The 57,341-nt window shown below is 44.2% G+C and carries 57 protein-coding genes (2 of these 57 cut by a window edge); 28 read left to right on the plus strand and 29 right to left on the minus strand.

The features are described from left to right. Window positions 1-294, plus strand: the 3' portion of a protein-coding gene (locus AAEO56_RS02595; protein ID WP_341695457.1) for a response regulator. 141 nt of this gene lie to the left of the window's left edge; only the last 294 of its 435 coding nucleotides appear in the window; its start codon lies off the left edge, out of view; its stop codon occupies window positions 292-294. 47 nt (window positions 295-341) lie between these two features. Here AAEO56_RS02595 and AAEO56_RS02600 read toward each other — a convergent pair whose 3' ends face one another. The 3 genes from AAEO56_RS02600 to AAEO56_RS02610 all read right to left on the minus strand — a co-directional run bounded on the left by AAEO56_RS02600 (window position 342) and on the right by AAEO56_RS02610 (window position 2,014). Next, window positions 342-659, minus strand: a complete 318-nt coding sequence (locus tag AAEO56_RS02600; RefSeq protein WP_341695458.1) for a rhodanese-like domain-containing protein — start codon at window positions 657-659, stop codon at window positions 342-344. A 178-nt stretch (window positions 660-837) separates the two neighbouring features. After that, a complete protein-coding gene (locus tag AAEO56_RS02605; RefSeq protein ID WP_341695459.1) occupies window positions 838-1,449 on the minus strand; it encodes a thioredoxin family protein in 612 nt (203 codons plus the stop codon). Window positions 1,450-1,456: 7 nt separating this feature from the next. Further along, window positions 1,457-2,014 carry a TlpA disulfide reductase family protein gene (locus AAEO56_RS02610; protein ID WP_341695460.1) on the minus strand — a complete coding sequence of 186 codons (558 nt, stop codon included), beginning with the start codon at window positions 2,012-2,014 and terminating at the stop codon, window positions 1,457-1,459. Window positions 2,015-2,149: 135 nt separating this feature from the next. Here AAEO56_RS02610 and AAEO56_RS02615 point away from each other — a divergent pair, with 135 nt between their 5' ends. Genes AAEO56_RS02615 through AAEO56_RS02625 form a run of 3 tightly spaced genes read left to right on the plus strand, consistent with a single transcriptional unit; the run spans window position 2,150 to window position 3,855 of the window. Next, on the plus strand, window positions 2,150-2,611 hold the full coding sequence (locus AAEO56_RS02615) for a MarR family winged helix-turn-helix transcriptional regulator (protein WP_341695461.1): 462 nt from the start codon (window positions 2,150-2,152) through the stop codon (window positions 2,609-2,611). 10 nt (window positions 2,612-2,621) lie between these two features. Further along, window positions 2,622-3,254 carry an NAD(P)H-dependent oxidoreductase gene (locus AAEO56_RS02620; protein ID WP_341695462.1) on the plus strand — a complete coding sequence of 211 codons (633 nt, stop codon included), beginning with the start codon at window positions 2,622-2,624 and terminating at the stop codon, window positions 3,252-3,254. A 31-nt stretch (window positions 3,255-3,285) separates the two neighbouring features. Next, the gene (locus tag AAEO56_RS02625; protein WP_341695463.1) at window positions 3,286-3,855 is read left to right on the plus strand and encodes a YceI family protein; all 570 of its coding nucleotides are present in this window, start codon (window positions 3,286-3,288) and stop codon (window positions 3,853-3,855) included. A 462-nt stretch (window positions 3,856-4,317) separates the two neighbouring features. On the opposite strand, the gene cysK is transcribed toward AAEO56_RS02625, so the two are convergent. Beyond that, window positions 4,318-5,226: a cysteine synthase A gene (cysK, locus tag AAEO56_RS02630; protein ID WP_341695464.1), complete on the minus strand. Its 909-nt coding sequence runs from the start codon at window positions 5,224-5,226 to the stop codon at window positions 4,318-4,320. Between the two features lie 12 nt (window positions 5,227-5,238). Then, window positions 5,239-6,054, minus strand: a complete 816-nt coding sequence (epsC, locus tag AAEO56_RS02635; RefSeq protein WP_341695465.1) for a serine O-acetyltransferase EpsC — start codon at window positions 6,052-6,054, stop codon at window positions 5,239-5,241. Between the two features lie 266 nt (window positions 6,055-6,320). Between epsC and AAEO56_RS02640 the strand changes: the two genes are divergently transcribed. From AAEO56_RS02640 to AAEO56_RS02660, 5 genes are all read left to right on the plus strand, one after another. After that, a complete protein-coding gene (locus tag AAEO56_RS02640; protein ID WP_341695466.1) occupies window positions 6,321-6,893 on the plus strand; it encodes an anthranilate synthase component II in 573 nt (190 codons plus the stop codon). Between the two features lie 191 nt (window positions 6,894-7,084). Then, window positions 7,085-7,708 carry a TetR family transcriptional regulator gene (locus tag AAEO56_RS02645; protein WP_341695467.1) on the plus strand — a complete coding sequence of 208 codons (624 nt, stop codon included), beginning with the start codon at window positions 7,085-7,087 and terminating at the stop codon, window positions 7,706-7,708. Continuing rightward, a complete protein-coding gene (locus AAEO56_RS02650) occupies window positions 7,698-9,053 on the plus strand; it encodes a TolC family protein (RefSeq protein ID WP_341695468.1) in 1,356 nt (451 codons plus the stop codon). Before AAEO56_RS02645 ends, AAEO56_RS02650 begins: the two co-directional genes overlap by 11 nt. Window positions 9,054-9,058: 5 nt before the next feature. Then, a complete protein-coding gene (locus AAEO56_RS02655) occupies window positions 9,059-10,138 on the plus strand; it encodes an HlyD family secretion protein (protein WP_341695469.1) in 1,080 nt (359 codons plus the stop codon). 1 nt (window position 10,139) lies between these two features. Then, on the plus strand, window positions 10,140-11,732 hold the full coding sequence (locus AAEO56_RS02660) for a DHA2 family efflux MFS transporter permease subunit (protein ID WP_341695470.1): 1,593 nt from the start codon (window positions 10,140-10,142) through the stop codon (window positions 11,730-11,732). Window positions 11,733-11,806: 74 nt separating this feature from the next. Here the strand turns inward: AAEO56_RS02660 and AAEO56_RS02665 are convergent, their stop codons facing one another. Further along, complete coding sequence (locus AAEO56_RS02665; RefSeq protein WP_341695471.1) at window positions 11,807-12,160, minus strand: hypothetical protein; 354 nt, start codon at window positions 12,158-12,160, stop codon at window positions 11,807-11,809. 107 nt (window positions 12,161-12,267) lie between these two features. Next, entirely contained in the window at window positions 12,268-13,026 is a 759-nt protein-coding gene (yaaA, locus tag AAEO56_RS02670) for a peroxide stress protein YaaA (RefSeq protein ID WP_341695472.1), read from the minus strand. A gap of 668 nt (window positions 13,027-13,694) precedes the next feature. Here yaaA and AAEO56_RS02675 point away from each other — a divergent pair. The 9 genes from AAEO56_RS02675 to AAEO56_RS02715 all read left to right on the plus strand — a co-directional run bounded on the left by AAEO56_RS02675 (window position 13,695) and on the right by AAEO56_RS02715 (window position 21,398). Beyond that, on the plus strand, window positions 13,695-14,606 hold the full coding sequence (locus tag AAEO56_RS02675) for an ABC transporter ATP-binding protein (protein WP_341695473.1): 912 nt from the start codon (window positions 13,695-13,697) through the stop codon (window positions 14,604-14,606). A gap of 14 nt (window positions 14,607-14,620) precedes the next feature. Then, window positions 14,621-16,831: a redoxin family protein gene (locus tag AAEO56_RS02680; RefSeq protein ID WP_341695474.1), complete on the plus strand. Its 2,211-nt coding sequence runs from the start codon at window positions 14,621-14,623 to the stop codon at window positions 16,829-16,831. Window positions 16,832-16,849: 18 nt separating this feature from the next. After that, on the plus strand, window positions 16,850-17,326 hold the full coding sequence (locus tag AAEO56_RS02685) for a response regulator transcription factor (protein ID WP_341695475.1): 477 nt from the start codon (window positions 16,850-16,852) through the stop codon (window positions 17,324-17,326). A gap of 21 nt (window positions 17,327-17,347) precedes the next feature. Continuing rightward, the gene (locus AAEO56_RS02690; RefSeq protein WP_341695476.1) at window positions 17,348-17,731 is read left to right on the plus strand and encodes a hypothetical protein; all 384 of its coding nucleotides are present in this window, start codon (window positions 17,348-17,350) and stop codon (window positions 17,729-17,731) included. Window positions 17,732-17,842: 111 nt separating this feature from the next. Beyond that, complete coding sequence (locus tag AAEO56_RS02695) at window positions 17,843-18,361, plus strand: DUF4199 domain-containing protein (protein ID WP_341695477.1); 519 nt, start codon at window positions 17,843-17,845, stop codon at window positions 18,359-18,361. A gap of 2 nt (window positions 18,362-18,363) precedes the next feature. After that, on the plus strand, window positions 18,364-18,729 hold the full coding sequence (locus AAEO56_RS02700; protein WP_341695478.1) for a VOC family protein: 366 nt from the start codon (window positions 18,364-18,366) through the stop codon (window positions 18,727-18,729). A gap of 390 nt (window positions 18,730-19,119) precedes the next feature. Further along, window positions 19,120-19,719 (plus strand): Crp/Fnr family transcriptional regulator, encoded by a 600-nt coding sequence (locus tag AAEO56_RS02705; RefSeq protein ID WP_341695479.1) that lies wholly within the window; start codon window positions 19,120-19,122, stop codon window positions 19,717-19,719. A gap of 316 nt (window positions 19,720-20,035) precedes the next feature. Beyond that, window positions 20,036-20,755: a pirin family protein gene (locus AAEO56_RS02710; protein ID WP_341695563.1), complete on the plus strand. Its 720-nt coding sequence runs from the start codon at window positions 20,036-20,038 to the stop codon at window positions 20,753-20,755. A 112-nt stretch (window positions 20,756-20,867) separates the two neighbouring features. Beyond that, window positions 20,868-21,398: a YceI family protein gene (locus AAEO56_RS02715; RefSeq protein WP_341695480.1), complete on the plus strand. Its 531-nt coding sequence runs from the start codon at window positions 20,868-20,870 to the stop codon at window positions 21,396-21,398. Window positions 21,399-21,482: 84 nt separating this feature from the next. Here AAEO56_RS02715 and AAEO56_RS02720 read toward each other — a convergent pair whose 3' ends face one another. From AAEO56_RS02720 to AAEO56_RS02730, 3 genes are read right to left on the minus strand one after another with little or no spacing between them, the layout of a single operon-like run. Then, window positions 21,483-21,950 (minus strand): hypothetical protein, encoded by a 468-nt coding sequence (locus tag AAEO56_RS02720; RefSeq protein ID WP_341695481.1) that lies wholly within the window; start codon window positions 21,948-21,950, stop codon window positions 21,483-21,485. Window positions 21,951-21,967: 17 nt separating this feature from the next. After that, window positions 21,968-23,011, minus strand: a complete 1,044-nt coding sequence (locus AAEO56_RS02725; protein ID WP_341695482.1) for an RluA family pseudouridine synthase — start codon at window positions 23,009-23,011, stop codon at window positions 21,968-21,970. Beyond that, window positions 23,011-23,619, minus strand: a complete 609-nt coding sequence (locus AAEO56_RS02730) for a PASTA domain-containing protein (protein WP_341695483.1) — start codon at window positions 23,617-23,619, stop codon at window positions 23,011-23,013. Before AAEO56_RS02730 ends, AAEO56_RS02725 begins: the two co-directional genes overlap by 1 nt. A gap of 291 nt (window positions 23,620-23,910) precedes the next feature. Between AAEO56_RS02730 and AAEO56_RS02735 the strand changes: the two genes are divergently transcribed. The 3 genes from AAEO56_RS02735 (at window position 23,911) to AAEO56_RS02745 (ending at window position 27,241) form a co-directional block, all read left to right on the plus strand. After that, entirely contained in the window at window positions 23,911-24,897 is a 987-nt protein-coding gene (locus AAEO56_RS02735; protein WP_341695484.1) for a D-alanine--D-alanine ligase, read from the plus strand. A 159-nt stretch (window positions 24,898-25,056) separates the two neighbouring features. Continuing rightward, window positions 25,057-25,512, plus strand: a complete 456-nt coding sequence (gene coaD, locus AAEO56_RS02740) for a pantetheine-phosphate adenylyltransferase (RefSeq protein ID WP_341695485.1) — start codon at window positions 25,057-25,059, stop codon at window positions 25,510-25,512. Between the two features lie 4 nt (window positions 25,513-25,516). Beyond that, the gene (locus AAEO56_RS02745) at window positions 25,517-27,241 is read left to right on the plus strand and encodes a M14 family metallopeptidase (protein WP_341695486.1); all 1,725 of its coding nucleotides are present in this window, start codon (window positions 25,517-25,519) and stop codon (window positions 27,239-27,241) included. 29 nt (window positions 27,242-27,270) lie between these two features. Here AAEO56_RS02745 and AAEO56_RS02750 read toward each other — a convergent pair whose 3' ends face one another. After that, window positions 27,271-28,533, minus strand: coding sequence for an asparagine synthetase B (locus tag AAEO56_RS02750; RefSeq protein WP_341695487.1), 1,263 nt, complete (start codon window positions 28,531-28,533; stop codon window positions 27,271-27,273). 261 nt (window positions 28,534-28,794) lie between these two features. On the opposite strand from AAEO56_RS02750, the gene ppsA reads away from it, so the two are divergent. Continuing rightward, on the plus strand, window positions 28,795-31,239 hold the full coding sequence (gene ppsA / locus AAEO56_RS02755; protein WP_341695488.1) for a phosphoenolpyruvate synthase: 2,445 nt from the start codon (window positions 28,795-28,797) through the stop codon (window positions 31,237-31,239). A 130-nt stretch (window positions 31,240-31,369) separates the two neighbouring features. Here the strand turns inward: ppsA and AAEO56_RS02760 are convergent, their stop codons facing one another. The 9 genes from AAEO56_RS02760 to AAEO56_RS02800 all read right to left on the minus strand — a co-directional run bounded on the left by AAEO56_RS02760 (window position 31,370) and on the right by AAEO56_RS02800 (window position 41,880). Continuing rightward, window positions 31,370-31,783 carry an endonuclease domain-containing protein gene (locus tag AAEO56_RS02760; protein WP_341695489.1) on the minus strand — a complete coding sequence of 138 codons (414 nt, stop codon included), beginning with the start codon at window positions 31,781-31,783 and terminating at the stop codon, window positions 31,370-31,372. 849 nt (window positions 31,784-32,632) lie between these two features. Then, a complete protein-coding gene (gene dnaB, locus AAEO56_RS02765; RefSeq protein ID WP_341695490.1) occupies window positions 32,633-34,174 on the minus strand; it encodes a replicative DNA helicase in 1,542 nt (513 codons plus the stop codon). Window positions 34,175-34,337: 163 nt separating this feature from the next. Beyond that, a complete protein-coding gene (locus AAEO56_RS02770) occupies window positions 34,338-35,291 on the minus strand; it encodes an acetyl-CoA carboxylase carboxyltransferase subunit alpha (RefSeq protein WP_341695491.1) in 954 nt (317 codons plus the stop codon). Between the two features lie 74 nt (window positions 35,292-35,365). Beyond that, window positions 35,366-36,334 (minus strand): DMT family transporter, encoded by a 969-nt coding sequence (locus AAEO56_RS02775; RefSeq protein WP_341695492.1) that lies wholly within the window; start codon window positions 36,332-36,334, stop codon window positions 35,366-35,368. Further along, window positions 36,321-37,403: an LptF/LptG family permease gene (locus AAEO56_RS02780; RefSeq protein WP_341695493.1), complete on the minus strand. Its 1,083-nt coding sequence runs from the start codon at window positions 37,401-37,403 to the stop codon at window positions 36,321-36,323. The genes AAEO56_RS02775 and AAEO56_RS02780 overlap by 14 nt, the downstream gene beginning before the upstream one ends. A 132-nt stretch (window positions 37,404-37,535) precedes the next feature. Then, on the minus strand, window positions 37,536-38,666 hold the full coding sequence (tgt, locus tag AAEO56_RS02785) for a tRNA guanosine(34) transglycosylase Tgt (protein WP_341695494.1): 1,131 nt from the start codon (window positions 38,664-38,666) through the stop codon (window positions 37,536-37,538). A gap of 275 nt (window positions 38,667-38,941) precedes the next feature. After that, complete coding sequence (locus tag AAEO56_RS02790) at window positions 38,942-39,496, minus strand: hypothetical protein (protein ID WP_341695495.1); 555 nt, start codon at window positions 39,494-39,496, stop codon at window positions 38,942-38,944. Window positions 39,497-39,636: 140 nt separating this feature from the next. Continuing rightward, on the minus strand, window positions 39,637-40,089 hold the full coding sequence (locus tag AAEO56_RS02795) for a hypothetical protein (RefSeq protein WP_341695496.1): 453 nt from the start codon (window positions 40,087-40,089) through the stop codon (window positions 39,637-39,639). Between the two features lie 228 nt (window positions 40,090-40,317). Next, window positions 40,318-41,880 (minus strand): hypothetical protein, encoded by a 1,563-nt coding sequence (locus AAEO56_RS02800; RefSeq protein ID WP_341695497.1) that lies wholly within the window; start codon window positions 41,878-41,880, stop codon window positions 40,318-40,320. 821 nt (window positions 41,881-42,701) lie between these two features. Here AAEO56_RS02800 and AAEO56_RS02805 point away from each other — a divergent pair. Continuing rightward, window positions 42,702-44,018, plus strand: coding sequence for a serine hydrolase domain-containing protein (locus tag AAEO56_RS02805; RefSeq protein WP_341695498.1), 1,317 nt, complete (start codon window positions 42,702-42,704; stop codon window positions 44,016-44,018). Window positions 44,019-44,125: 107 nt separating this feature from the next. Here AAEO56_RS02805 and AAEO56_RS02810 read toward each other — a convergent pair whose 3' ends face one another. The 6 genes from AAEO56_RS02810 to AAEO56_RS02835 form a co-directional block, all read right to left on the minus strand. After that, entirely contained in the window at window positions 44,126-44,881 is a 756-nt protein-coding gene (locus AAEO56_RS02810; RefSeq protein WP_341695499.1) for a LytR/AlgR family response regulator transcription factor, read from the minus strand. A 45-nt stretch (window positions 44,882-44,926) separates the two neighbouring features. Continuing rightward, on the minus strand, window positions 44,927-45,247 hold the full coding sequence (locus AAEO56_RS02815; protein WP_341695500.1) for a 2TM domain-containing protein: 321 nt from the start codon (window positions 45,245-45,247) through the stop codon (window positions 44,927-44,929). A 5-nt stretch (window positions 45,248-45,252) separates the two neighbouring features. Further along, a complete protein-coding gene (locus AAEO56_RS02820; protein ID WP_341695501.1) occupies window positions 45,253-45,597 on the minus strand; it encodes a 2TM domain-containing protein in 345 nt (114 codons plus the stop codon). Further along, window positions 45,557-45,901: a 2TM domain-containing protein gene (locus AAEO56_RS02825; protein WP_341695502.1), complete on the minus strand. Its 345-nt coding sequence runs from the start codon at window positions 45,899-45,901 to the stop codon at window positions 45,557-45,559. Before AAEO56_RS02825 ends, AAEO56_RS02820 begins: the two co-directional genes overlap by 41 nt. Before the next feature lie 123 nt (window positions 45,902-46,024). After that, window positions 46,025-47,359, minus strand: a complete 1,335-nt coding sequence (locus tag AAEO56_RS02830) for a 2TM domain-containing protein (RefSeq protein WP_341695503.1) — start codon at window positions 47,357-47,359, stop codon at window positions 46,025-46,027. Between the two features lie 9 nt (window positions 47,360-47,368). Next, entirely contained in the window at window positions 47,369-47,992 is a 624-nt protein-coding gene (locus AAEO56_RS02835; protein ID WP_341695504.1) for a tetratricopeptide repeat protein, read from the minus strand. Between the two features lie 147 nt (window positions 47,993-48,139). Here AAEO56_RS02835 and AAEO56_RS02840 point away from each other — a divergent pair, with 147 nt between their 5' ends. From AAEO56_RS02840 to AAEO56_RS02850, 3 genes are all read left to right on the plus strand, one after another. After that, window positions 48,140-48,400 carry a hypothetical protein gene (locus AAEO56_RS02840; protein ID WP_341695505.1) on the plus strand — a complete coding sequence of 87 codons (261 nt, stop codon included), beginning with the start codon at window positions 48,140-48,142 and terminating at the stop codon, window positions 48,398-48,400. Continuing rightward, a complete protein-coding gene (locus tag AAEO56_RS02845; protein ID WP_341695506.1) occupies window positions 48,393-48,689 on the plus strand; it encodes a type II toxin-antitoxin system RelE/ParE family toxin in 297 nt (98 codons plus the stop codon). Before AAEO56_RS02840 ends, AAEO56_RS02845 begins: the two co-directional genes overlap by 8 nt. Before the next feature lie 172 nt (window positions 48,690-48,861). After that, window positions 48,862-49,584: a hypothetical protein gene (locus AAEO56_RS02850; protein ID WP_341695507.1), complete on the plus strand. Its 723-nt coding sequence runs from the start codon at window positions 48,862-48,864 to the stop codon at window positions 49,582-49,584. 196 nt (window positions 49,585-49,780) lie between these two features. On the opposite strand, the gene AAEO56_RS02855 is transcribed toward AAEO56_RS02850, so the two are convergent. Next, on the minus strand, window positions 49,781-51,019 hold the full coding sequence (locus AAEO56_RS02855; protein ID WP_341695508.1) for a WD40 repeat domain-containing protein: 1,239 nt from the start codon (window positions 51,017-51,019) through the stop codon (window positions 49,781-49,783). 143 nt (window positions 51,020-51,162) lie between these two features. Beyond that, window positions 51,163-52,305: a M23 family metallopeptidase gene (locus tag AAEO56_RS02860; protein ID WP_341695509.1), complete on the minus strand. Its 1,143-nt coding sequence runs from the start codon at window positions 52,303-52,305 to the stop codon at window positions 51,163-51,165. A gap of 266 nt (window positions 52,306-52,571) precedes the next feature. Here AAEO56_RS02860 and AAEO56_RS02865 point away from each other — a divergent pair, with 266 nt between their 5' ends. Continuing rightward, window positions 52,572-54,251 carry a glycosyl hydrolase family 28-related protein gene (locus tag AAEO56_RS02865; protein WP_341695510.1) on the plus strand — a complete coding sequence of 560 codons (1,680 nt, stop codon included), beginning with the start codon at window positions 52,572-52,574 and terminating at the stop codon, window positions 54,249-54,251. A 439-nt stretch (window positions 54,252-54,690) separates the two neighbouring features. Here AAEO56_RS02865 and typA read toward each other — a convergent pair whose 3' ends face one another. Next, a complete protein-coding gene (typA, locus tag AAEO56_RS02870) occupies window positions 54,691-56,487 on the minus strand; it encodes a translational GTPase TypA (protein WP_341695511.1) in 1,797 nt (598 codons plus the stop codon). A 359-nt stretch (window positions 56,488-56,846) separates the two neighbouring features. On the opposite strand from typA, the gene AAEO56_RS02875 reads away from it, so the two are divergent. Next, window positions 56,847-57,341 carry the 5' portion of a MerR family transcriptional regulator gene (locus tag AAEO56_RS02875; protein ID WP_341695512.1) on the plus strand. The gene runs 408 nt beyond the window's last position, so 495 of the gene's 903 nt are visible here — the first part of the coding sequence; the start codon lies at window positions 56,847-56,849; its stop codon lies beyond the right edge, outside the window.

Here is a 57,341-nt window from a genome sequence, read left to right on the forward strand (position 1 = left end):
AGGCCCGAAATCGAGCCTTTCATCATTATTTCCGACATCAACATGCCGAAATTGGGCGGATTTGAACTGAGGAACATTATACTGAATGAAGAATTAATACTGGATAAAGACATCCCGTATATCTTTATTTCGAACGCCCAGGACGAATATTCCCTTAAACAGGCTAACAAACTCTCCATACAGGGGTACATCCACAAAGGGAACGACTATAACAAATACAAGGAGAAGATCAAAAACCTTGTCGATTACTGGAAAGTGAACATCAATTCATTCTCTTCGAAAAAACAACAATAAAAAAAGGGCTGTCTTTCGATAGCCCTCTTTTTTGTTACAAAATATGCTTATTCTTCCGGCATAGCCACAGGCCCTGACCAGTTGTTCATACCTCCCATGAGGTTGTAGGTCGTGGCAAAACCAAGCTGGTTCATAATGTTGCAGGCCTGCCCGCTCCTTGCCCCGGCGGCGCAATACACATAATAATTTTTTGTTTTATCCAGTTCCTCAAGGCTGTATATAAAGCCCTGCCCTTTGTAAATGTCTATGTTTACAGCTCCGGGTATTATGCCACGGTGCCATTCGTCTGCGGTGCGCACATCCAGGATAACAGCATTACTGTCTTCCTGCAATTTTTCCCACCATTCCTGTTGTGAAATGTTCATTGGTTATAAAATTATTTTACGTTTTATTTAACCACATAGATACATTGATCTCATAGACCTGAAGAGCTTTAACCAGAAAAACATAGCGAAGCATCGCTTCGTTTCTCTGTGACCTTAAATTCAACTTCAATCACTATGCTGCCTATGTCCCTATGTGGTTAAATTTTCCGCAAAGGTATTATGCTTTTATAGAACAGCCAATAGCCTTAGTCTCTTTTACGGTTACTTCTTTGTTTTTAAGCAATGCGTCTACAGCGCTTTCCACGTATTTTTGCTTAACCGCTTTCTCATCCTCATAATTGTCATCTATCGCGCCGATGTATTTTACCACATTGCCTTTGGCCGTTTTTTGCAATACATATACGTGCGGGGTTTTAGTAGCGCCATACTGCGGATAGATCTTCTGGCCTTCGTCAAGCAGGTAGGGGAACGTGAATTTTTTCTCTTTTGCCCTTTCCTGCATTTTTACAAAACTGTCGTCTTTTTGTTTTTCAGGATTGTTTGGGTTGATGGCAATAACCGGGTAACCCAGTTTTTTGTATTTGGCATTAAGCGCTACCACCCTGTCTTCATAGGCCTGTGCATACGGGCAGTGGTTGCAGGTAAAGACTACGATAAAGCCTTTGGCTTCTTTGAAATCCTTTAAGGATACTTTTTTGTTGTCGATGTTCTTAAGGCTAAAGTCGGTTGCTATATCGCCTACCTTATAGCCTGCCACAGGCTTAGCTGCCGTGAAAGCCGCTAAAAGCCCTACTACTAAAAATACCCCTAAAATCTTTATTGTTTTCATATAGTTGTTATTTAAAATTGCTTACTTCTTTTTCGAGTTCTTCGTAGGTAAAAGACCTTTCATAAAACTTGCGGCTGTCTTTATTATAAATGACTGTAGCCGGGATAGCGCCGCTCCAGGTGGAGTCTACTTTTGGCAGCCAGGTATTCTGGTCGGGGTCGCGCAGCAAAACCACATCGCTTTTCAGCTGTCTTTCCTTTATAAATGGCAGTAGCTTGCTCTCCACCATTTTTGCCATATCAAGGCTTACCAGCAGTACTTTAATTTTATCCTCTTTGTATTTTTCGCTCAATTTCTCAAAGTGTGGCAATTCGGCGACACAAGGTACACACCACGTAGCCCAGAAATTAACCACGTAGGTCGTATCGTTTTTCTTGTTGAGGAAGTGTTCCAGTCCATTAAAGTCGTATGCATTAACAGAAACCCCGCCTGCCGAATATACTTTCAACGGTTTTGGAACGTATGATTTGGTAACTTCGGGCTGCTCTTTTTTTTCGGTACAGGAAAATACGGACACGCCCACCAGTGCCATTAACGCGACTTTACTCCTTATTTTTAAAGCCATTCTTTAATTTTTTAAACAGCTAAAATTAGAGAAAAAAAAGCTTGCGACATTTTTTTTTGGAAATTTAACACAACGCTTGTATATACAAATAAAATTTATACTACATTTGTACATACAAATTTTGTAGTTGTAATAATGAAGATAGAAGAAGCGATAAAGTCGACAACACCGATATCCATCAGCAAAAAAACGATTCTGAATATTATGTATACTCAGAATTTGCTGGCAGAGAGCTTTAATGAAATACTTAAGCCGTATGACCTGTCCCCGGAGCAATTCAATGTACTGAGGATACTGAGGGGCCAGAAAGGAAAGCCGGCCAACATGTGCGTGATACAGGAACGGATGATTGCCAAGACAAGCAACACTACCCGCCTTGTAGACAAACTGCTCCTGAAAGACCTTGTAACCAGGGAAGTGTGCAATGAGAACAGGCGCAAAATGGATATTAGCATCACGGAAAAAGGACTGCACCTGCTTACAGACCTTGACCCGAAAGTAAATGACCATGAAGCGGCCTATGCCAATAACCTTGATCCAACAGAACTGGAAACCATAAACCTCCTGCTGGAAAAATACAGGGGAGAATCAATTTAATTACAAACTAATGACTGATTATATAGAAAGCCTTCAGTGGCGGTATGCCACTAAAAAATATGATGCCGACAGAAAGGTATCCGATGAAGACCTGGAAACACTCAAAGAAGCTGTAAGGCTTAGTGTTTCCTCTATGGGATTGCAGCCTTATAAGGTAATCCTGGTAGAAAACCCTGAAGTGCGTGAGAAGCTGAGGGCGGCATCCAACAACCAGGCATCAATTACCGAGGCGTCGCACGTTTTTGTTTTCGCAAACGAAACCAATGTAGGCCACAGCCATATCGAGAAATACCTTGACAACATCAGCCGCACGAGGGAGGTTACCCGCGAAAGCCTTAACCCTTTCAGTAAGTCGATGCACAATTTCATCGAAAGCCAGACGGAAGATTTCAAAAATTTCTGGACATCGAAGCAAGCCTACCTTGCCATGTCATCGCTGATCAATGCCGCAGCAGTACTCCATATTGATGCCACACCGATGGAAGGCTTCAACAGGCCGGCCGTAAACGAGGTGCTGGGACTCAGCGAACTTGGCCTTAGCGCAGCAGTGATAGCAACCATTGGCTACCGCCATAAAGACGACAGCTTCCAGCATTTTAAAAAAGTGCGTAAGTCCAAAGAGGAGCTCTTTATTACCATTTAATTCATTAAACCTAAAATAAATAATTTAAACAATGAGAAATTTCAAGACAATCGCGATTGCATTAGTAGTAGCTCTTTCAACGATCACAGCTACAGCACAGGACAAAAAAATCAATACTTCAACCAGTAAGATTAGCTGGACCGGCGAAAAAGTTACCGGTAAGCACGAAGGTACCATCAGCTTCAAAGATGGTGTGCTTACATTCAAGGGCGGCAAGCTTACAGGAGGTTCTTTCACCGTTGATATGACCTCTGTAAATGTAACTGACCTGAAAGCAGGAGAAGGCAAAGAGAAACTGGAAGGCCACCTTAAAGCTGACGATTTCTTCGGTACTGACAAATACCCGACTTCAAAGCTTGTTTTCAAATCTGTGAAGGCAAAATCGGCTAATGTATATACTGTGACTGCCGACCTTACTATCAAAAAAACAACCAAGCCGGTAACTTTTGACCTTACCGTGAATAAGAATTCTGCAACAACTTCGTTTAAAGTAGACAGGACGAAATATGATATCGTTTACGGATCAAAAAGCTTCTTCGATTCTATTGGCGATAAAGCTATCTATGACGAGTTTACACTTGCAGTGGACGTAAAGTTTTAATTAGTATTTAAATTGAATGCGAAACCCCGGCAGTTGCCGGGGTTTTGTTTTTTCAACCTGCAAGGTTTTTTAGCAATTGCAGTTCTATTTTCTACAACTTTTACAGATTGTTCAGGACATCAGTTTGAATAATTCACATGCCGTTCCTCCGGAACTCTGAGCTACTACACATAACTAATTTCTATAAACATGTCGCCCCGCCGGGGCTGCCATTGATGAGTCCCGGAGGGACGGCATGTTTATAGAAAAAACATTAAGGCACCGTAAGAGCTTCGGAGAAGCGGCATGTAATTTAATTTTGTACCTAAACGCTCCGCAAAGTCGCTGGCTTTGCGAAGTAATTAGATGTCCCCGACATTTCTCTGCATGTCAGAGACCTGCCAACACATCACAAAGGCAGTGACTTTGCGAGACATCCGTTCTATAGTTACACCTACAAGGTTGGAAAAACCTTGCAGGTGATTAAAACAATCCTTCAATCGACAAATACCTTTCTCCTGTATCGTAATTAAAAGTAAGCACCACTGCATCTTCAGGAATTTCTGCAAGCTTCTTATTTACCGCTGCCAATGACGCCCCGGTAGAGACTCCGGCAAGCAGGCCTTCTTCCTTCGCTGCCCTTCTGGCAAACTCATAAGCCTCATCTTTACTCACCTGTATAACGCCATCGATAAGGTCGCTACGGTAGATGGAAGGTACAAACCCCGCCCCTATTCCCTGCAACGGGTGAAGCCCGGGGCTTCCTCCGCTCAATACAGGCGACAATTCCGGTTCGACAGCAAAGACCTTCAGGTTCGGGAATTTTTCCTTTAAAACAGCTGCTACGCCAGTTATATGGCCTCCCGTACCCACGCCGGTAATGATATAATCTATCCCATCAGGGAAATCGGCCAGTAGTTCCTGTGCCGTGGTCCTTTGGTGCACCTCAACATTGGCAGGGTTATCAAACTGGCGTGGCGACCATGCATTGGGTGTTGAAGCCGTCAGTTCAGCAGCTTTCTCGATAGCGCCTTTCATACCTTTTTCGCGGGGTGTCAGCTCGAAATCAGCTCCGTATATAGACATTAGTTTCCTGCGCTCCACACTCATCGATTCCGGCATTACCAGCAATAGCTTGTAGCCTTTTACCGCAGCCACCAGCGCCAGCCCGATACCGGTGTTCCCGGAAGTAGGCTCAATGATAATGCTGTCTTTGTTCAGAAGGCCTTTTGCTTCGGCATCCTCGATCATGGCCAGTGCAATACGGTCTTTTATGCTGTTGCCGGGATTGTTGCGCTCCAGCTTTACCCATACGTTGCGGTCTTTGTATAACCTTCCTAATTGCACATGCGGGGTATTCCCTATCGTCCCTAAAATAGTATCTGCTTTCATATATTGAATTTTTTATATTACAAAATTTAACGGTTCGGGAAATACATCCCTGCTCTTTATGGTGATCTCGCTTTTGTGGTATACCAGTGAATTCGGCGGGACAGAATGTGTTATCCAGACATTCCCGCCTATTACCGAGCCATCGCCTATCACAGTTTTCCCACCAAGGATGGTTGCATTGGCATAAATAGTCACGCCATTGCCTATGGTGGGATGCCGCTGCACCGATGTCTCTGCCTTGCTTACGCTCAGTGCACCGAGCGTCACACCCTGGTAGATCTTCACATCATTTCCTATGACCGATGTTTCGCCAATTACGATGCCGGTGCCGTGGTCGATAAAAAAACGCTCCCCAATTTCTGCTCCCGGATGAATGTCGATTCCCGTTTTGCCATGTACATATTCGCTGAGCATCCTGGGCAGTACCGGGACATGGTTTTGCCAAAGCTCATGCGCGATCCGGTAGACCGCAATTGCAAAGAATCCGGGGTAGGATACCAGTACTTCACTGCGTGATTTTGCCGCCGGATCAAACTCAAAAATGGCTTTTAGGTCGGATTCAAGCTTTTGATGAAGTAAAATAACTTTATCATTTAGTTTTAAAATAAGTAAGCCGGATTCAGAACTGCTTAGTCCGGATAGTTCCAACAGCTCCGAAAGCACTTCCTGAAGCTCTTTTTCCTTTGCAAGGAAATGGTCATAATCGGCATACTCCGGGCTGACGCAAAACAGCCAGTTGAAGAACTCCTCCACCCAGTATTCGGTTGTTGCCTTGCCGGGGAGCCTGCCCGATTTGAGGTAATTTGCGGTATAAACAGGATGTCTCATAATGATAAAATAAAAGCCCCTCTTAAGGGAGGAGCTTTGCGGTTATAAAGTTTCGGCCATATATCATGCCACAGCAAGCCCGTCCCTTTTAGAGGGACAACAACCGCATAGCATGATCTTTTGTGCCACAACCATAGTGTAATTAATTTGGATACAGAACAAATTTAATGAAAAAAAACTTATTAGTCTACTTGTTTAGTAGATTTATAAAATTACCAAAATAAGAAGTCAATGTTTTATACATTTGCAGTGAATATCTGCTTTTTATGAAAAAAATACTTGTTATTGACAACTACGACAGCTTTACCTACAACCTCGTACACTATCTTGAAGCGCTTGATTGTGAAGTAACTGTAATTCGCAATGATGAATTATCTATCGACGAGCCTGCAAAGTACGACAAGATACTGCTCTCTCCCGGCCCGGGTGTACCTGATGAGGCGGGATTACTGAAGGCTATCATAAAAAAGTATGCAGCTACCAAAAGCATCCTGGGAATTTGCCTTGGGCAACAGGCCATCGCGGAGGTCTTTGGCGGAAGCTTAATCAATCTCGAAGAAGTATATCACGGGGTCGCTGCAACGATAAAAATCACCGTTAACGATGAGCCGCTTTTTGACGGGTTGCCATCTGAAATAGAAGTAGGCCGATACCATTCCTGGAGTGTCGATCCGGCAACGCTACCCGATGTTTTAGAAGTAACTTCCGTCGATAAAATGGGGCAGGTGATGTCGATCCGCCATAACATTTTAGATGTAAAAGGCGTGCAGTTTCACCCTGAATCGGTACTTACACCTGAGGGAAAAATTATTTTAGACAACTGGCTCAACAATAATTAATATATAAATTTAAACTTTATATAAGTATATTTAATATATTGATTAAAAAACAAATAGTATATTTATATAGAATTTATCTATCGCTGTTTACGAAACCGTTTTATGTTAAGATTGTGTTAATATAAAATTTAAACAAACGTTTAATTTAAACAAGTGTTTAACTTTGCGTCGCAATTTGAATATGTGATGCTATGACAGATTTTAATGACAAGCAACTTGACATCCTGCAGGCAGCCGAAAAGCTGTTTGCAGAAGAAGGTTTCGATGGCGCTTCCATCCGAAATATAGCCCGGGAGGCTAACGTGAATATTGCAATGATCTCGTATTATTTCGGATCGAAGGAAAAGCTTTTGGAAGCCCTTATCATCCACCGCACATCAGGGATGAAAATGCAGCTGGAAAATATTTTTAATGAAAACCTGTCCCCTGCCGATAAGGTTGACCGCCTTATAGACCTGTACATTTCGCGTATCAACAAAAATAAGTGTATGTACCAGATCGTGCATTTTGAACTGTCGACCAAGAAGCGCATAATGGACATGAAAGCTTTTATTGATATAAAGCTGCAAAACGTGGAAGCTTTCAAAAGGATCATACAGGAAGGACAGGCACAGGGTGTGTTCCGAAAGGATATAAATATATTTCTCATCCCCACCACTATCGTGGGCATACTGGTGCATTTCCAGATGAATAGGATGTTTATGGAAACCGCACTGCAACTTGAATCGGACGATGCCTTTGAGGCTTATATCAAAAACGAACTGACCGCCCATATTAAACAAACAATTAAAGCGCTTTTATTACATGAAAATTAGAAATTTATTGCCGGGACTTCTTCTTTTCCTGGGCCTGGCAGTGCAGGCACAGGATAAAAAGCCGCTCTCGCTGGACGAGGCTATTGCACTTGCAACCACAAAAAGCAACGAAGCCGGCTTAGCAGACACGAGGGTTGCCACTTCTAAACTTGATGTGGACAATGTGAAGAACAACATCTATCCCGACTTTAAGGTTTCGGGGCAGTACATGAGGATTACCAATCCTACCGTGAAATTCAAGATCCCGCTTGGCAACGACGAGCCTGCCGATCCGGCTGATGGCAGCACAACAACGGCATCTCCAACCGTAAACCAGATCATGTTTGCCCAGGCCAGCCTGAGCATGCCGCTATTCTCCGGTTTTAAGCTGAAGAACAGCATCGATGCCTCAGAAAACATTTACAAGGCACAAACTTTCAATGCGGCGAGCACTAAGGAACAACTGGCTATGCAGGCGATCATGCTTTATGTAAACCTCTATAAGGCACAACAGTCGGTTTCCCTGATACAGGAGAACCTGAAAAGCGCCAACCAGCGTGTTACCGACTTTACCGCCATGGAACAAAACGGCCTCCTTGCCCGCAACGACTTATTGAAAGCGCAACTGCAATCGAGCAATATACAGCTTACCCTTGATGATGCCCGCAAAAAAGCGTCTGTCATCAATTATCAATTGGTAACGTTGCTAAAACTGCCGGAAGGCACGCAGATACAACCCGGCGATGCTTACTTTAAGAATGCTAAGGGCATCACCCCATCTGCTACCGAAGCAGAAGCCATCGGGCAGCGCAGCGACCTTGAAGCATTGAGGTGGCAGCAGAAGGCAGCAGAATCTGACATCAAAGTTGCCAAGGGCGATTATTACCCTTCATTTGCACTGTCAGCCGGCTACGTGGCTTTAGATATACAAAACGTGGTTCAGGTATACAACGCGGTAAATTTTGGCGTAGGCGTGTCCTATGACATTTCCGGCATCTTTAAGAACAACAAAAAAGTAAAGGCGGCCCAAAGCCGCGCCGAAGAAACCAAATACCAGGTAGCTCTGCTTACCGACCGCGTAAAGGTGCAGGTACAGGAAGCGCTTGAAAACTATAACCTTTCGCTAAAGCAAAACACCGTTTATACCCAGGCGCTGGAGCAGGCAACGGAGAACTACAGGATCGTTAAAGACAAATACGACAACGGGCTTGTGGATACCAATGACCTTCTTGAAGCCGATGTAGAAAAACTGCAGGCACAGCTTAACGAAACCTTTTCTAAAGCCGATATGACGCAGCGTTATTATGAACTGCTTAACGCGTCGGGCAAACTAACCAATTCTTTTAATCTTACCCAAACTAAATAATCACCATGGAAAAGAAGAAATCAAACAGCAAATTCCTTATCATACTCATAGTCCTTGTTGTTTTGGGCGGAGTTTACGGAACATTCAAATACATGCACTCGCAGGCCCACGAGGAAACTGACGATGCGCAGGTAGAAAGGAACATGAACCCGATCATACCGCGTGTGACCGGCTATGTAACGAAAGTGTACATCAGGGACAATGACATGGTAAAGAAAGGCGACACGCTTTTCGTTATCGACGATAAGGATTATGTAGTGCGTGTAGAGGATGCGAAAGCCGCGCTTGCCGCCGCCGAGGGGAGCTATGAAGTAGCAAAGGCTGACATTGGCAGCGCTACGGCAGGCGTTTCTGTATCTGAAGCCAATATCCAGTCATCGCAGGGAAACATTGAAGCGGCGAAGGTAAGGCTATGGAGGGCAACGAATGACTTCCAGCGTTTTGAGAATTTATATAAAAACCACTCGATAACCAAGCAGCAGTACGAGCAGGCGCAGGCCACTAAGCAGGAAGCAGAAGCCCAGTTAAGGGTTTTACAGCAGGCAACAGCAGCAAGCAGGTCGCAACGCAACATCAGCGTTTCAAGGTCGAATGTGAGCAACAAACAGACGGAGGTTGCCTCTGCCAATATCAAAAGGGCTCAGGCTGCCTTAGACGCTGCCAACCTCAACTTAAGCTATACAGTTGTAACCGCACAGGTGGACGGACAGGTATCTGCTGTAGACATTCAGCCGGGGCAACTGGTACAGCCGGGACAGTCGCTGTTTTACATCATCAGCAGCCAGGATGCATGGGTTGTGGCGAATTTTAAAGAGACGCAGCTTAACAAAATGAAAGAAGGGCAAAAGGTAACTATTACTGCCGATGCTTTCCCTGATACGGAATTTGAAGGCGAGATCACGTCCTTCTCCCCTGCTACAGGCGCGCGTTTCTCATTGCTGCCTCCTGATAATGCTACGGGCAACTTTGTGAAAACGATACAAAGGCTTCCCGTAAAAATAAGCCTGACAAAAAATAATGATAAAGAAAAAGTACGGCTTCTGCGTCCGGGTATGAACGTGGAAGTAGATGTACACGTAAAATAATATGGCAGCAACAGCAACAGCAGGTGCAGACGACCTGGTAGAATATGGCTTCAGGCGGGTTATCATCACGATAACGGCGGTACTGTGCGCATTGCTTGAAATCGTCGATACTACTATCGTCAATGTGGCCCTGAGCGACATGCGGGGTACCCTCGGCGCAACCCTTACGGATGTAGCCTGGGTAATTACCGCCTATGCCATAGCCAACGTGATCGTGATACCAATGACGAGCTGGCTATCGCAACAGTTTGGCCGGAGGAACTACTTTGCGGTATCTATCGTAATATTCACAGTCGCTTCCTTCTTGTGTGGTAACGCAACCAGTATCTGGGAGCTTGTAGCCTTCCGTTTTATACAGGGGCTTGGAGGTGGTGCGCTTTTGGTTACCGCGCAAACCATCATTACCGAAAGTTATCCCGCAGCAAAACGGGGTATGGCACAGGCCATCTACGGAATGGGTGTTATCGTTGGCCCTACCCTCGGCCCGCCCTTGGGAGGCTGGATCGTAGATAACTGGAGCTGGCCTTACATTTTCTACATCAACGTGCCGTTGGGTATTATTGCCACGATGCTTACGATGATGTATGTAAAAAGCCCTAAATATGGCGAAAAGCTAAAAGCCAGCCAGGTAGACTGGTGGGGGATCGTCTTACTGGCTGCATTTATTGGTTCACTCCAGTTCGTACTGGAGCATGGCCAGCAGGACGACTGGTTTGAAGACTCAACTATCGTAACATTAAGCGTGGTATGCGTGTTTGGCCTACTCGGCTTCATCTGGCGGGAAATGACTTATAAGCATCCTATAGTTAACCTTAGTGTATTGAGCGACAGCAACCTGCGCATTGGTACCATCCTGTGTTTTATAATGGGCTTCGGGCTTTACGGGACTACATTCATTATCCCTATTTATACGCAGTCGGTATTGGGATGGACCGCACTTGATGCCGGCCTCCTGCTGATACCAAGTTCACTGACCACAGCCTTTATGATGCCAATCATCGGTAACCTGATACAGCGCGGCATACCGCAAACCTACATGGTTGCAGTGGGCTTTATAATATTTTTTGGCTTCACATTCTGGATGCATAATATCATGACGCCGGATACAGGAACCGAACACATGTTCTGGCCGCTGATACTGCGCGGTATGGGACTTGGATTATTGTTCGTACCCATAACAACACTGGCGCTGTCAACACTGAAGGGCAAGCAAATTGGCGAAGGAGCCGCTTTTACCGGGATGATGCGCCAGCTGGGCGGTTCGTTCGGTATTGCGATCATTACAACGTTCATCTCCCGTTTCAGCCAGCAGCACAGGGTAGATTCCATTGCGCATCTTAACGGTTCCAGCTTCGAAGTGCAGCAGCGCGTAACACAATTGCAGCAGGGTTTTATGGCAAAAGGTTTCCCATCTAATGAAGCGTTGGCGAAAGCCCACCAGGTACTGGACTTTTCGGTAACCAAGCAGGCAACGGTACTATCGTATATGGATGTGTTCCTGTACCTGGGGATATTGTTCCTGGTTTGTATTCCGTTCATCCTTTTAGTAAAACGAGGAAAGACAAAAGTGGATATGAGTGAGGCGATGCATTAATTTAGACTACCAGATTTTAGATATTAGACTTTTAGACAAAAACCTCCGAAGCATTTTACACTTCGGAGGTTTTTTTATTCTAATATGAAATCTATTTCTTTGGCCTGCTTATCATCAACAGCGCCAAAACGAAGGTACACGGCTGCCTTTCGCATAAAGGGTGTTTCGAGCAGTGTTGGCCTGATGGCTTTGAAAAGTTCTTCCGCGTTATTGCCATAGAGGTACAAATACCCGTCGGTAGAGTCCATTGCGATCTCGTGGCCGTCCAGTTCTCCGACATTATTATGGTACAGCAGTATCCGCAGCCTGCTTTCAAGCTCGTGAAGCGGGTCAAGTTCTTCATGCCCGTACTGAAAATAAATGATCACGGCATGCCTGGAAACACTGCCTCCGCTTTTATCTGCCCTGAATAGGTCTGCGATCTCCATATTTACTATTGACTATTTTTTATTTTCTATTGCCTTGTGAACCGTTTAAATTGGAGCATTTTTTTATGGGTTTGAGAGGAATTCCCCCTTCGGGGGTTAGGGGGCTTTTATCTCGTAAACACCAGCGTATTCCCTTTCGAAAGCTTTGCATCGAATGCATACCCATCATAATTGAAGCCTTTGATCCCTTTAAGGGTTTTCACATTCTTATCGATGATGTAACGCACCATCATGCCCCTCGCCTTCTTGGCAAAAAAGCTTACCATGCGAAGTTCGCCATCTTTGTAATCTTTAAACTCGGGAGTGATGACAGGGACTTTGAGGGCTTTGGTATCTACCGCATCAAAATATTCCTTGCTGGCAAGGTTGATGAATAGTTCGCCGTCTTTCAACTCATCATTTAGTGACTTCGTTATGGTTTCTTTCCAGAACTCATACAGGTTCTTATTCTCCCCTACTGCCATCTGCGTACCCATTTCGAGGCGGTATGGCTGGATGAGGTCGAGCGGCTTTAAAAGACCGTATAATCCTGATAATATACGAAGGGTATCCTGTAATTTACCAACTTTGGCTGTCGGTATGGTATAGGCTTCTAATCCCGTATACACATCCCCATTAAAGGCATATACCGCCGGACGGGCATTCTTTGTAGTAAAAGGCGTTTTCCATTCCTGGTTGCGCTGCCAGTTGAGGTCGGCGAGCTTGTCGGATATGTCCATCAGTTCCCGCAGTTGGGCAGGTGTTTTCTCCTTTAATGTATCATGCACGGTTTCGGCATTGGCTAAAAAAGCAGGCTGCGTATGTTTGCGTACCGGCAGCTTGCTCTCGTAATCAAGCGTTTTGGCAGGCGATATGACGATCTTCATTCGTTTCGGTTTATATTTCAAAAGTAGGGATTTTTGTCCGAAGTCGGAAGTCGGAAGCCCGAAGATGAAATGTATTATTGTTTCGCCCTTTCAGGGCTGTAATTATCGGTGCATTCGATCCCGGGCGATGCCCGGGCCTATAAAATCGCACCCCGTTGGGGTTTACGCAACGTAACCCTGAAAGGGTTTTACAAATAAGCCTGATGCCCCTACCTATGAAATAGAATCTCGTTGGGGTTTGCGCAACGTAACCCTGAAAGGGTTTACAAATAAGCCTGATGCCACTACCTATGAAATAGTATCTCGTTGGAGTTTGCGCAATGTAACCCTGAAAGGGTTTTACAAATTAGCCCCGGGCACCGCCCGGGAAATATAAAGCGAATGTGAGGAAGCCCTGAAAGGGCGTAACGATCCGGCATGAGTGCAGCTCCGCGTGAGGGATAGAGCCGGCATCCTGCGGAGGCACGGAGCAGATATAGGCGAAAGCCCGACGGCGTAGGAACGGAGCCGGCACGCCCAGGGCCTCACCCCCCGCCCTCTCCAAAAGAGAGGGAGCCAGGACGGATTTTAACATAATTCCGGCTTCGATATCTGGTCTCTTGTTTCAAACACTATTTCCTGTAACTCTACGTTATTTGACTATATTAGCACAACCAATACAACCAACCATGCCTGACTACAGCATACAGACGAATGCGCTGAACTTTACCTATTCGAAGCACCGCAAAGTGCTTGACAACGTTTCCCTCAACATCCCTAAAGGTTCTATCTATGGTTTCCTTGGCCCAAACGGCGCCGGGAAATCGACAACCATGAGGCTGCTTACGGGGATACTGCCTGAGCAGGGCAACTCGATAAAGATATTCGGCAAACCTTTGCAGGAACAATTGCCCGAGGTGTTCGACAATGTGGGATCGCTCGTGGAAAGTCCGGCACTCTACCTGCACCTCAGCGGGTACAACAACCTGAAATATATAGCAAAGCTGCGCGGCATCCCGGAAAGCAAGATCGATGAAGTTTTGGAATTGGTCGAGCTTACACGCGATGCCAAACGCAAGGCTAAGCAATATTCGCTTGGAATGAAACAGCGCCTTGCCATTGCTATGGCCCTGCTGAATGAACCGGAACTGCTGCTGCTCGATGAACCCGTGAACGGCCTTGACCCGAACGGTATCCAGGACATCCGTAAACTGTTAGTAAAACTGAACCGCGAAAAAGGCGTGACTATTTTTGTGTCGAGCCACCTGCTTGCCGAAATCGAGAAGATGTGTACCCATGTGGGCATCATCAGCAACGGGAAGCTGCGCTTTGAGGGTACTATAGAGGAACTGGCAAAACATTCGGGTGCCTGCAAGATACAGCTGACCCTGAAAGATGCTGCGGAATGGCACAGTAAACTGCTTGCCGAACATCCGGCGGCACAGCTGGACAGCGCAACGCACATCAGCCTGGAACTGCCCGACAGGGAAGCCATACCGGCATTCGCCAAAAGCCTCATCGATGACGGTGCACACCTGTATGAGATAAAAATACTCGACGGCCTCGAAGAATGGTTCATGTCTTTAGTTAAACAGCAATAAACAACACACCCGCAATGCAAAACTTTATCACTGCCTTAAAGGCCGAACATATTAAAAAAAGAGGGACGGGCATTTATTACCTCAGCGTTATACTGGGTGCCATTACCCCTATTATCATTACTTTGGTTGAATTTTTCGAGGATGTAAAGCCCGGAAGGGTAATGCCTTACAACTATTATATGGCATTTATAGAAAAAGGCCTCGAGGCTTTTACCCAGTTTTTCTTCCCGCTGCTCATCATCATTACCGTGAGCCGAATCACGCAGCTTGACCACAAGAACGGCGGCTGGCAGCTGATGGAAACCCAGCCGATGCGCAAAGTATCCATTTACTTTTCGAAGTTTACGGTTATCCTTATTGCCAACCTCATCGCGATTCTGACGTATTTTGTAGTAAGCTATCTTGGCGCGTTCATCGTCAGCCTCGTTATCGATATGCCAAAAGATGCCACAATAGAATTTGCATTCGGCGAAATGCTGATGTTGTTTGGCAGGCTGTTCCTGGCATCGCTGTTCCTTTCGGCGTTCCAGTATTTGATTTCGGTACTGATGTCCAGCTTTATCTGGTCGATACTCATTGGGTTCTTCCTGCTCCTGCTCTTCATCTTCCTGAATGCCTTAAATGTAGTGCCGGACTGGTACCCTATGGAATTGCTAAGTAAGGTTTCTACCTACGATAAAGGCAGTCAGTTGGGCTATTGGGCTACCTATTCGGAAGCAGTGAGTTTTCTTTGTGCCGTTATAACGCTGTATATAGGCTTCGAATGGTACAGGCATAAATCGGTGAAACGTGCTTTTTTTGGCAAAGGCATGCGCACAGTAAAACTGGTTGCCGTGCTTGCGGTTTTCGGCGGGCTGCTGGTTTACACATTGCTTCCCAACACCATGCCTTTGCATAACCGCACTGTTGTAAGCGGAAAAATAACCGGCGATGCCAAAATTGCAAATGTTTACCTCATAAACACCTTTGCAGATGATACTATAGCTGTGATACCCGTTAAGGATAATGCCTTCCACAAGGTAATTGATAAGGACATTGTTTTTGACCAATATAAGCTGGCTTTCGGTGAAATGGCGAACCAGGGGCTTGTGCTGGGCAATAAGGACAGCGTTTATGTTGACCTTAAAATGTATGGTCAGAATGTGAAGTCGGAAACTACAGGAACCCGCCTTGCGGAAAACCAGTATAAAGAATCGGGTGGGTTTCAGGGAAGCGTGGTAACCTACTATATGCAGGATAATATGTTTATGGACAACCCGGCCATGATAACCAAGCTATTGGTCGAAGATTGGGAGAATGATATGGAAAGATCGGACAAATTCAAGACAGCCGACAACTATGTGCCCCATGAGGATTTCCTTGAGCAGAACCGCAAGCTGGTAACAATACAGCACCTTAATGTGTGGAACGCCTTCGTGAAAAAGCGTGAAGCGATGTACCCTAATGACGCTACGCCTGAAACGGCTGAAATTAAGGCCATGAAGGCCAAAGTAAGCATGGACAATGAAACCCTGCTGGGCAACGAAGACTATTTTAAATATGTCCGTTCGGGCCTCATTGCGAAAAACAAGGCTGATATAGATGAGAACACAAAAGCGCTCCTTGCCATAACAAAGCTGAAACTGGGTTCTTTCCGGGATAAAATGCTGTACTGGCAGCTGAATACCAGCATCAAAGAAGCTTCCGCTTCTGAAGAAAGGACAAAGCTCCTTGCCGATTATGGCCCGCAATTTGCCGATAAAAAGTATTATACCAATGCAGCCGCCAAAAACAACCTCATTGAAAGCCTGGGCAAAGGCATGCCTGCACCATTTATAGATGCCATGACACTTGATGGAAAACCATTTGACTTTGCATCACTTAAAGGCAAATATGTGGTTATCGATGTTTGGGCTACCTGGTGTGTGCCGTGCCGGGAGCAGTCACCAAAGTTTGAGAAATTTGCTATCAAATATAAAAACGAGCCGGTGCAGTTTGTCGGTTTGAGCATCGACCGCAGGATAGACGACTGGTTTATGGAGGCAAAAACCAAATCGAAGTCGGTGCTGCAGCTGCATGCGAGTAACGAAAAGCTGTTCAGTAAGCAATATGATATCATGGGCATACCACGTTTTATCCTTATAGACAAGGAAGGCAATTTTGTGGATTCGGAAATGCCGTACCCGTTTGACAAAGCATTTGAGAAACTGCTTCGCGAAACGCTGGGGCTCCCTGAGCAAAAATAGTTTTATCTTTGCCGGACTATGGGTTTGCGTTCGGCACTGATAAAAAATAAAGAGGTTATACTTTACGGCGCGTGCCTGGCGCTGCTGCTATTCTTGCTGCGGTGGTTCGAATTCCGTTTTCTTATACTCAGCAATTCCCTCGAGATCTACATCGGACTGATAGCGGTTGTGTTTATGGGGCTGGGCATCTGGGTGGCTTTAAAATTGGCTAAGCCGAAAAAGGAAACTATTGTCATTGAAAAAGAAATTTATATCCCTGCGCAAAAAGAGTTTACTTTTAATGAGTCCGAAGCGGAAAGGCTCGGGCTGAGCAAACGCGAACTCGAAGTATTGCAGCTGCTCTCGGAAGGACTGAGCAATGCCGAAATTGCCGAGAGGCTGTTCGTGTCGCTCAACACTATAAAGACACATACGTCAAAAATATTTGAAAAGCTGGAAGTGAAAAGAAGGACGCAGGCGGTGGAGGTTGGGAAAAGGCTGGGGTTGATAGCGTAAACATCATATCAAAAAATAATAATGGAAGACGTAATCCAAAATCTTAAAAGAAACATTTTCTACAGAGCTAGAATATTTATAGAAGATATTGGCAGTTTTTCACCCTTTGGTGCTAAAGCTAAAGGACAGGATATTGTGGATATAATGGCATATAAAGATTTTGAGGAATCGATAGAGGGAATAGAGTTAATCGATATGCTTAGAGGCAATTTCACAAAAGAGTTAGAGATGGATGCTATTCAAGCTGGCGCAATAGCCTATGATGTAGCAGTCGAATTACAAAATGCGGACGGAGTCTTTCAAAAACGGGACGCTCTTTGTTTAATTACGTCAACTGACGGAAAAAATTGGGAGGAAGAATATTTCCCGTATATGCTTGTCAATGGAGAATGCATTTGGAGGTAAAGTTGATGAGATGATGAGGTAAAAGCTTATAAACACCCAAAATCACCCGAAAGTATGACCGCATTTTTGCATCAGATACGCAACTTTGACCCATAAACTAAAACAAATAGTATGAAAAAAATTGTGCTTACTTATGGGCTTATCGGGGGCGGGATTTCAGTGATCGGCTATCTTATTACAATATTTACCGGCCACACCAACATGCAGATCAGCATGCTCATTGGCTTTGCCTCGATGCTCGCAGCGTTCTCACTTATTTTTGTAGCCACGGCCAAATACCGCAATGCACACGGAGGTGTGGTTTCCTTTGGGAGTGCTTTCCAAATCGGGTTGTACATCGCACTTATTGCCTCTACTATATATGTGTTGGTGTGGCTGTACTACCTGTACAACATTTATCCCGACTTTGCCGAAAAATTCTCAGCCCAGTATCTTGAGGGGCTTAAAGCGGCAGGAGAACCGGAAAGCGTGATCGCAGAGGCCACCACCGAAATGAACCAGTTTGTCATTGACTACAAAAAACCTTGGTATGTGATCATAAAAACCTATGAGGAGATCCTGCCACTGGGGATCGTTGTATCGCTCATCAGCGCATTGATCTTAAAACGTAAACCAAAAATTCAACAATAATTATGGGAAAAGTAACAGGACTGGGCGGGCTATTCTTCCGCTCAAAAGACAGCAAGGCACAGGCACAATGGTATTACGATCATTTGGGCATCAATTCGGCAGCGACCGGCTATATATGGATGCAGGAAGCGGGGCCAACGGTGTTCTCGCCATTCAAACAGGACACCGACTATTTCGCCAGTATGGAGCAGCAGTTCATGATCAACTTCCGTGTGGAAGGGCTTGATGAATTGGTGGAACAACTCGCAGCAAAGGGCGTTCGTATTGATGAAAACCGCATGGATGAATCGTATGGCAAGTTCGCCTGGATATACGACCCGGAAGGCAACAAAATCGAACTTTGGGAGCCGGTAGCTGAGAGTAAATAATTTTTTTTGCTACAAATTCCGGCTAATTTTTTTGCCACTAATTACACAAATTACCACTAATTATTTAACCACATAGATACATAGGTTTCATAGCCTTAAAGAGGAAACATATTGCCACATAGTATGAAGCGACGCTTCATCTCTGTGCTGCTTTTGCACAACTCCTTATACAAGAGAAAACCTATGTGCCTATGTGGTAAAATTACCTTACAGTTTATAAAGGCAATTTGTGGAAATTAGTGTAATTCGTGGCTTTGTCATTCTGACAAAGGAAGAATCTCTTCATTATTTTTGAGATTCTTCACTTCTCCGCCGCCGCGGATACGTTCAGAATGACACAAAATTCCGTTTTTTTCATGAAAAAATCTATATTTGTGAAAACCTTACGCCATGGACTTTTCGCAGATAAACAAAAGCATCAGCCGTTATGTAAATTTTTCGCAGGAAGAACTGGATATCTTCAATTCACTGCTGGAATATAAAAAGGTACCAAAGAAAACCATCATGCTTCGCGAAGGCGAGATGTGCAACTTTGAGGCTTTCGTGATAAAAGGCTGCGTACGGAAATACTACATCGACCCCAGCGGATTTGAAGTGATACTACAGTTTGCTATTGAAGATGCATGGGTGAGCGATATCTCCTTCAGCATTTATGAGGATAAGCCGAGCCGCATTTTTATCGAAACGATGGAAGATTGTGAGTTCCTTGTCTTTACCCCCGAAACCAAAGAGGAGCTTTTCACGAAAGCGCCACGGTTCGAGAGGGCTTTCCGCATCCTGCTGCACCGCAACCTGGCTTCTACCCAAAACAGGCTTTTCAATGCCATATCAAAGACCGCGCTGGAAAAATACCTGGAGTTCCTGGAACTCTACCCTACCCTCCCTCAACGGGTGGCACAGCACTATATCGCTTCCTATCTTGGTATCTCGGCGGAGTTCCTGAGCAAGACGAGGGCGAAAGCAGCCAAGATTTCAGATTTCAGAGGGTAGATTTCAGATTCCACTCATGCCCTAAAACGTAGCGTTCACAGCAAGAGTGAAGCTCAATTCTAAAATCTGAAATCTACAATCTGAAATTATTTCTTGTCCCAGTTCAATGCACACCACTTTATAATACCGCAACTTTGTCCTGTAATTAAAACAACAAACCATGGACAGAAAAGATTTTATAAAAAAAGGCCTGATGGGAACAGGAATGTTCATTACATCGGCTGCATTGGGTGATGCCCTTAAAAACGATATTGATGAGATAGCGCCATTGGAGCCTATAGGATTCAACCACCTTCCTAACCCGGGCTCACTGGTAATGGAGAATACCGTATTGCATAAAGCCGGTACACGTGGCCATGCTAACCACGGCTGGCTGGATTCGCACCACACCTTCAGCTTTGCCAATTATAATAATCCCGACCGGATGCATTTTGGCGTGCTTAGGGTGCTGAATGATGACAGGGTCGATGCCGGTATGGGTTTTGGTACGCACCCACACGACAATATGGAGATCATCTCGATACCGCTTGAGGGCGACCTGGAGCACAAAGACAGCATGGGGAATTCGGCTATCATAAAAAAGGGCGACATACAGGCCATGAGCGCCGGGACCGGCATTTACCACAGCGAATACAACAAGAACAAAGACCGGCTTACAAAGTTCCTCCAGATATGGATCTACCCCAACAAGAAAAACGTAACCCCGCGCTACGACCAGATAACCCTTGACGAAGGTGCGCGCCACAACAGGCTGCAACAGGTGCTTTCGCCCAACAGTGATGACGAGGGCGTATGGATACACCAGGATGCGTGGTTCCACATGGGAAAATTCGATAAGGACTTTGCAGTGAGCTACCCACTTAAGAAAAAAGGGAACGGCATTTATGCGTTCATACTCAAAGGGGACTTTACCATAGGCAGCATCAGCCTTAATGAGCGCGACGGCCTTGGCGTATGGGATACCAACGAGATAGGCATTACGGCAAATTCACAGGATGCGGAACTGCTTCTTATGGAAGTTCCGATGGCTTTATAATAAATTATTCATTAAAACTTTGTAGTACACAGAAATAGTATTACATTTGTATATACAAATATTGTATCTACAGCAATTAAATCAAATTTTAAATAATAAAAATTCTAAAATTATGGCAACAACCAAATGGGCAATTGACCCAACCCACTCAGAGATCGGATTTAAAGTGAAACACATGATGTTCAGCAATGTATCAGGAAAATTTGACACCTTTACTGCTGAAGCGACTACCGAAGATGATAACTTTGAGAACGCACAATTCGATTTCAGCGCCGATGCATCATCCGTTAACACCGGTAATGCTGACCGTGACAACCACCTGAAAACAGCTGATTTCTTCGGAGCAGAAGACCATGGCAAGATCGATTTCAAATCGACATCCTTTAAAAAGAACAGCGATGACGATTATACGCTGACAGGCGACCTTACAATAAAAGGAACTACTAAATCAGTAACGCTTGCTGTGGAATTTGGCGGTATTGCAAAAGACCCATGGGGCAATACCAAAGCAGGCTTTAGCGCAACTGGCAAACTGAACCGTAAAGATTTTGGCCTTACCTGGAATGCAGCCCTTGAAACAGGTGGTGTATTGGTAAGCGAAGAAGTAAAACTCGTTATCGACGTGCAGTTCGTAAAACAATAATTGGTTTGGTTTTTATATTTGAAAACCCCGCAGCAGTGATGTTGCGGGGTTTTGTTTTTACTATCTTAAAAGGCTTATTTAATTCTACTCCGATTTCGGATACGTAACCGGGCTGCACTGTGCAAATTTCTCATTTGCAGTAACCCCAAACTTTTTGTCCTTTATATAAATGTTCAGCAGCCTGTTGAATTCTTTTTCCTGTTCTTCCGTTACAGGCGTATTGAAATGGTACAAAAAATAATCGATCGTACCATCAGGCTTCATGTAAATACGGTTAAAGGCACGGGTTGTCGCTGTCCATTTAAAATTATTCTCCAGAAGGAAAGCCCCAAAATCCATAAGGAAATCCTGATATGCCTGTACATGCTTTTCTATCTCAGCATCCGTTTTGAAAACCGCCTTTTTGGGGTCGCTGTCAATAGCGCTCCTGTAATCGGCGTCCAGCTTTTTTACTTCAATACCTTTTTGGGGCGCATCTTCAAACCTCAGGCCCTTCTGCCCATATCCTGAAAAGGCAATGGCGCATACAAAAAACAAGGCAATAATTTTCATAGGCTGTATATTGGTGGTTAATCCTCCTCCTCTACCGTATGTGATTTAGAATATGTCCTCCACTTCTCGATGCATTCGGTCATGTCCTGTGGTATCGGCGCTTCAAAACGCAGGAACTCCTTTGTTACAGGGTGTTCAAAACCAAGCGTTTTGGCATGGAGCGCCTGTCTTGGCAGTACCTTGAAACAATTTTCGATAAACTGCTTGTACTTAGTAAATGTGGTGCCTTTCAATATCAGGTCACCGCCGTAACGGGCATCGTTAAATAAGGTGTGCCCTATATGCTTCATGTGGACGCGTATCTGGTGGGTACGCCCTGTTTCCAGTTTGCAGGATACCAGTGTAACATAGCCAAAGCGTTCCAATACTTTATAATGTGTTACCGCATGCTTGCCTTCGCTGCCGTCAAGGTAAACGGTGTTCTGCATACGGTCTTTCGGGTGGCGGCCTATGTGGCCTTCTATCGTACCTTCCTCTTCCTTAATGTCGCCCCAAACGAGCGCGACATATTCCCTCTCGGATGTTTTCTCAGAAAACTGCCTGGTAAGGTAAGCCATCGCCTGTTCGGTTTTGGCAATTACCAAAAGCCCGGAAGTGTCTTTATCAATACGGTGTACCAATCCCGGCCTTTCGCTGCTGTTCATTGGCAGGTTCTCAAAGTGATAGGCCAGTGCATTGACCAGTGTACCGGAATAATTGCCGTGCCCCGGGTGTACTACCATACCGGCTTCTTTATTGACAACCAGAAGCTGGTCGTCCTCAAAAACAATGTCCAGCGGAATATTTTCAGGAGTCAGTAAGTATTCATAAGGAGGATGTTCCAGGCGCATACTCACGATATCATTAGCCTTAACCTTGTAGTTCGACTTTACCGGAATATCGTTTACATAAATATTTCCCAACTCAGCGGCCTGCTGTATCTTGCTACGGGTGGTATTTTCCAAAAGGTTCATCAGGAACTTGTCAACCCTTAGTGGCCCCTGCCCTTTTCCTGCTTCAAATCTGTGGTGTTCGTAAAGCTCATCGTCAGCTTCATTCTCAATAATAGGTCGTGTCGTCATTAATCCTGTTCATCAATATTAATATCTTGTGTGCCTGTGCTGTCCGGCTCTTCATAGCCTGTTTTGCCATCGCCCAGCACCAGGTCGATCTTCGAAGCTTTCATTACTTTATCGCCTGCTTTCAGTTTTTTACCATTCTGCCACATTTCAAGCACTACATCTTTAGCCAGATACGGCTTGTAGGTTTTCTTACCTTCTTCAAGCCCATTGCCTTTCAGCGTAGGGATGGCAGCCCTGTAGGTTTTTTGTATGAGGTCCGGCAATGCGACCATGCTGAATTTACCCGCATTCACCTTAATATATATCTTACGGTCTTCCTTAACGTTTGCGTTCGGCAACGGATCCTGTTCTACGATACTATACGGCGGGAACTCCGGCCTGAAATCAACGGTATCAAGGACAATATATTCAAGGTCGATGTTTTCCAATGTTTCGCCTGCTTTCTCAACGGTCATTTTCCGAAGGTCGGGTACCGCAATTTTCTGGTCGTGGTTAGTCGCAAAACCCAGCCATTGCAGCAGCAGGAAAATAACCACTATCACAATTCCGAGGGCTATCGCCAGATGCTTGAAGAAAACTTTACTCGTCAAAAAATTTCTAAGGCTCATGTAAATGAATTTTGGCAAAGATATAAATAATACTAAACTTTATAAGTTAATGAAGTTCCAACACAACAATATTGTTTTGAAACGAAATTTAGTAAAAACTATAAAAATGTAATATTTAGCGCAGTCGAAATAGATATTTTCATAGTTTTTTGCTTCTCGACTGCGCTCGAAGTGACAACCAGGACGTTATAATTTGTACCGAACATCTGTAGTTAACGCAAATAATGATATTTTTGTGTAAGCTTGCAGGGATGCAGATTTCGCAGGCCAAACTAACAAACCTTTAAAACAATGAACATAGCAGTGGTAATGGGCGGATATTCAGATGAATCCGTTATTTCTATACGTAGCGGGCAGCTGATCCTCAACAACCTTGACAAAGCCAAATATAACCCTTTTGAAGTGCATATCCTTCCCGAAGGATGGGATGTTATCATCGACACCCAAAAATACCCCATAAATAAAGGCGATTTTTCATTTGAGAAAGACGGCCAAAAAATAACTTTCGATACCATTGTAAACACAGTGCATGGCACACCGGGCGAGGACGGCCACCTGCAATCGTACTGGGAACTGCTTGAAATACCGTACACCGGATGCGGCTTTTACCAAAGCGCACTGACATTTAATAAACGCGACACACTCAGCGTACTCGCAAAATTTAACATTCCGAGGGCAAAGTCTATTTACCTGTCGAAAGGTGATGCGATCACTGCCGAAGATGTGAAGGAGACACTTGGATTGCCTTTTATGGTAAAGCCCAACCAGAGCGGCAGCAGCCTTGGCGTTTCTAAAGTGAATGACCTTGCTGATTTTGATAAAGCGCTGGATTTCGCTTTTGCGGAAGACAATGACATCCTTATTGAATCGTACCTGAAAGGAACGGAAGTTTCGGTAGGGGTGCTTAACTTTAAGGGTGAAACCACTGTGTTGGGGCTGACAGAGATCGTATCGCATAACGACTTTTTCGACTATGAGGCCAAATACCTTGGTAAGTCGGAAGAGATTACCCCGGCAAGGGTGGATGCCGCAACAGAGAAGAAAATACGCGAAACCGCTGCCAAAGCCTATGAAGCATTGGGCATGAGCGGATTCAGCCGTACCGATTTCATTATTATGGATGGCGAACCGCATTTTATAGAGATCAATACCAATCCGGGATTGTCGCCGCAAAGCATCTTCCCGCAACAGGCAGCGCATGCGGGCATAGCAATGAGCGATTTGCTGGATAGCGAGATAGCATTGGCGCAAAAAAGAAAAGTATTATGGAAGAAATAGGCCTCACCCCAGCCCTCTCCAAAGGAGAGGGAGAAGCTTCACTCAGCCGTAAATAGGTACTCAACTTAAGTTTGTAATATAAATGAATTCTTCACGTTCCATGCTCCCCTCTCCTTTGGAGAGGGGTTGGGGGTGAGGCCTGAAACCTGAAACTAAAAAATGAAAATAGCAGTATTCCCTGGTTCTTTCGACCCGATAACCCTCGGGCATTATGACATTATCAAACGTGGTGTGAGCCTGTTCGATAAGATCATTGTTGCCATTGGGGTAAACGCCGAGAAAAAATATATGTTTTCGCTGGAGGAACGCCTACAGTTTATAAAGGAGTCGTTTAAAGATGAACCAAAGGTAGAAGTGATTACCTACGAAGGCCTTACTATCGACCTGTGCCGGAAAGTGGGTGCCGAATTTATTTTGAGGGGCCTTCGCAACCCTGCCGACTTTGAATTCGAAAAAGCCATAGCCCACACCAACAGGCAGCTTTCGCAAATCGAAACAGTATTCTTACTGACGAGTATCAGCACTTCGCACATCAGCTCGAGCATTGTGCGGGATGTATTGCGGAATGGCGGCGACTACACCATCCTCGTCCCCGATTCGGTAAGGGTAAAATAATTGTATGAAAAAAATTCTAATCCTGTTGCTATTTACCGCAACGCTGTCCGCGCAAAAGAATATGTACACTACACCCTACGAGAAAGGCAACCGTAACCAGACGGCCACCTACCAGGAAACCATAGATTTTTTTACATTATTAGACAAAGATTTTGAGTCTATCCAAATGCTGGAAATGGGCCCGACAGACAGCGGCATACCCCTGCATATCGTTATTTACAACCCGGACAAGGTTTTTGATTTTGAACAGATACATAAAAATAAGGCGGTACTGCTGCTCAATAACGGCATCCACCCCGGGGAGCCTGACGGTATAGACGCTACCATGATGCTGTACCGCGATTTGGCGACGGGCAAGGTAAAAGCGCCAAAAAACACGGTTATCGTCAATATCCCAATTTATAATATAGGCGGCGCTTTAAACCGCAACTCGCATACCCGCGCTAACCAGAACGGGCCGGAAAGTTATGGCTTTCGTGGTAACGAGCGCAACTACGACCTGAACCGCGACTTTGTAAAAAGCGATACAAAAAATGCACGCAGCTTTGCAGCGATATTCCAAAAAGTGCAACCGGATGTGTTTATAGACAATCATGTGAGCAACGGCGCTGATTACCAATATATCTTCACGTACATTGCGACACACCACCAAAAACTGGGTGGTAATCTCGGCAATTATTTCAAGGCCGAAATGATGCCGAAGATCCTTGCCGCGATGAAAGCCAAAGGCATAGAGGCAACACCCTATGTGAACATCCATGACGAGAAGCCGGACAGCGGTTTTGAGCAGTTCATGGATTACCCAAGGTATTCTACCGGTTATGCTTCCATGTTTAATGTGCCGGGGTCTATGCCCGAAACGCACATGCTGAAAGAGTATGAGAGCCGCGTGAAAGTGACCTATGAATATATGGCCGAAACCCTTGCCTATATTGAGGAAAACTATACTAAGATAAAAGAGCTGCGCGCCGAAAGCAACAGCCATTACAAGCCGGGGATGCACTACCCGCTGCAATGGGAGATCGATTCGACGGAGATAACCCTGCTGCCATTTCTGGGCTATGAAGGCGGTCATAAACCGAGCGATGTGTCGGGCAAGCCAAGGCTGTATTACGACAGGAAGAAGCCGTTTAGCAAAACGATCCCCTATTTCCAGCAGTACACGCCTGTATTGGAAGTAACGATCCCTGAGGCTTACATCATTCCGCAATCGTGGTGGAATGCCATCGAGCTGCTGAAGGTCAATAATATCAAAATGTCGCCATTAGCACAGGACACGGAAATAGAAGTGGAAAGCTACCGGATCACCGATTATAAGACCAGCAAGTATCCTTATGAAGGCCACTACCCGCACAGCGATACTAAGGTAAAGGCAACTACCCGGAGAGTCCTTTTCCGAAAAGGCGATATAGTTATTCAAACGAACCAGCCGGGTGTAAAATACCTGTTGGAAACACTGGAACCACAAGCAGTCGACTCGTATTTCAATTGGAACTTTTTTGATGCGATATTACAGCAGAAAGAATATTTTTCTGCCTATGTTTTTGAGGATACTGCTGCAAAATCATTAAAAGACAACCCTAAACTGAAGGCTGAATTTGATGCCAAAAAGAAGCAGGATAAAATATTTTCGGATGATGGTGATGCACAGCTTGACTGGATATACATGAATTCGGAGTATTATGAGAAGACGCACATGGAGTATCCTGTGTATCGTAAAATGGAATAGATATAGTACATCATATCAGAACCTTACCCCTAGGTTTTCAATTTCTTCTTCCTTGCTGCAGGGAATAATACGTTATTAAGAATTAACCGGTAGCCGGGCGAATTTGGGTGCAGGTCGAGTACTGTTGGGGCGTCTCCCACTCTATGCTGGTAGTCTTCGGGGTCGTGGCCGCCATAATAGGTGAACATGCCTTTTCCTTTGGTCCCGTGGATGTAACGCGCTTCGCCGGTCTGCTTGTTCTCACCCATTACCAGTACGTTCGATTTTACTTTATCAGAATAGAAAGCCGTCGTCTGGCCCATGAATCCTTTCACCAGTTGTGTATGGTTCTGGCAAAGCATTGACGGTATCGGATCCCATTTTGCGGAATATTCCATCAGGGTAAAATAATCGTTGTCCGGCAATATTGCACGCTTATTTGTTGTGTCAATGTCAGAAAACTCATAAACCATCGGGTTGCGTTCCAGTATATAGTCCTTAAAGGCAAACGAGTTGTTGTAATCGATTTTTGACTGGTAGTTAGGGTCGCTGGCATCGCCGTCGAACATTGGCTCGCAAATGTCAACGCCTTCTGCCGAAAGCGCAATGTCAAAGCTGTCTGTCGCGGAACACATGGCAAACATGAAACCGCCGCCAATAACGAAGTTCCTTATTTTGGTAGCAACGGCCAGCTTTTCGTCAGATACTTTTTCATAGCCGAGTTTTGCCGCAAGGGCTTCCGCTTCTTTTTTCTGCTCAATATACCACGGTGCATTGCGGTACATCCCAAAGAACTTACCATACTGGCCGGTAAAATCCTCATGGTGCAGGTGCAGCCAGTCGTAAAGCAAAAGTGCATCGCCTAATACTTCCTCATCGTAAATAGGCGTGAAAGGTATTTCGGCATAGGTAAGCACCAATGTCACGGCATCATCCCAGGGTTGTTTGCCTTTAGGTGTATATACCGCAATTTTTGGGGCTTTTTCGAGCACAACATTCTCCATGTTTTGCGATGGGCTGCTTATATCATCAAGAATGCTGTTGGCTTCGCTGTCGCTTATCACTTCAAAACTCACCCCGCGTATCTGGCATTCGCGGCGTATCTCTTCGGCATCAGGAAGCAGGAACGACCCACCCCTGTAATTCAGCAGCCAGTTAACTTTATAGCTTTTATCGAGTGCCCAGTAGGTAATACCATAGGCTTTCAGGTGGTTTTGCTGCGTGCTTTCATCCATCGGGATCAGAATCATCGAAGCTTTTGCACCAAATGAAATAATAAGCAGCAAGACTAAATATATTCTTTTAAAAGGCATTTTTCTTTTCATTAGTAATTTCAAAGATAGCAAATAGATAGGTTGTATCAATAACTACGCCACAGCTATTTTATTATCAGCGCTTACAGATTTGGCTACCCGAATAAGCCATATAACAAAGTTACGATTAAATCAACAAAAAAATAACCTAAAACGTTTTCGTAAAATATAAAAGCAATATATCTTTGCGATATTTTTAAACAAAATAGCGATTACAGGTTTATAACTAAAAAATTTACATTTTATTAACAACACAACATAATGAATTTTACACTGCCCTTAAAAAACGTTGGTATTAATGACATACCAATGGTGGGAGGAAAAAACGCCTCCCTTGGAGAAATGCTCCAAAACCTTACTGCACTTGGTGTTACCATCCCTGACGGATTTGTAGTAACGGTAACGGCTTACTACGCCTTTTTAAAGTACAATGCCCTGGATGAAAAAATCAAAGCTACCGTAGATGCTATCGATTATGACAACATCGAATCATTGCGTCGAGGCGGCATGCAGATACGGCAGTCGTTTTTAAACGGTAAATTTCCTGCAGAAATGAGCGAGGAGATCACCAATTGCTACCTTGCGCTTTCGGCACAATACGGTCAGGAAATGACCGACATCGCCGTACGCAGCTCAGCTACTGCAGAAGACCTTCCGGATGCATCATTTGCCGGACAGCAGGAAACGTTCCTTAACGTGCGCGGGCCTGAAATGCTTATGGATTCTATCCGCAAATGCTTCGCATCGCTGTTTACAGACAGGGCTATCAGCTACCGCCAGAGTTTTGGTTACAACCATCTGGAGCTTGCACTTTCGGTTTGTGTACAAAAGATGGTGCGAAGCGATCTTGGCACATCAGGTGTTGCATTTTCCATAGATACCGAAAGCGGTTTTAAAGATGCGGTGGTGATCAATGCTTCTTATGGTTTGGGTGAAATGATCGTACAGGGAGCAGTATCGCCGGATGAGTATATTGTTTTTAAGCCTTTGCTGAAACAGGGCTTCAATTCGATCATCGAAAAGAAGATGGGCAACAAGGACATCATGATGATCTATGGCGAAGGCGGTGACGAACGTGTAAAAACCATACCTACCGAAGATAAGTTCAGGAAACGTTTCTGCTTAAGCGATGAAAACATCCTAAAACTGTCGCGATGGGTCGTTATCATAGAAGAATATTATTCGAAAATACGTGACAAATGGACCCCGATGGATGTAGAATGGGCGATAGACGGCCTTACAAAAGAGATGTTTATCGTTCAGGCACGCCCGGAAACCATCCATTCGCAAAAGAACCCGACCACCATAACCGAGTACCGCATTGAGGACGAAAGCCGCTATGAAAAACTGCTATTGAAAGGCATAGCTGTAGGTGATAAGATAGGAACCGGCAAGGCAACGATACTATATTCAATGGACAAAAGGGTTTCCGAAGGGCATGAGTTTATACCGGGTTCGGTATTGGTGACCGACATGACCGACCCGGACTGGGAGCCGATCATGAAAAAAGCTTCGGCTATTATTACCAATAAAGGCGGGCGTACCTGCCATGCGGCTATCATTGCGCGGGAGATGGGCATTCCTGCTATCGTGGGCTGTGGCAATGCTACCGAACTGATCGCAGAAGGTATGCTGCTTACGGCTTCCTGTGCCGAAGGTGACCAGGGATTTGTCTATGAAGGCGAGATAAAATACATTAAAACCGAATATGACCTGAGCCAGCTGCCGGAAGTGAAAACGGATATCATGCTCAACGTGGCATCGCCGGGCCTTGCATTTCAATTCTCCCATCTGCCGAACAAAGGAGTGGGGCTTGCCAGGGAAGAGTTTATCATCAATAATTATATTGAGGTACACCCATTAGCTTTGCTAAATCACCGCAACCTGAATGATGCGTCGCTTACCAAAGAGATCGAAAAGAAAATAACGGGTTATCCTGATGAAGAAACGTTCTTTATTGATAAGTTGGCCAATGGTGTTGCAAAGATCGCAGCTTCGTTTTATCCTAATAAAACGATAGTGCGTTTCTCCGACTTTAAGACCAACGAGTACTACAACCTTTTGGGCGGTAAGTATTATGAGCCGAACGAAGAGAACCCGATGATCGGATGGAGGGGCGCTTCCCGCTATTATTCGGAGGCTTACAAAGCGGCTTTCGGACTGGAATGCAGGGCCATCAAAAAAGTACGTGAAGAAATGGGCCTTACCAATGTAGTCGTGATGATACCTTTCTGCCGCACGGTTGAAGAGCTTCACAAAGTAATGGAAGTGATGAAGGAGTTCGGACTGGAAAGAGGCGATAACGGACTGGAGCTGTACCTGATGGCCGAGATACCGTCGAATATTATGATGGCTGAGGAATTTGCCGTGCATATTGATGGTTTCTCTATTGGCAGCAATGACCTTACGCAGCTGACACTTGGCCTTGACAGGGATTCCTCGTTGGTAGCACACCTGTATGACGAAAGGAACCCGGCCGTGAAGCGTATGCTCGAAATGCTTATTTCAGCTGCTAAGAAAGCGGGTGTGAAAGTTGGCATTTGTGGGCAGGGGCCATCGGATTTCCCTGATTTTGCGCAGTTCCTTGTTGGATTGGGTATTGACAGTATATCGGTTACGCCGGATTCGGTTATCAAAACGGTTAATGCCATCGCAGAAGCAGAAGCGCTTATTGCAGATAAAGCAGCGGTGCTACAGATGAATTAGTTTTTTGGTTATTATATTTGAGAAGCGTCCTGGAAACGGGGCGCTTTTTTGTTGTTATATGATGTACCTCTCTCAAGAGTGGACTACTAAACTCATACCGATACAAGAACTACTTTTAGAGTTCGAGTAATCACGGCTGAGTGTTCCCCTCTTGAGAGGGGTTAGGGGTGTGTTCTTCGAACTCAATAATATATCCTTCAATTGCGCGAATCACATTGTCTGTATCTTTTAAAACCTGGAAATCAGAAAAACGGAGCACTGTAATACCAAAATCATTCACTGAAGCTTCTTTAATTATATCCTTATTATAAATTTCAATCAGTTCGTGTGAATAGCCATCTACCTCTATACCTAACATTAATTCATAACAAAAGAAATCCAAAATATAATTGCCTACTGGTTTTTGTCGATGAAAGTCATAACCATACATTTGCTTGTTTTTGAGTTTCTGCCAAAGGATAACTTCAGCTTTAGTACTACCATTGCGAAGCTGACGGGCCAGTTCTTTTAATTGTGGATTATATGGAATTACTTTTCTTTTCACTTAGCAAATTCATGGAATTAAATGACACACCCCCAACCCCTCTCAAGAGGGGAGCCGCCACTCATTCCCTTAACCACTCATATGGAAGCAGTAAGAATTTAAGCAACTAACTTTACACCTACTTTTGGATCTGTAATAATCAACTGTAGTATTAATTTCTCTATATTAATCTAAAGTACAAAATTTATTAACTAAAAAAGCGCATCTCTCAATGCGCTTTTTTTTGCTTGTATTATTCCTCAAAAGAAATATGCTCTGCGCCATGCATGACCATTTCCCGTATTTTTTCTGTAAGCTCCATCTCGTTGGTAGTTTTTCCCATAGTGTACGTTTTAATTTTATGTGTTTTTAGAATGACACATCGTCGTCGCCATCATTGCTGTTCATGACTTGCACTCTTTTTGCAATGCGAAGTGGGGCGATTTGTTTAGGACAACTACAAAAAGATATTAATACATAAATAAAAGTGATTATCACAATTATTAAAAATAATTAATATATTTAACAATATATTAACCATAATTATTTACTATGAAAGATGATCCAAATCAAGCAGATCTTGACAATCACTCCAACCAATTGAATCCAAATAATGATGAGTACTGGAATTCCCGCGATCAGGAAAAGCCATAACAGATTTAATCCCGGAAATTAGTCTATTCGCCTGAAAGCGAAAATTTTACAATGAAAAAAGCGCATCTCTCAATGCGCTTCCTTAGTATGTTTACTTATTTTATTCGTCAAAAGAAATATGTTCTGCGCCATGCACGACCATTTCCCGTATTGTTTCTGTAAGTTCCATCTCGTTGGTAGTTTTTCCCATAGTGTACGTTTTAATTTTATGTATTTTTAGAATGGCACATCGTCGTCGCCATCATTGCTGTTCATGTTGCTGCCGAACGCCTCATTGGCCGAAGGCAGGTTTTTGGTTATAAAGGCTGTGCTGTCGTTCATGCTGGATGGCAGGTCGCCAAACGGTGAACCGAAATCGTCGAGGTTATCGAACTTACCGAGGCTTCCTATAAACTTCAGCCGGATATTATCCAGTCCGCCGTTACGGTGCTTGGCTACGATAAACTCGGCCTGGCCCTGTGTCGGCGATTGCTCCTCATCATCCCACTCATCGATCTTGTAGTATTCAGGACGATAGATGAACGACACGATATCCGCATCCTGCTCGATCGCTCCCGATTCCCTCAAATCCGATAGTAACGGGCGCTTGCTCGAACCACGGGTCTCTACGGCACGCGAGAGCTGCGACAGGGCGATAACAGGCACCGCAAGTTCTTTTGCTAAGGCTTTCAGGTTACGTGAAATGGTAGATATCTCCTGCTCACGGTTTCCGCCGCCTTTTCCATTCCCTCCTGCAGTCATTAGCTGGAGGTAATCGATGATTATCATTTTGATGCCGTACTGAGAAGACAGCCTTCTGGCTTTGGCCCTGAGGTCGAATATCGAAAGCGATGGCGTATCATCAATATAAAGCGGGGCTTTCTCAAGGTCTTTTACTTTAATACTCAGCTGCTCCCACTCGTGTTTTTCGAGCTTACCGGTACGCAGCTTTTCTGACGGAAGCCCGGTCTCGCTAGAAATCAGACGGGTAATCAGCTGTACGGATGACATCTCCAGGGAAAACAATGCCACGGGGTGGTTGAAGTCGATAGCGATGTTGCGCGCCATTGATAAAACGAACGCAGTCTTACCCATACCCGGCCTCGCCGCAATAATGATAAGGTCGCTGGGCTGCCAACCTGAGGTAAGCTTGTCCAGATCATGGAAACCGGTGGCAATACCACTGAGGCCTTCTTTATTCGCGATCTCCTCAATACGTTTTTTAGCCTGTATAACGAGGCTTTGGGCAGTTTCGGAACTACGCTTGATATTGCCCTGCGTTACCTCATACAGGCGTGATTCGGCTTTATCCAGCAGGTCGAACACATCGGTGGTCTCATCATAAGACTCCTCGATGATCTCGCTGGATATTTTGATAAGGCTGCGCTGAATGAATTTCTGCAAAATAATGCGCGAGTGAAACTCAATGTGTGCCGAAGACGATATCTTTTGCGTAAGCTGTATCAGGTAGAAATCGCCCCCTGCCAGTTCGAGCTTTGCGGTCTTTTTAAGCTGCGCAGAGACTGTTAACAAGTCAATGGGCTGCGTATCGTTGAAAAGCGCCACAATAGCCTCATAAATGTGTTTGTGGGCATCTTTGTAAAAAGCATCCGGCTGAAGGATATCAATCACTTCGTCAACCCCCTTTTTGTCAATCATCATGGCGCCGAGAACGGCCTCCTCAAGGTCGAGCGCCTGTGGCGGCAGCTTGCCTTTCTCCAGGTTGATAATGGTCGTCTTATCAACTCTCACGGGGTTTATATTCCTGATATTTTCCATACTGCGAATGTAAATAAAATTGGCACCAAATAGTTAAGTAATTGTTAAGTGCGCCATTTATAACCTGTTTACAACCTGTTGATAAATCACCTCAAATTTGTTCATAACCCAAAAAAAATCCGAAGCTGCAAGGCTTCGGACTAATTATGCCGTTATGGCTATATTATTCCTTGTACTCGCCCATTTTACTGTACTTATCCATCCTTTGCGCCACTAATTCAGCTGTTGATAAGTCTTTGAGTTCGTTGTAACCTTTCAATATGTATTCTTCTACACTCCTGAAGGCGGTTTCGCGGTCATAATGCGCGCCTCCAAGGGGTTCCGGGATTATGTCGTCAATCAGGCCGTTCTTTTTCATGTCGAAGGAAGTCAGCTTCAATGCTTCGGCAGCCTGCTCTTTGTACTCCCAACTCCTCCAAAGGATGGATGAACAGGATTCCGGCGAGATAACGGAGTACCATGTGTTCTCCATCATGTATACTTTGTCGCCCACTCCGATGCCTAATGCACCTCCTGAAGCTCCCTCTCCTACTATAACGGTAATGATAGGGGTTTTAAGGCGTATCATCTCAAAAATATTCCTTGCAATGGCTTCTCCCTGTCCGCGCTCTTCGGCTTCAAGGCCGGGATAAGCTCCCGGAGTATCCACAAGCGTTACGACAGGTATCCCGAATTTCTCGGCCATTTTCATCAGCCTTAATGCCTTGCGGTAACCTTCAGGGTTGGCCATACCGAAGTTGCGGTACTGCCTTGTTTTTGTATTGTATCCCTTTTGCTGCCCAACGATCATGAACGACTGCCCGCCTATCTTGCCGAGCCCGCCTATCATGGCTTTGTCGTCTTTAAAGCCACGGTCGCCAAACATCTCAAGGAACGTTTCGCCTGTAAGCGCCCTTACATGGTCCATTGTGTAGGGACGGCTTGGATGCCTTGACAACTGTACCCTTTGCCACGCAGTAAGGTTTTTGTATATCTTCTTTTTGGTTTCTTCCAGTTTCTTCTCGATCTGTTTGCAGGTATTAGACACGTCAACGTCGCTCTCCTGGCCTATTATCGTGCACTTATCCAGCTGGTCCTCAAGCTCCTTGATAGGGAGTTCAAAATCTAAATATTCCATAGTATAGGCAGATTTTCATTTTTGGTTCGGGCTACAAAGATAAAATTTTCAATTGGTAAACAAACTACAGGCAGCTAATTACTTTCAATTTTGGGCTTATTTTTAAGTATCCCGTTGATAATCACAGTACTCAAAATAATTAGTGCCCCAAGATAGAACGGCCATCCCATTTTTTCCTTTTCCTTAAAAACGATGAGTGCGAGAATTATCCCATAAACCGGCTCCATATTGATGGTAAGCATGACAGTATAAGGCGAAATAAACTTCATAACCTGTACTGATGCGATAAAGGCATAAGCGGTGCAAAACGAACCGAGTATGAAAAGCCACATCCAGTCGAGGCCCGAAAGCATAAAGAAATCTGCTGTAAAGCTGCCCGTAAAAAGGAGGTAAAGCGAAAAGAAGAAAACGCCGCCCATCAGCTCATATAGTGATATGACCACCGGGTTGTACTCCTTTGCATATTTGCCATTAATGATCGAAAATGTTGCTGAGAGGAAGGCTGATGACAATGCCAGCAATATCCCCCAGTAATGGCCGGGATTGGTATAGGTACCACCGGCAAGGATACTCCAAAAGTCTTCCGGGTTTTCCATGACTTTTGCAAGCACTATGGCGAGATGTTCTCCGTATATGATGATGCACAAGCCTAAAACGACTATGAAACCCATAAGTATTTCATACCCGATGAGCCGCCTCCTGTAAAATACAGATTCTAACAATGTGGCAAACAGCGCACCTGTTGAGAGGCAGGCAAGTGTAATGGAAATATTGGAAACCTTTATAGCATGGAAAAACGTAAACCAGTGCATCGCGATGACAAGGCCGGCTACCATAAAGCCAAGGAATGTCCGCATGGGAACTTTAATCGGGGTTTTAGTGACTATTGCAAACAGGAATATAAGGCTAACGGCTATACACATCCTGAACCAGACCAACGGCAGGGCATCGAGCGAAATGAGCGCCCCAAGTACCGCGGTGAACCCCCACACAAATACGATAAAGTGGAGGTGCAGGTAGCTTTTTAAGTTATCGCCTGGCATTGCGCAAAAGATAAATGGCTAATATCCCGAAAGTGAAGTTGGGTATCCATACTGCGATGAATGGCGACATACTCGATTTTTCGGCCAGCGTGCCAAATACCTTATCGAAAAAGATAAAGGTAAACGCCAGCGCTATACCAAGGGCAAGGTTAACCCCCATACCGCCGCGCCTCTTCATAGATGAGACAGCTACGGCTATCACAGTAAGTATAAAGGCCGATATAGGAATACTGTATTTTTTGTACTTCACTACCAGGTAGGCGTTTATATTGCCCGATCCGCGCTCTTTTTCCTTTTCTATGAATTTGTTCAGCTCGCCGAGGGTCATGGTTTCGGCAGCGTACACCGTCGGGGTGAGGTCGTCCGGCTTGAAGTTGAATTTGAACTTCTTCTCATTTGCCGATTCCAGCCTGTCTTCCATCTTGCCTACAATCCGCTTGTTGTAATTGGTAAGCGTATAGGTACTGTCCTTTTCATTCCATTTGATCATGGAGGCGTTTATCTTGGAAACCATCTGGTTGTCCTTAAACTCCTCAAGGCTAAAATTGACACCCATTTTCGTCTTATAATTAAAGCTGCTTACGTAAATATACTCGTTGTCGCTTATCTGCTTGTAAACATCTACGTTTTTCCTTGTTTCGGCATCGGTGCCGCGCTTGAGGTAGGTGTACCGGAAGTCGTTGAAGCCCTTGCTCGCCGACGGCACGAAGAAAAAACCCATAAGCAGCGCGAGTATCGAAATGAATGTCGCACCTATAATATACGGCCTGAGGAAGCGCATGTAGGAGATTCCGGAGCTCAGTACGGCAATGATCTCGGTATTGTTGGCCAGCTTTGAGGTAAACCATATTACCGAAAGGAACAGGAATATCGGGAAAAGCATGTTGGCAAAATAGATGGTAAAATTGCCATAATAAATGGCTACGTCCACGAAGGGCACTTTGTACTCAAGTATCCTGTTGATCTTTTCGGAAACGTCGATCACGATCCCGATGGGGATGAACATGATGAGCATCACAAAAAATGTTGCCAGGTAACGCTTCAGGATGTACCAGTCTATTATTTTCATGCTATTATGCTTGTTTAATTATATTATAATACGGTTGTCACTTCGAGCGCAGTCGAGAAGCAAGATAACGAAAATGCCGCATTTCGACTGCGCTCAATATGACATTTTCGTTATCTTGTTACATAATGCGATCTACAGCCTCTGACTCATCTGCTTCACCATCATATCCTTCCACTCACGGAAGTCGCCGGCAATGATGTGCTTCCTGGCCTCGCGCACCAGCCACATATAGAAACCGAGGTTGTGTATGGTCGCTATCTGCTTGCCAAGGTATTCGTTGGCGGCAAAAAGGTGGCGCAGGTAGGCCTTGGTATATTCGGTGTCGACAAAGGTCATGCCCATTTCGTCTATTGGCGAAAAGTCGTCTTCCCACTTCTTGTTCTTGATGTTGATGGTGCCGTGCGCCGTGAACAGCATCCCGTTACGGGCGTTGCGCGTTGGCATCACGCAGTCGAACATATCCACGCCCAGCGCGATGTTCTCGAGTATGTTTATCGGGGTGCCCACGCCCATGAGGTAGCGCGGCTTGTCTTCGGGGAGTATGCTGCACACCACATCGGTCATGGCGTACATTTCTTCGGCCGGTTCGCCTACCGAAAGGCCTCCGATGGCGTTACCCACAGCGCCTGCATTGGCGATATATTCGGCCGATTGCTGGCGAAGGTCGGTATAGGTGCTCCCCTGCACGATCGGGAAGAACGCCTGGCTGTAGCCGTACTTAAAAGGCAGCTTTTCGAGGTGCGTAATGCAGCGGTCGAGCCAGCGGTGCGTCATGTGCATGGAGCGCTTAGCATAGCGGTAATCGCACGGGTACGGGGTACACTCGTCGAAGGCCATGATGATGTCGGCGCCAATGGTGCGCTGAATCTCCATCACGCTCTCGGGCGAAAAGAAATGGTACGACCCGTCGATGTGCGACTTGAACTTTACGCCCTCCTCCTTGATCTTGCGGTTGGCCGAAAGCGAGTACACCTGGTAGCCGCCGCTGTCGGTCAGGATGTTGCGGTCCCAGTTCATAAACTTGTGGAGGCCGCCTGCCTTTTCGAGTATTTCGGTTTGCGGGCGGAGGTATAAGTGGTAGGTATTCCCTAAAATGATATCGGGGTTGATGTCGTCCTTTAGCTCGCGCTGGTGCACGCCCTTAACCGAAGCAACGGTGCCCACAGGCATGAATATCGGGGTTTCTATAACGCCGTGGTCGGTCGTGATGCTGCCTGCCCTGGCCTTGGACTGCGGGTCTTTGGTAAGAAGATCAAATTTCATAGTCGTATTTTACGGGGGCAAAGATAGGAAAAGCGCGGGAGATTTTTGGATGATAGATTTTTAGATGGGAGAAGGGGGACTTTTAGATGAGAGATGATAGACGTGTAGAGGGTATGGGTATAGCTCTCCCTCACGTGGCGCGCCTGTGTTTTTAGAAGCTGGAGGAGGCTAAAGGGCGGGGAGGTTATGCTTACTCTTACCGGCACGGATTGCAAGTCCGCGCTATCGGGGACAGGAGGAAGATTGGGGTTTATTTGGATGGTTAATGCTTATAATTACGTATGCAAATCTAGACTACTGGGTGCTTTGAATAGCTTTTGTGCTCCGTGAAAATCCAAATTTCTATGTGAATAATTGAATTTTGATTTTACTAATAAGCAAATTGTATCATCAGGTAATGAAGTAATATAACTATATTTTTGACTGACACCGGGATCAATAAATGTATTTTTCCAACTTTCAGGAATAATTTTTCTTTGAATCTCGCTTTTGGGGATAACTTCGTGAAGATGATGGAAATTTGTTTGGTAATTATACTCTGGAGTACCTTGCTCAATTTTATCACTTTTTCTTAAGTAACGTATTCTGAGAGTAAAATTTTCTGAGCTTATTTCATGTCTAACCAAACCAACATTTTCAATGATGAGGATGATTTCAAACAATAATTTTTCGTCTTGAAAGGAAATAAAATTAATATCAATATCAAATTGTATTTTAGGATATTTTTCTCTTTGAAGAATAAACTTCCAAAATGTCCAACTTCCACCGATAAGTATCGCTAAAGAAGTAAGTATTGATTCTATTGTATCTGCGTAATCTTTTAAATTCATTTACTCTGATTTAATTAAAAACACTCATGTTTTGAAGTTACAATTTAAAATGTAACTGTTTTGATTGTGCCTAAAGGCGATAAACATAGAAACTTATCTCAACGTACTACAATTACCTTTAGTTATTTTCACCACAAGAATTATCCCTGGATTCCGAAAATGTCTCCAGTATTTATCTCTCCATCTATAAATTCTGGGACTATCTTAAATTTTAACTGACCTGTTACTCTTGGAGATTTATCACGAATGCTCTCAAAAATGTGCTTTAAGTCTTTCTCACTGTACTCGACATTTACTACCAAATTTTTGCCATAGGTGTTATAGCTCTCTGATCCTGGATAAAACTCCAAGATAAGAGTTGGATTCATCCCCGCTGATTGAAACAGACTCGTAAGTGACCATCTTACCTCTTCTTGTCTTTTCTGGATTGCATAGATCTCAATTAAGCTAAGATTAGTTTTTACCATTTCCAATCTCGCATTTTCTTCACCATTTCGATTTTGCTTTGATTCTAAATCTACCTCCATGCTTTTGTAAAGAGAATACATAACATAAACTTGTTTCTCGGTAAACATTTCTAAATTTAATGACATATTAATATTTTATTGGTTATAGCTATAAAAAGAATTTCCATAAACGGTTATGTTATCTTAGGATATATTATACTTCAACATTTGACAAAAAAAAATTAATTTTGGTTTTTATATAGGTCTGCAGTAGTATCATGAGTACTGCTAAGCTCCCTCTGCATTGTTACTAACTTTATGCTAATGAATAGACGGTCATTCAATTAACATCAGGTATGGTGTTGGGATTTGTCATTACAATAATGCTATCAACGCAGGTGCGAATTTTATTGCATAAGAAACTAGATTTTGCCAACCCTCTTTTTTATCGGAATCTTCCTTAGATGATAGTTTTTTTGATATAGATGTTATTAAGGGCTTATCTTCGTTGCCTGTTGTTTTGAAAAGTGATTTAACAACTTGCTCAATTTCTTCCTTTTTTTCAGACTTATTCTTACCCGTTGACTGAATTTTTTCAATTTTCTTTTTATAGTAGGATAAGTTGACAAACTTATATTGGGTGGTTAATAGGGTTTTATTATCAACAATAACCTTAACTGTACTTATCATTAGACTGTCCTTGATATCATCAAATTTAAAATCCTTACTACCTATTTCTTCAGTGAATATTTTGCTATCCCCATCCACTTTTGAACCAGAATTTTTTAGTATGAAATTTCTCGTGGTGTTGGGAATTTCTAATTTTATATCTTGAGAAATCCAACTTGATAAGGTAAGACTTAATTTTAATGAATTTTCACTGGTTTGTTCCGCGCTTATTGCGATTGAAGGATATGGCCTGATTATTTTAAAATCACCTTCCAACCGTTTTCCATTAACCTTAAAATAAATACTTTGATCATCATCAAATATTGTTTTGTTAGAGGTAATTAAAAGAACATAGACACCCGGAGATTTCTCATCGATTTTAGCCTGATAAACGCTCCTTCCCAATTCCTCAACCTCGAGTTTGCCAGCATCACCTGATGTAGTAATTGTATAGCTTTTACTGTCTTTATCTTCTAAGTTAAAGATGAAGCCGTTTGCTACATCGAAATTGCCATTTATCCCAGTTATAGACACCTGTTTTTGGAAACTTACTGTTTTTATTGGAGATTCAATCGTATTTCCCATAATTTTCCCATACAACTTTAAATCATATGATTGAGAAGCTGAATTCGGAAGAGGAATTGAAATTTCGTATTTAAGACTTGAGCCGGTGATATCCGTTTTTTGCAGGTTGTGATGTATTGTACCTCCCGAATATGTAATATCAATAGCTGTTAATTCAACTGAGGCTACTCCAGTAACTTCTGCTAAAACTATTCCCTTATTACTAGGTAGTACAACTCCACGTGGTTCAATAGTTATCTTTGAATTTCTGACCTGTTGCGCATCATTTGAATAGATAATATAACTTGGTAAAGTATGAATGAGTCCATTCAACTCATATGAAACAGTCACTGTAATATTATCCCATAAATTAGTTTCCTTTGACTTATTTTCAAATTCAATATTATTTCGGTCTTTCAAAGTTATGATAAAGTCCGATAAATTGGACTGTTGTTCAAGCCTGCCAGAAATAAGTTCGTCATCTGCCCTGTTTAGCCATTTCACAACTCCCTTGTATCTTACACTATTTACGTCAATTGAGCCATTTGATCCGTCAGAAACATTGAATATGGTTTTAAATTTGACAAGACCGTTTGTTTCAACATAAGAAAAGTTTCTGGTAACAGGATGATTTACATTAACCGATATTTGGCTAATCCCTACTACATACATTAGTAGCATAACAAACGAAAGTTTTATTTTCATAATAAGAGATTTTGGGTTTATTAAGCGCAACTAAGTTATTAACTAATATTTAACAAAAACGCTTTTATTAATTCAAGTAGTAGACAATCTATATTTTGTCTATAACATTTATCGCCAATTGCACAAAAAATAACGTGAACTGCAACCCCAGCAACACACCCACTCTCCCCTTAGCCCTGACAGAGCCGGTATCCTGCTGTAGCTTGCGGAGGCAGATAAAGCTCCCTAACTCCCCAAGGGGGAACTCCACTCCTGCCGATCAGACCATTGCCGAGATACAACCACCTTTCCCCCTAGCCCTGATGGAAGCGGCATCCCCCGCCTTTTTCGGCGGGGATATAGTGGACATCCCGCCAAAAAGCGGGAGAGCACAGGACCGGCCTTTCCTGAAAAAGCGCTTAGATGACTGCTCCAAGCCCCCTAGCCCCCGCTACAAAAACAGTAAGGCTACATTATTATAAAGCACAATAGCGTACCGGCAAGTCAGGGTTTAAGCGCTTCCCTTCCCTCTCCTACTATTTTTTGGACTAATTATACCTGAAGCCATGCTTTGGGAGTAGCGGGGTTGGCATAAAAGTACACTTTTGTTGTCGTTTTTTGAATACCGGACGATAGCGATGTCCGAATAGTACAAATGGCACAAACATAATATCTTTGAAATACAGCATGTTAGCCAAAACCAGTAGCTTTAGCAATGGCAGTTTAGTTTAAAAATGTATACTATAATTATACTAAATTTAAAAGATGTCCTGACCGGCCATTCTCCTCTTCAAATCAATATATTTCCTATATTTGAAACCATCAATCAAAAACCAACGATCATGAAGAACTTTATCCTACTGCTGCTTACGGCGTGCATGGCGCTCCCTACGGTTGCGCAAACCCCTGACAAAACAAAGCTCGACCAGTATTTTGACGCGCTCGAGGCCAACAACAAATACATGGGGAGCGTGGTAGTCTCTAAAGACGGGAAGGTGATTTACTCCAGGTCAATAGGCTTTGCCGATGCGGAAGCCGGGAAAAAGAGTACTGCCGACTCGAAATTCAGGATCGGGTCGATATCAAAAATGTTCACGGCTTCGATGGTGTTTAAAGCCATAGAGGAGAAAAAGCTGTCGCTGGATGATAAACTCGATAAGTTCTTCCCGACAGTGCCGAACGCTTCGAAGATCACGATAAAGAACCTGCTGGGGCACAGCAGCGGGATTAATAATTTTACCAACGACGCCGACTATACCTCCTGGATGACGCAGGCTAAGACACAGGCCGAAATGGTTGCGATCATCGCCAAAGGCAAGAGCGCTTTTGAGCCGGGCACATCGGCCGACTACAGCAACTCGAATTATGTGCTACTGGGCTTCATCCTTGAGAAGGTGTATAAGAAACCGTATAAGGACCTGCTGGCGGAGAAGATCGCTAAGCCGCTTGGTCTTAAAAATACCTACTACGGCGGGAAGATAAATACAGCCAACAACGAGGTGTACTCTTATAGCTACAGCGGCAAATGGGAAAAAGGCCCTGAAACCGATATGTCTATCCCGGGCGGTGCAGGCGCAGTGGTTTCGAACCCAGCTGACCTCGCTAAGTTCATAGAAGGATTGTTTGCAGGCAAGATCGTTTCGGCGGCCAGCCTGGAGCAGATGAAAACCATTTCGCAGGGTTACGGCCTGGGGATGTTCCGCTTCCCTTTTGGCGACAAATCCTCATTTGGCCATTCCGGCGGGATTGATGGGTTTAAATCGATGCTGTCGCTTTTCCCTGACGATAAAATAACGGTAGCCATGACATCGAATGGGTCGAATATCAACCCGAACGATATTGGCATTACCATACTAAGCTGGGTATACAACCAACCTTTCGACATTCCTGATTTTGCAGGATATAATCATACGCCGGCAGAGCTTGACCAGTATGCGGGCTATTACGAATCGGCCGACATCCCACTGCCAATTACCATTACTAAGGAAGGCACCACGCTTATGGCACAGGCCAAAGGGCAATCGGCATTCCCACTCGATGCGACCGCTAAAGGCACGTTTAAATTTGAAATGGCAGGCCTGGAAATGGAGTTCAATCCCGATGGAAAGCAAATGGTGCTGAAACAGGGCGGGGCGGTTTATAGGTTTACGAAGAAATAAGTTCTCAGTCGCAGTCACAGTTTTCAGTTTGGGTGAATTAAACCCTAACGCATCTCGACTGCGCTCGATGTGACAGAACCTCGGACATCCGACATCGGACTTAAAAACTAACTGATCCACTCCCGGAAATCATTCACGCGCTCACGGCTCACAATGACCTCATCGTCTTTGTAGGTGGGCAGGATGACTTTAAGGCGGGAATTGGTGTACACGATAATATCCTTTATGGCATTGACCGAAACGATGAATTTACGGCTTACGCGGAAGAACTGCCTGGGGTCGAGTTCGGTTTCCAGTTGCTCGAGGGTGCATTCCAAAAGGTAGTCCCGGTTATCGGTAGTATGGATGTAGGTGCCTTTGTTCTCGCTGTAAAAGCATTCGGTGTCCTCTATATTGATCATCTTGAGGTGCTGCCCCATTTTTATGGTAAAGCGCTTTTTATAGCTTTTCTCCAAAGGGTTGGCGAGCATGCGCTTTATCTGGTCGAAGTCGACCGACAGCTGCTGCGGCTTTGGCTGGCGTTGCCTGAATTTATTTATAGCTGACTCGAGGTCGTCCTCATCAATAGGTTTCAGCAGGTAGTCGATGCTGTTGAGCTTGAAGGCACGCAGGGCATACTCATCATAGGCCGTAGTGAATATTACCGCGCTGCTGATTGGGATGGTCTCGAAGATCTCGAAAGACAATCCATCACTTAGCTGTATGTCCAGAAGGATAAGGTCGGGCTGGGGGTTGTTTTGGAACCAGTTGATGGCTTCCTCTACCGAATGCAGCATGGTACCGGCTTCTATATCCAGTTTTTGCAGCTTGCGTTGTAGCAGGCGTGCCGCAGGCTTTTCGTCTTCAATGATTATTACGTTCATTGGTTGTCGGTTGTTAGTTGTCGGTTGTTGGATTGATAAGAACTATTATTCCCACTTATTAGAGCGGCTTTTCTGCTGTTCCATATACTCCTGTATCTTGCGCTCTTCCCAATTTTTGCTGAAGAATACATTCCGGCTGAAAACGCTCAGCCAATGTGCGAGCAATCCCACGCCCCATGACAGTGCCGTGATGAAAGTCCCCCAGGTCCAGAATGTCTCGCCCGGTTCCAGGTTGATGGCCTGCATTACCAGCAGGAATATGTTTACCAGCACATAGGCTGCAAGGTGCTTATAGAATCCCTTGATATCCTCCACTTTCTTACGGGCTTTTTCAAGTCTTTTCTGTTCTTCAAATGAATTTTCCATGATCCTTATTTTCGGTTGGTGCTATTCTTGTTTAGTTCTTTGCTAACGAGTTCCTGCATCTTACGCTCCTCCCAGCCTTTCTTTTTCAAAATTACAGGTCCGTACACATAAGCTACATTCGTGAGAAGGCTTATCGAACCTACTATTAGTGTTCCTTTGAGGCAGTTGTTCCATGCTGAGGGGTGCAGGCCAAAGCCTATTAATTTGGCAATCAGTGTCAGCAGATTCACCGTTATAAAGATAAGCAGGTGCGTAAATAGTCCTTTTATCCTCTCAATCTTATTTTTAGCCCTGTCGCGGCTGGCTTTCTCATACAGGTCTTCCATGGCTGTAATGTGTTTCGTTATCATTTTTCATGAATTTTTCCCTTGTTTTGCGGTCCTCCTCCATAAACTGCTGTAGCTTGCGTTCTTCCCAGTCCCGGTTGAGGAACGGAACGAAATTAAAAGCTGCCATGGCGTGGAACAGCAACCCCGTCCCCCAACCCGCCATCGAAAAGAAGAACCAGTAAAAATCGGGGGTAAAGATAAGATTGATGGCAATCAGTATGGGGATGATAATGCAATACAGCGAAAGGTTAATATAGAATCCCCTTATCTCCTTTACCCTTTTGCGGGTACGCTCCAATTCCCTGTTTTCAAATCCGGTTTCCATGGTGTTTTATTTTTTGATGATTTGATGATGATTGAACTCTATATGCTAACAAAGGGAACACTGATTATGCAGATTTTTCGGATCAATGCGGATTTCCTTTGTTTACTGCGACTACACACTAAACTACTTCCATCTGCTGTTGCGCTCTTTTTCCATGAGCTCATTTAGCTTGCGTTCTTCCCAGTCGCGACCCAGGAAAGGAACGTAATTAAACACACTGCAAAAATGTACTATCACCCCTATACCCCAACCTATCGCGGGATAAAAGAACCATAAATGCTCCGGAGATGTGGCAAGGTTCAGTATTGCCAGTCCTGTGATAACCACAACATAGGACAGGAGGTTTCCGTAGAATCCTTTGATGTCCTCTACTTTTTTCTGCGCTTTCAGGTAGCTGCTTTCCGATTCGTTATAACTTGTTTCCATGATCGTAACCTGTTTCGTAAGTACCGGTAATTTAACCGTAAAATGTTTTTCTGTTTGTTCTATTACTACCCTTCTGATGGTGATGATGTCGTAGCGGCTGACAATGTTCTGGAGACCAACGCCACGCCTGTCCTGCAATACCTCTTTCTTTTGGTAGTCATTCTGCACTACAAGATAGCCGTCCTGCTCATATATCCGTATATAAAGCGGCTTTTGCTGGCTGACGATATTGTGCTTCACGGTGTTTTCGAGCAGCAGCTGTAGCGATAGCGGCACTACCCTCGCATCAGGATCAGAAACCGACTGCGGCAATTCATAAAAAACGCTGTTCTCAAACCGCATCTTGAGCAGGTTCATATACGTCTTTGCAAAATCCAGCTCTTCCTGCACACTCACCAACTCTTTATCTTTTTGCTCAAGCACATAGCGATACACTTTAGACAGCGATGTTGTGAATTTCTGGGCGTTATCCGGGTTTTCCTCAATCAGCGAGCTAAGCACATTCAGGCTGTTAAAGAGAAAGTGCGGGTCTATCTGGTTCTTAAGCGTTTCAAATTTGGCAGAAGCTGTGCCTGCAATTATCTTTTGCTCTTTGACCTTGTTCTCCTGGTAGCGCTTATAAAAGTGGAAAGCATGGACCAAAAAGCTTACACCAAGTGTTATATTGATGGCAAGGTAATAGTTAGACAATGTTTCTTCATCCAGGAATTGCCTGAATGTATACCCCTTAATTACCACTTCCTCAATTATACGAAGCAGGAAGATTAATAGTATCGAAACTATAAAAGATAAAGTAAAACCGACCAGGAGCCGCTTTACCACCATTCTCCCTTTACCGAATACCCTGTCCATGCTGACGAAAACAAAGACATTACCGGCATAAAGCGTAAGCGTGTAGCCAATTACAAAGAGGAATTGTACAAGGTAACGGGAATTCCATTCAAAATAGCCGTCCCATACCACAAACAGAAGCACAACATAAATGATGATGCCGAGTACTGTTGCCCTGAATAACTGACTATAGATGTTCATCGTTCTCTATTATTTTTTACATTCTGCCAATGCCTGTTGTGCTCTCTCTAAACCCCAGTTAGGATGGAAAGGCGTCTCCGGCTTAAAGGTAGCAAAAAGGCCGACAGCTTTTTCTATCTGGGCACACATCGGCTTGGTATCCTTTCCGAAATAACGCGCACCACCCATCTCAAACTCTGCTTTACCAAATACCACCCTTGGGTTGTTCGGGGCAATGATAAGCGCTTTGGCATAAAGCTCATTCACTTTACCGGAAAGCTTCATACCGTTGGTCATCGGATCGGCAACGATCCAGGCGGTATCTATCATCGCCTGCATCACGAGCAGTTCCGGATTGTCGGGCGAAATAGCTGTAGCGTTGTCCTGTGCCGTTTGTGCCTTAGCAAGCAGCGCCGCTATTTTTTCTTTGTCCTGTGTCTGGAAGGCATCGGTAGTGTTTACCAACGCTACATAGTAAGACGGCAGCCAGTTGTCCTTTTCTGCACCGGCAATCCTTTCAAAAAGCGCCGATGCCTCCGTACTTTTGTTTTCACCCCAAAGGGCAAATGCCTTCTGCATCCCTGTTTCATACTTTGATTGTGCGCTAACTGTGCTGCAAACGAAAACGACTAACATTGTAATAAATCGTACCATGATCTTATTGTTTTAGGTTGTTGTATTTTGATGAAGCAAATATCCAAAGTTATAACCACCCCTGAAAAAGTGTTTGACCGAACTGTAGAATTTTGGGGATGAGTTGCAGGATTTGACTAACTTTGTTTTTATCTAATATTTTTAGTTATGGAAAGGCTGGTTCTTAAAAGCAAATCGAAAGAAGATATAAGGCTGATAGCCGATGTGGCCCGCAAAATGGGCATTACCGTAGAATATTCATTTAACGAAGACATAGCAATGGTTGAAGAGCCCGAAGCCCTTGCAGAATGGGAGCGGCTTTCACCGGAACAGCAGCAGGGTCTACTGGATGCTATTGATGAACTTGATGCAGGTAACGGAGAAGATAGCGAAGATATAATAAGGGAATTCCGGAAAAAATATGAATAAACGGATAAGGCTATCCCCTTCTGCAAAAAAAGATTTTGGAAATATTCTGGAATATTTGTCTGAAAACTGGGATGCACGTACTGTCAATAATTTTATTGATATATTCCAATCAAACTTAAAAAGGATCGCATTTGACCCAAAACAATTCATGTACTTCAGGAAAGACCTCGACATTAGAAAATGTATCGTCACAAAACATAACACGTTATACTTCAAGGAAACTGAAATTGCAATATTAGTTATCCGTATTTACGATGTAAGGCAAAAACCATCCAAACTTAAATTTTAACCCGACTAAAGTAATGTTAATTCATCACCCTGTGTAATCAGGATTAGGGAATATAATAAGCATATTAAATTTTCATAAGTTAAAAAACAAATAGCTATTATAATTTGCTTTATAACAGCGATTTATGTTTATTTGTTGCAGTTATAACATAAAACTAATTTAAAGTTACAGTATGAAAAAAATTACAATGCTTGCAGCCGTGCTTCTTTTTGCGGTTACGGCAACATTTGCACAGGCAAAGAAGAAGGTAGCGGTTGTTACTTTTTATGCCGACAAGATGGTAGACCTTAGTGATGTTGGATTAAGCGGAATAGCCGCTATTGCCGACCTGAAGAACGATCCTGACTTCAACCTGGCGCCATTGCTGCAACAGTACCATGATAAGTTCTTTAACGATTACGCTAAAAAGTTCCCTTTTGAACTGACGGATGAAACCCTTGTAACCGGCAATGCCGATTACCATGCTTTTCAGCCTACATTTTTGGGTATGAAGCAGGATATGTCAAATTTTCAGCTGTATCCCGGCTATGAGGCGATAGACCCTACGTGGAGCGGCGCTAACGTGAACGGAATGCTAAAGGCATTTCCTGATGTAGACGGCGTAATGTTCGTGTACATCAGCTTTGCACTGGTAAAAGGATTTGGCGTAGGCGGTACTGCCTCTACTAAAATGCGTGCCTTTACCCACATAGCGCTTTACAACAAAAAAGGTGATAAAGTATTTGTTATCAACGAGCATGCCAACAGCAGTAAAACAGGTGTTATGGTAGGCGGCATACCGGTTATGAAACCGGAAAAAGTACTGCCAATGTGCGAAAGTGCACTTAAGGAACTAATGGAAGACCTTGACAAGCGTATCCAGAAAATCATAGACAAGAGCGGTAAGAAACTATAGTTACTTACTCCAGTATAAAAAAAGCCGTTTAAATTACTTTTAAACGGCTTTCTTATGTTTATAACATTTGCTTACAAATTAGTCCAATTATAATCGATACAGTAGCCTTGAAGCATTGCTTCAAACTATGTTGACTATAATTGAGGACATTTCTGTCTTAAAGCAATTAATGCTATGTATCTATGTGGTTAAATAGTTATTCCATTCCTATCATATAAACTCCTGTGTACCCATTGTAACCGTAATGGTTAAAATGGCTAATGGCAAAATACTTACCATCAGGCGACCAGACAGGGGTACCATAGGACGTGTTGCCCTTCTTTATACTTTTTAGTAAAAGTTTACCTGTACCCACTTCGAAGATCGTAAGCGTTTCGAATTTCAATACCGCAAGGTACTTTGCATCCGGGCTGAAGGCTAACCTGCTGGTACGTTGCATCCCGTTTATTGTCTGTACAAGCATATCGCCTTCAAGGTCGTAAATGGAAATGCTATCGTAGCTGCCTCCGATGGCTACCAGCGTATCGTCTTCAGAAAAGGCTACGGCCTCTACGGTGTCCGGCTGCTCTATTTTGCGATCGTCGCCAAAGTCAAGGAACTCATCCTCCATGAAATCGACCGCATATTTGCCGGTCCGTGATACAAGCCTTTTCGTTGTCTTTGGCATTTTGTCCGAAACTGCCCCGGTGGCAATCTCAGCAACGCCCGCAACCTTGTTGTAGTCGGTGAGCCATACAATGCCTTCCTCCTCATCGATCTTCATATCGCCGAACATGCCGTCGAACTTCACGCGCCAAAGCTCCTGCCATGTGGCGGTATCGTAGCACGTGATCTCATTATCGGAACTGGAAGCGATAAGCTTTGACGAATCTTTGGTGAATATAAGTGTATCCGTGCCTTCCTGGTCACCCACGAACGGCTCCAGCACCACAACTTCCGATGACAGGTCGGGCATAAAAGGCGCTGCCGCACCCGGATGCACATAGGATTGCGTCTCGTAACTTGTAGTGCCCCACGATTGCCCTTCCTCCAGGTGTTCGAATAGCCTGGAGTCGCTTACATACAACTCATAGTCGGCCTGAACAAGCTTTTCCTCATCCGTCCACGGGCCGTCGCCATAGTAAAAGTCGTGGTAGCCGTCCCAGTCCGTTATCGGGTAGTTCTTAGTATTCAGCTGCTTTACATGGTCGATGTATTTATACGCATTGGTAGCAACCCAATCCTCGTCGAGCCATTCATCCTGCGTTATCTCCTTACCAATGAATGCATCCCTCCCGTTGTCGCAAAGCACACGCAGGAAAAGGCTCTTGTCCATCGGCAAAGGCTCATGGCTTTTGTAGGCCACATCATAATATACCACGATAACTTTTATCGTTACTTTCTTTTGTTCCGGCTCTTTTCTAAGTACGCGGATTCCATACAGGTCTGTTGACATAATTTGTGTCCCGGTTGGTTAATGCGGGAAAAACAAATATATATTTTTTGGGGGAGGAATTTACGGGGTGATGGGAAGTTAATATAGATTTATTCCATCTTTCGTTCTGGCATGGTTGAGATTCTTGCTATCAAATATTCCCATCACTTCACCAGGCTTTTATGCAAAAAGGCCTTTTGCCCCGCTGACGTTTGCACATGGAGCCAGTCTTTAGTCTGCCCCAAGATTATTACGGTATCATTGGCCGTAAGCGCGCCCACCGTCCCGAAAGTAGTGGCCGGGCCCTTCCTGAGATTGGCCTTACCCTTCACCTTCTGCACCCCTTCTTTAAAAGTTATCGGGAACTGCGCCTGTGAAACGTTATCCGTTTCATACACGAACGGCAGCGGGTTTACCGCTCCGTTTTTATAGATGCCGAAATGCAGGTGGGGCGGCGTAAACTGCGCATTACCTGTATTGCCCACATACCCCAGCGTATCGCCTGCTTTTACAAGGTCGCCGCTCTCTACCGCGATGCCGTCGAGGTGGGCATAGTACAGTGAGTTACCAAAGGTCCCTTCACGGAGCCATACCTGCTTCCCGCCGATGCCGCGCTCCCCTGTGAATCCAATAGTGCCATCGGTGGCGGCTACAACGGGTGTGCCTTTTTTCGCGAAGATGTCAATTCCCTCATGCTTACGCACCCCGCCGTCGCGCTCCATGCCCCAAAAACTCATGATGGCGGCATTCCCTTTACCGGCCACAGGAAAGCCGTACATCGGCTTCTTGTTGATGCTGATAAAAAAAGCGGTGTTGGCCGCGATCTCGGGCTGGATAACGAGCTTGTAGGCTCCTGAATTTTGTATGGTGTGTGCGATCAGTGGATGTGAAGGGTTGTTGGTACCTGCTTTTTCCCAGCCAGTGCCGTCCCACGCATAGACATCCATAAAGATACGCTGGTGCAGCGAATCGGCCACGGCTTCGGCATGCAGCACTTCGCCTTCCTGTAGCTGTACGGTGTAGCTGTAAACGGTATTTTGCCCCGAACGGAACACGCCCTTTTCGCCATACGGAAGCGTCACTTCCAGGCTGTCAGCCAATGATGCCGTGTATGCAGCCTCCCACGCATCGAAAGCGGGCTGGTTGTCCTTAAACTCACGGGCATAGACCTCGCGGGCGGTAGGGTTGGTTATCGCATCGGCGACTTTGTTGAAGCCGGTTGCAATGCCCGAACAGCTGTTGCAGGCAAATGTGAGCAGCAGCAGTATTGCCACTACCGACACGATATATACATTTCTCTTTTTCATAGTCATTTCCTCGCCGGATAGTATGCAGGAATTGTGCCAAAAAAGATTTTGGGGGTTGAGTTAATCAATACGGCACGGATTGCAAATCCGGGCTATCGGGTTTTTCGAGTCGGTTAATCGCATGTATATGAGATTTGCGGGAGGAATTTATGGGTATGGGAAGTTAATTTAAATATTTCGAGACAGGAAGTTAGGCTGAATTTCTAAAATGAAACAAATTGTATTATCAGCCATTACTCATATATAACTTTAAAAAATATTTAAAAATGACTGAAGTAAATGTTATTAATGATCTTCGCAGTATTGTAGGTTCGGCAGGAGATCTTGTTTATGTAAAGTATCACTCCCAACCTTGGGATACCGGAGGTGGTATGTTTATGTGGAGGACAGGTGCGGAAAATTCTTTATTTATAAACCTTAGCTCATATTATGGGATAGACAACAATGGTACTCTTATAAAAGTTGCGGGTAATAATACTGGCAGATGGGTACGTCAATATGATGATTATATTAGTTTGGCACATTTCGGTGGCTGCAAAGATATGTATGCTACAGTAGCTTTACAGGCTGCTATCGACTTTGCTGCTGCTAACGTATCGACAAGTAACGCTCCCACAAGAGGAAGTGCAATTTTTATTCCGGGTGGAACGTATGTTATAAATGAGGTAACCTTAAAGTATGGTGTGCAGCTAATAGGTAATTCCATTGACCAACCAATTATAAATGCAACTTTGCCAGGAGAGCCGGGATATTCATTTGGAACAGGATATTTATTCAATATGGCAGCGGATGTAATACAGATTGAAATTTCTAACTTGAACATCCTCGGGCGTAATACTTCAGATAAAGGTTGTTTTTATTTTAATGCGCAACCAGGTTCACCTGCTCCGAGTGATGATGGAGGTATTTGGCACTCGTCATTTAAAAATATTAAAATTTCTGGATTTAAAGGGCACAGCATATATTCAAAAGGTGGAACGACAGGCGATTTGCCAAATCAAAGTCTTGTTTTTGAGCTAATTAATATAGAAATGAGTCCGCTGGCTCCAATGACTTCATCTGCTTTAAAAATTACTGGTCAAAATGGACAGATTTTGTTCCTTGATTCCGGATTTAACGGTTTTCAGGATACTGCTACTAATCCTCCTACATATCATAAAGGACATGTTGTGAGTATTTCACGTGATCCATCAGTTACAGCGGCATTTCCTGCTACGATTTCATTTTTAACATCAACATTTCAGAGTGGTGATTACGGTGTATATATGGATTATGTAGAAAACATAACTTTTGATAATTGCTGGTTTGAAAGATTAGGAGTTGCAGTTTCGATAGATGGAACTACTAATGAATGCCGTAGTATAAATGTTCTTAATAGCAGGTTTGCTAACGCAGCAGGATATGGAAGTGCTCCAGCTTCATCAGGAAACCTGATAAATAATGGAGTTTGTGTCAATATTACAAACGCCAGGGCTACAGTAGCTAATAACTATGTTACAGTTACAAATCCCAATGACAGCAGGATATTAAACGATTCATTTATCATTGCTCAAGGATTGGGAGGTGCAATTAATCCGGGTGTTGAGGTATTTGGTAACACATTTGCCGATCCAAGATTAAATAAGACATCAGGTATATCTCAGGTAGTCACTACGATTTCGGGCGGGGCTGTAAATTGTGGATATAATAAATTCTTGTATGTAAACACTACTACACCGGTGCCTGTAATTACTAATATAAATTCAGGTTTAGTCGAAACTGAAACTCTATACATAAGGGCTAACGGAGGGGATCTTAAATTCAATACTGGTGGCAATATATATTTAACTGGTAGAGGGGGAGTTAATCCAGTATTAGTTTTACAGAACGGAGAGGTTGCCGGATTTACTAAAATTGGTTCGAATTTATATCAGTTAACGTCATTAGTTAAATACACTACACCATAAATCTATTACAGATTTCATGCAACAGCCGAATTGAAAAGTTCGGCTGTTTTATTTATGCTATTCTCCACCAGCGCGAGCTTCTTGCTCGTGCCGACACCAACAACCCAACCACAAACCCACCTCTCCCCCTAGCCCCGACCGCAGCGGCATTCCCGTAGTATAACGGAGGGATACAAGCCACCTAACCCCCGAAGGGGGAATAACTACACTCCTACCCTACTAAGAATGCCGCGCGCCGGTCTTCCGTTTACGATGACAGCTACACTCCTGCCGGATGAGCCTGAATAAACAACCCTCATAGTCACGCACTGTCGGCACATCCCGGCTCCCTCTCCTTGGGAGAGGGCTGGGGTGAGGAAAAAAAAACAGCCGCACTTAAAAAAGTACGGCTGTTTGTATAATGTTGTACAGACGTAGCATGCTACGTCTCTACCGGGTATTAGAATTTAAAACGCTTCCTGTCGGTTTCGGTAAGGTAGATCTTACGGATACGGATGCTTTTCGGTGTAACCTCAACATACTCATCTTTCTGGATGTACTCTAACGCTTCCTCAAGAGAGAAAATGATCGGCGGGATGATCCTCGCTTTTTCATCATTTCCTGACGAACGTACGTTCGATTGTTTTTTCATTTTGGTTACGTTCACCGTCATATCGTCGCTACGGCTGTTCTCACCGATTACCTGGCCTTCGTAGATCTCGTCGTTAGCGTTAACGAAGAATTTACCGCGGTCCTGTAATTTATCGATAGAATACGGAATAGCTTTGCCGTTCTCCATAGAAATCAGTGAACCATTGTTACGGCCCGGTATCTCCCCTTTATACGGTTCGTACCCGATGAAACGGTGCGACATAATGGCCTCACCTGCAGTAGCTGTAAGCAACTGGTTCCTAAGCCCGATGATACCCCTTGACGGGATATTGAACTTCACGATCATACGCTCTCCTTTTCCTTCCATTGAAAGCATTTCGCCCTTACGGATAGAAACGAATTCAACAGCACGGCCAGAAAGATTTTCCGGTAGGTCGATCGTCAGCTCTTCAATCGGCTCCGATTTTACGCCGTCAATCTCTTTTATGATAACCTGCGGCTGCCCGATCTGAAGCTCGTAGCCTTCCCTCCTCATCGTTTCGATAAGCACCGACAAATGAAGTACACCACGGCCAAAAACCATGAATTTATCAGCAGAATCCGTTTCACCAAGTTTCATCGCAAGGTTTTTTTCCAGCTCTTTGGTTAAACGATCACGGATGTGGCGCGAGGTAACGAATTTACCTTCTTTACCAAAGAATGGCGAATCGTTGATCGTGAACAACATACTCATGGTAGGTTCGTCGATAGCGATCGTTTGTAATGCTTCCGGATTTTCAAAATCGGCGATGGTATCCCCGATCTCAAAACCTTCCACACCAATAATAGCACATATATCTCCGGCAATTACTTCCTGTACTTTTTTACGGCCAAGGCCTTCGAAAGTGTGTAATTCCTTAATTCTCGATTTTGTTATGGTACCGTCCCTTTTTACAAGGGCGATAGGCATGCCTTCCCTTAAAACGCCTCTTTCCAGACGACCGATAGCGATACGTCCTGTAAAAGCAGAGAAGTCAAGCGATGTGATAAGCATCTGTGGCGTACCTTCAGACACCTTTGGTGCCGGTACATTTTTAATAACCATATCCAGCAACGGCTCGATAGTGTCGGTAGGGCGCCTGAAATCATCAGACATCCAGTTATGTTTTGCAGAACCGTAAACAGTCGGGAAGTCCAATTGCTCTTCGGTTGCGCCAAGTTCGAACATCAGGTCGAAAACTTTTTCGTGCACCTCTTCCGGAGTACAGTTTTCTTTATCCACTTTATTGATAACAACACATGGCTTAAGTCCAAGGTCAAGCGCTTTTTGAAGTACGAAACGCGTTTGCGGCATCGGGCCTTCAAAAGCATCTACCAAGAGGCAAACACCGTCGGCCATATTAAGTACACGCTCTACCTCACCACCAAAGTCGGCGTGACCCGGGGTATCGATAATGTTGATCTTGGTTCCTTTATATACAACCGAAACGTTCTTTGAAGTAATGGTAATACCCCTTTCCCGCTCAAGGTCGTTGTTGTCAAGGATCAGGTCGCCTGTGTTCTCGTTATCACGGAATAACTGGCAATAGTACATGATTTTATCAACCAGGGTGGTCTTACCGTGATCGACGTGGGCAATAATAGCAATATTTCTAATGGCTTCCATCTGTCTTTTTTTGAAGGTGCAAAGGTACACATTATTTTGACAAAAAAAACTTTAGTTATGAGAGGGTTAGCATAAAGTTTTTACACGAAAGAAAATGTAACGATTTCTGAACTAAAAATTAACACCAAACACATACAAACAACCAACAGTCAGCCGTATGCAGCCTGAGACCATTCGTTACAAAACACCGATTTTCGCAATACCGGAGTAGTAGCCCTGAGTGCAAAACATGTAAAAATGTTTAAGTAAACCAGCGCAATAGCTATAACCATTATAAATAACAAAATTTTGATTTTAACTTCTATTTAACCTGAAACACAGCCAAAAAATTAGTAACTTTGTTTAACGTTTTACCGAAAATGATGAACAATATAAAAAATGTTTTTACCATAAAAGATCTTGAGAATTTATCAGGGATCAAGGCGCATACTATCCGGATATGGGAAAAGCGGTACAATATACTTGAGCCATTGCGAACCGATACGAACATCCGTTACTATGATGTGGCCAACCTTCAAAAAATACTAAACATCAGCACGTTAAACTCTTTCGGCTATAAAATATCCAACCTTGCAAAAATTCCTGATGATAAAATACCGCAGCTTGTAAAAGAGGTGCTTTCTAAAAAAAGCCTGGCCAACCATGTTATAAATAACTTTAAGCTGGCCATGATGAACTTTGACCGGCAGCTCTTTTTGTCTACCTATGACTCCTTATTAAAGGAAAAATCGTTCCGGCAAATTTTTCACGAATACTTTATCCCGCTGCTTGAGGAAATAGGCACACTTTGGCAGACCGAAACAATAACCCCTGCCCACGAGCACTTTATAAGCTATCTCATCAAGCAAAAGGTG

Source organism: Flavobacterium arundinis (genome assembly GCF_038289855.1).
Classification (GTDB): Bacteria; Bacteroidota; Bacteroidia; order Flavobacteriales; family Flavobacteriaceae; genus Flavobacterium; species Flavobacterium arundinis.

Excerpts from the sequence above, each read along its gene's own strand:
- AAEO56_RS02600 (WP_341695458.1), bottom strand. The coding sequence starts at position 659 with ATGAACATTTCACAACAGGAATGGTGGGAAAAATTGCAGGAAGACAGT.
- AAEO56_RS02605 (WP_341695459.1), bottom strand. The coding sequence starts at position 1,449 with ATGAAAACAATAAAGATTTTAGGGGTATTTTTAGTAGTAGGGCTTTTA.
- AAEO56_RS02610 (WP_341695460.1), bottom strand. The coding sequence starts at position 2,014 with ATGGCTTTAAAAATAAGGAGTAAAGTCGCGTTAATGGCACTGGTGGGC.
- AAEO56_RS02615 (WP_341695461.1), top strand. The coding sequence starts at position 2,150 with ATGAAGATAGAAGAAGCGATAAAGTCGACAACACCGATATCCATCAGC.
- AAEO56_RS02620 (WP_341695462.1), top strand. The coding sequence starts at position 2,622 with ATGACTGATTATATAGAAAGCCTTCAGTGGCGGTATGCCACTAAAAAA.
- AAEO56_RS02625 (WP_341695463.1), top strand. The coding sequence starts at position 3,286 with ATGAGAAATTTCAAGACAATCGCGATTGCATTAGTAGTAGCTCTTTCA.
- cysK (WP_341695464.1), bottom strand. The coding sequence starts at position 5,226 with ATGAAAGCAGATACTATTTTAGGGACGATAGGGAATACCCCGCATGTG.
- epsC (WP_341695465.1), bottom strand. The coding sequence starts at position 6,054 with ATGAGACATCCTGTTTATACCGCAAATTACCTCAAATCGGGCAGGCTC.
- AAEO56_RS02640 (WP_341695466.1), top strand. The coding sequence starts at position 6,321 with ATGAAAAAAATACTTGTTATTGACAACTACGACAGCTTTACCTACAAC.
- AAEO56_RS02645 (WP_341695467.1), top strand. The coding sequence starts at position 7,085 with ATGACAGATTTTAATGACAAGCAACTTGACATCCTGCAGGCAGCCGAA.
- AAEO56_RS02650 (WP_341695468.1), top strand. The coding sequence starts at position 7,698 with ATGAAAATTAGAAATTTATTGCCGGGACTTCTTCTTTTCCTGGGCCTG.
- AAEO56_RS02655 (WP_341695469.1), top strand. The coding sequence starts at position 9,059 with ATGGAAAAGAAGAAATCAAACAGCAAATTCCTTATCATACTCATAGTC.
- AAEO56_RS02660 (WP_341695470.1), top strand. The coding sequence starts at position 10,140 with ATGGCAGCAACAGCAACAGCAGGTGCAGACGACCTGGTAGAATATGGC.
- AAEO56_RS02665 (WP_341695471.1), bottom strand. The coding sequence starts at position 12,160 with ATGGAGATCGCAGACCTATTCAGGGCAGATAAAAGCGGAGGCAGTGTT.
- yaaA (WP_341695472.1), bottom strand. The coding sequence starts at position 13,026 with ATGAAGATCGTCATATCGCCTGCCAAAACGCTTGATTACGAGAGCAAG.
- AAEO56_RS02675 (WP_341695473.1), top strand. The coding sequence starts at position 13,695 with ATGCCTGACTACAGCATACAGACGAATGCGCTGAACTTTACCTATTCG.
- AAEO56_RS02680 (WP_341695474.1), top strand. The coding sequence starts at position 14,621 with ATGCAAAACTTTATCACTGCCTTAAAGGCCGAACATATTAAAAAAAGA.
- AAEO56_RS02685 (WP_341695475.1), top strand. The coding sequence starts at position 16,850 with ATGGGTTTGCGTTCGGCACTGATAAAAAATAAAGAGGTTATACTTTAC.
- AAEO56_RS02690 (WP_341695476.1), top strand. The coding sequence starts at position 17,348 with ATGGAAGACGTAATCCAAAATCTTAAAAGAAACATTTTCTACAGAGCT.
- AAEO56_RS02695 (WP_341695477.1), top strand. The coding sequence starts at position 17,843 with ATGAAAAAAATTGTGCTTACTTATGGGCTTATCGGGGGCGGGATTTCA.
- AAEO56_RS02700 (WP_341695478.1), top strand. The coding sequence starts at position 18,364 with ATGGGAAAAGTAACAGGACTGGGCGGGCTATTCTTCCGCTCAAAAGAC.
- AAEO56_RS02705 (WP_341695479.1), top strand. The coding sequence starts at position 19,120 with ATGGACTTTTCGCAGATAAACAAAAGCATCAGCCGTTATGTAAATTTT.
- AAEO56_RS02710 (WP_341695563.1), top strand. The coding sequence starts at position 20,036 with ATGGAGAATACCGTATTGCATAAAGCCGGTACACGTGGCCATGCTAAC.
- AAEO56_RS02715 (WP_341695480.1), top strand. The coding sequence starts at position 20,868 with ATGGCAACAACCAAATGGGCAATTGACCCAACCCACTCAGAGATCGGA.
- AAEO56_RS02720 (WP_341695481.1), bottom strand. The coding sequence starts at position 21,950 with ATGAAAATTATTGCCTTGTTTTTTGTATGCGCCATTGCCTTTTCAGGA.
- AAEO56_RS02725 (WP_341695482.1), bottom strand. The coding sequence starts at position 23,011 with ATGACGACACGACCTATTATTGAGAATGAAGCTGACGATGAGCTTTAC.
- AAEO56_RS02730 (WP_341695483.1), bottom strand. The coding sequence starts at position 23,619 with ATGAGCCTTAGAAATTTTTTGACGAGTAAAGTTTTCTTCAAGCATCTG.
- AAEO56_RS02735 (WP_341695484.1), top strand. The coding sequence starts at position 23,911 with ATGAACATAGCAGTGGTAATGGGCGGATATTCAGATGAATCCGTTATT.
- coaD (WP_341695485.1), top strand. The coding sequence starts at position 25,057 with ATGAAAATAGCAGTATTCCCTGGTTCTTTCGACCCGATAACCCTCGGG.
- AAEO56_RS02745 (WP_341695486.1), top strand. The coding sequence starts at position 25,517 with ATGAAAAAAATTCTAATCCTGTTGCTATTTACCGCAACGCTGTCCGCG.
- AAEO56_RS02750 (WP_341695487.1), bottom strand. The coding sequence starts at position 28,533 with ATGCCTTTTAAAAGAATATATTTAGTCTTGCTGCTTATTATTTCATTT.
- ppsA (WP_341695488.1), top strand. The coding sequence starts at position 28,795 with ATGAATTTTACACTGCCCTTAAAAAACGTTGGTATTAATGACATACCA.
- dnaB (WP_341695490.1), bottom strand. The coding sequence starts at position 34,174 with ATGGAAAATATCAGGAATATAAACCCCGTGAGAGTTGATAAGACGACC.
- AAEO56_RS02770 (WP_341695491.1), bottom strand. The coding sequence starts at position 35,291 with ATGGAATATTTAGATTTTGAACTCCCTATCAAGGAGCTTGAGGACCAG.
- AAEO56_RS02775 (WP_341695492.1), bottom strand. The coding sequence starts at position 36,334 with ATGCCAGGCGATAACTTAAAAAGCTACCTGCACCTCCACTTTATCGTA.
- AAEO56_RS02780 (WP_341695493.1), bottom strand. The coding sequence starts at position 37,403 with ATGAAAATAATAGACTGGTACATCCTGAAGCGTTACCTGGCAACATTT.
- tgt (WP_341695494.1), bottom strand. The coding sequence starts at position 38,666 with ATGAAATTTGATCTTCTTACCAAAGACCCGCAGTCCAAGGCCAGGGCA.
- AAEO56_RS02790 (WP_341695495.1), bottom strand. The coding sequence starts at position 39,496 with ATGAATTTAAAAGATTACGCAGATACAATAGAATCAATACTTACTTCT.
- AAEO56_RS02795 (WP_341695496.1), bottom strand. The coding sequence starts at position 40,089 with ATGTCATTAAATTTAGAAATGTTTACCGAGAAACAAGTTTATGTTATG.
- AAEO56_RS02800 (WP_341695497.1), bottom strand. The coding sequence starts at position 41,880 with ATGAAAATAAAACTTTCGTTTGTTATGCTACTAATGTATGTAGTAGGG.
- AAEO56_RS02805 (WP_341695498.1), top strand. The coding sequence starts at position 42,702 with ATGAAGAACTTTATCCTACTGCTGCTTACGGCGTGCATGGCGCTCCCT.
- AAEO56_RS02810 (WP_341695499.1), bottom strand. The coding sequence starts at position 44,881 with ATGAACGTAATAATCATTGAAGACGAAAAGCCTGCGGCACGCCTGCTA.
- AAEO56_RS02815 (WP_341695500.1), bottom strand. The coding sequence starts at position 45,247 with ATGGAAAATTCATTTGAAGAACAGAAAAGACTTGAAAAAGCCCGTAAG.
- AAEO56_RS02820 (WP_341695501.1), bottom strand. The coding sequence starts at position 45,597 with ATGATAACGAAACACATTACAGCCATGGAAGACCTGTATGAGAAAGCC.
- AAEO56_RS02825 (WP_341695502.1), bottom strand. The coding sequence starts at position 45,901 with ATGGAAACCGGATTTGAAAACAGGGAATTGGAGCGTACCCGCAAAAGG.
- AAEO56_RS02830 (WP_341695503.1), bottom strand. The coding sequence starts at position 47,359 with ATGAACATCTATAGTCAGTTATTCAGGGCAACAGTACTCGGCATCATC.
- AAEO56_RS02835 (WP_341695504.1), bottom strand. The coding sequence starts at position 47,992 with ATGGTACGATTTATTACAATGTTAGTCGTTTTCGTTTGCAGCACAGTT.
- AAEO56_RS02840 (WP_341695505.1), top strand. The coding sequence starts at position 48,140 with ATGGAAAGGCTGGTTCTTAAAAGCAAATCGAAAGAAGATATAAGGCTG.
- AAEO56_RS02845 (WP_341695506.1), top strand. The coding sequence starts at position 48,393 with ATGAATAAACGGATAAGGCTATCCCCTTCTGCAAAAAAAGATTTTGGA.
- AAEO56_RS02850 (WP_341695507.1), top strand. The coding sequence starts at position 48,862 with ATGAAAAAAATTACAATGCTTGCAGCCGTGCTTCTTTTTGCGGTTACG.
- AAEO56_RS02855 (WP_341695508.1), bottom strand. The coding sequence starts at position 51,019 with ATGTCAACAGACCTGTATGGAATCCGCGTACTTAGAAAAGAGCCGGAA.
- AAEO56_RS02860 (WP_341695509.1), bottom strand. The coding sequence starts at position 52,305 with ATGAAAAAGAGAAATGTATATATCGTGTCGGTAGTGGCAATACTGCTG.
- AAEO56_RS02865 (WP_341695510.1), top strand. The coding sequence starts at position 52,572 with ATGACTGAAGTAAATGTTATTAATGATCTTCGCAGTATTGTAGGTTCG.
- typA (WP_341695511.1), bottom strand. The coding sequence starts at position 56,487 with ATGGAAGCCATTAGAAATATTGCTATTATTGCCCACGTCGATCACGGT.